The organism is Pseudomonas sp. FW305-7 (assembly GCF_058786735.1).
In genome coordinates this window covers 1-57,438 of the sequence record NZ_JBYSZA010000024.1, presented here as the reverse complement: position 1 = coordinate 57,438, position 57,438 = coordinate 1, and the positions used below count along the sequence as shown (strand labels likewise).

The 57,438-nt window shown below is 61.7% G+C and carries 49 protein-coding genes and 1 pseudogene (1 of these 50 only partly in view); 22 read left to right on the top strand and 28 right to left on the bottom strand.

The window, feature by feature from the left end; translation table 11 throughout:
- The 12 genes from AC3WMT_RS23760 to AC3WMT_RS23705 form a co-directional block, all read left to right on the top strand.
- Positions 1 to 1,059, top strand: the 3' portion of a protein-coding gene (locus tag AC3WMT_RS23760; protein ID WP_103305826.1) for a GumC family protein. 534 nt of this gene lie to the left of the window's left edge; 1,059 of the gene's 1,593 nt are visible here — the last part of the coding sequence; the start codon falls outside the window, past its left edge; the stop codon is at positions 1,057 to 1,059.
- Positions 1,056 to 2,150 carry a glycosyltransferase family 4 protein gene (locus AC3WMT_RS23755; protein ID WP_103305825.1) on the top strand — a complete coding sequence of 365 codons (1,095 nt, stop codon included), beginning with the start codon at positions 1,056 to 1,058 and terminating at the stop codon, positions 2,148 to 2,150. Before AC3WMT_RS23760 ends, AC3WMT_RS23755 begins: the two co-directional genes overlap by 4 nt.
- Positions 2,147 to 3,517, top strand: a complete 1,371-nt coding sequence (locus AC3WMT_RS23750; protein ID WP_103305824.1) for an O-antigen ligase family protein — start codon at positions 2,147 to 2,149, stop codon at positions 3,515 to 3,517. The genes AC3WMT_RS23755 and AC3WMT_RS23750 overlap by 4 nt, the downstream gene beginning before the upstream one ends.
- Positions 3,514 to 4,482: a glycosyltransferase gene (locus AC3WMT_RS23745; protein WP_103305823.1), complete on the top strand. Its 969-nt coding sequence runs from the start codon at positions 3,514 to 3,516 to the stop codon at positions 4,480 to 4,482. Before AC3WMT_RS23750 ends, AC3WMT_RS23745 begins: the two co-directional genes overlap by 4 nt.
- Positions 4,475 to 5,611, top strand: a complete 1,137-nt coding sequence (locus tag AC3WMT_RS23740) for a glycosyltransferase (RefSeq protein ID WP_103305822.1) — start codon at positions 4,475 to 4,477, stop codon at positions 5,609 to 5,611. Before AC3WMT_RS23745 ends, AC3WMT_RS23740 begins: the two co-directional genes overlap by 8 nt.
- 13 nt (positions 5,612 to 5,624) lie before the next feature.
- Positions 5,625 to 6,626 (top strand): polysaccharide deacetylase family protein, encoded by a 1,002-nt coding sequence (locus AC3WMT_RS23735; RefSeq protein ID WP_103305821.1) that lies wholly within the window; start codon positions 5,625 to 5,627, stop codon positions 6,624 to 6,626.
- The gene (locus AC3WMT_RS23730; RefSeq protein ID WP_103305852.1) at positions 6,623 to 7,927 is read left to right on the top strand and encodes an oligosaccharide flippase family protein; all 1,305 of its coding nucleotides are present in this window, start codon (positions 6,623 to 6,625) and stop codon (positions 7,925 to 7,927) included. Before AC3WMT_RS23735 ends, AC3WMT_RS23730 begins: the two co-directional genes overlap by 4 nt.
- Positions 7,924 to 9,843, top strand: coding sequence for a hypothetical protein (locus tag AC3WMT_RS23725; RefSeq protein WP_103305820.1), 1,920 nt, complete (start codon positions 7,924 to 7,926; stop codon positions 9,841 to 9,843). Before AC3WMT_RS23730 ends, AC3WMT_RS23725 begins: the two co-directional genes overlap by 4 nt.
- A 215-nt stretch (positions 9,844 to 10,058) precedes the next feature.
- A complete protein-coding gene (locus tag AC3WMT_RS23720) occupies positions 10,059 to 10,748 on the top strand; it encodes a GNAT family N-acetyltransferase (RefSeq protein WP_103305819.1) in 690 nt (229 codons plus the stop codon).
- 4 nt (positions 10,749 to 10,752) lie between these two features.
- Positions 10,753 to 11,937: a GNAT family N-acetyltransferase gene (locus tag AC3WMT_RS23715; RefSeq protein ID WP_103305818.1), complete on the top strand. Its 1,185-nt coding sequence runs from the start codon at positions 10,753 to 10,755 to the stop codon at positions 11,935 to 11,937.
- Positions 11,909 to 12,700, top strand: coding sequence for a ChbG/HpnK family deacetylase (locus AC3WMT_RS23710; RefSeq protein ID WP_103305817.1), 792 nt, complete (start codon positions 11,909 to 11,911; stop codon positions 12,698 to 12,700). The genes AC3WMT_RS23715 and AC3WMT_RS23710 overlap by 29 nt, the downstream gene beginning before the upstream one ends.
- 114 nt (positions 12,701 to 12,814) lie before the next feature.
- Positions 12,815 to 13,507: a GNAT family N-acetyltransferase gene (locus AC3WMT_RS23705; protein ID WP_103305816.1), complete on the top strand. Its 693-nt coding sequence runs from the start codon at positions 12,815 to 12,817 to the stop codon at positions 13,505 to 13,507.
- 151 nt (positions 13,508 to 13,658) lie between these two features.
- On the opposite strand, the gene AC3WMT_RS23700 is transcribed toward AC3WMT_RS23705, so the two are convergent.
- The gene (locus tag AC3WMT_RS23700; protein ID WP_103305815.1) at positions 13,659 to 14,465 is read right to left on the bottom strand and encodes a class I SAM-dependent methyltransferase; all 807 of its coding nucleotides are present in this window, start codon (positions 14,463 to 14,465) and stop codon (positions 13,659 to 13,661) included.
- A 246-nt stretch (positions 14,466 to 14,711) separates the two neighbouring features.
- Here AC3WMT_RS23700 and AC3WMT_RS23695 point away from each other — a divergent pair, with 246 nt between their 5' ends.
- A complete protein-coding gene (locus AC3WMT_RS23695) occupies positions 14,712 to 15,059 on the top strand; it encodes a hypothetical protein (protein WP_103305814.1) in 348 nt (115 codons plus the stop codon).
- 156 nt (positions 15,060 to 15,215) lie between these two features.
- Here AC3WMT_RS23695 and AC3WMT_RS23690 read toward each other — a convergent pair whose 3' ends face one another.
- The 5 genes from AC3WMT_RS23690 to AC3WMT_RS23670 form a co-directional block, all read right to left on the bottom strand.
- Entirely contained in the window at positions 15,216 to 16,646 is a 1,431-nt protein-coding gene (locus tag AC3WMT_RS23690; RefSeq protein ID WP_103305813.1) for a sigma-54-dependent transcriptional regulator, read from the bottom strand.
- A complete protein-coding gene (locus AC3WMT_RS23685; protein ID WP_103305812.1) occupies positions 16,615 to 18,108 on the bottom strand; it encodes a sensor histidine kinase in 1,494 nt (497 codons plus the stop codon). Before AC3WMT_RS23685 ends, AC3WMT_RS23690 begins: the two co-directional genes overlap by 32 nt.
- Positions 18,109 to 18,202: 94 nt before the next feature.
- Positions 18,203 to 19,306, bottom strand: coding sequence for an SCO family protein (locus tag AC3WMT_RS23680; RefSeq protein WP_103305811.1), 1,104 nt, complete (start codon positions 19,304 to 19,306; stop codon positions 18,203 to 18,205).
- Positions 19,303 to 22,110: a multicopper oxidase domain-containing protein gene (locus AC3WMT_RS23675; protein WP_103305810.1), complete on the bottom strand. Its 2,808-nt coding sequence runs from the start codon at positions 22,108 to 22,110 to the stop codon at positions 19,303 to 19,305. Before AC3WMT_RS23675 ends, AC3WMT_RS23680 begins: the two co-directional genes overlap by 4 nt.
- A gap of 361 nt (positions 22,111 to 22,471) precedes the next feature.
- A complete protein-coding gene (locus AC3WMT_RS23670) occupies positions 22,472 to 23,920 on the bottom strand; it encodes a sensor histidine kinase (RefSeq protein WP_103305809.1) in 1,449 nt (482 codons plus the stop codon).
- A gap of 420 nt (positions 23,921 to 24,340) precedes the next feature.
- Here AC3WMT_RS23670 and AC3WMT_RS23665 point away from each other — a divergent pair, with 420 nt between their 5' ends.
- The 6 genes from AC3WMT_RS23665 to AC3WMT_RS23640 all read left to right on the top strand — a co-directional run bounded on the left by AC3WMT_RS23665 (position 24,341) and on the right by AC3WMT_RS23640 (position 30,724).
- Complete coding sequence (locus AC3WMT_RS23665; protein ID WP_103305808.1) at positions 24,341 to 25,687, top strand: hypothetical protein; 1,347 nt, start codon at positions 24,341 to 24,343, stop codon at positions 25,685 to 25,687.
- A gap of 35 nt (positions 25,688 to 25,722) precedes the next feature.
- Positions 25,723 to 27,957 carry an Ig-like domain-containing protein gene (locus AC3WMT_RS23660; protein ID WP_103305807.1) on the top strand — a complete coding sequence of 745 codons (2,235 nt, stop codon included), beginning with the start codon at positions 25,723 to 25,725 and terminating at the stop codon, positions 27,955 to 27,957.
- 71 nt (positions 27,958 to 28,028) lie between these two features.
- Positions 28,029 to 28,493 (top strand): curlin, encoded by a 465-nt coding sequence (locus AC3WMT_RS23655; protein WP_103305806.1) that lies wholly within the window; start codon positions 28,029 to 28,031, stop codon positions 28,491 to 28,493.
- Between the two features lie 28 nt (positions 28,494 to 28,521).
- Positions 28,522 to 29,973, top strand: a complete 1,452-nt coding sequence (locus AC3WMT_RS23650; protein ID WP_103305805.1) for a curlin — start codon at positions 28,522 to 28,524, stop codon at positions 29,971 to 29,973.
- 270 nt (positions 29,974 to 30,243) lie between these two features.
- A complete protein-coding gene (gene relB / locus AC3WMT_RS23645) occupies positions 30,244 to 30,450 on the top strand; it encodes a type II toxin-antitoxin system RelB family antitoxin (RefSeq protein ID WP_064588150.1) in 207 nt (68 codons plus the stop codon).
- Positions 30,440 to 30,724 carry a type II toxin-antitoxin system RelE/ParE family toxin gene (locus tag AC3WMT_RS23640; RefSeq protein WP_082341417.1) on the top strand — a complete coding sequence of 95 codons (285 nt, stop codon included), beginning with the start codon at positions 30,440 to 30,442 and terminating at the stop codon, positions 30,722 to 30,724. Before relB ends, AC3WMT_RS23640 begins: the two co-directional genes overlap by 11 nt.
- 71 nt (positions 30,725 to 30,795) lie before the next feature.
- On the opposite strand, the gene AC3WMT_RS23635 is transcribed toward AC3WMT_RS23640, so the two are convergent.
- From AC3WMT_RS23635 to AC3WMT_RS23530, 22 genes are all read right to left on the bottom strand, one after another.
- A complete protein-coding gene (locus tag AC3WMT_RS23635; protein WP_103305804.1) occupies positions 30,796 to 31,017 on the bottom strand; it encodes a hypothetical protein in 222 nt (73 codons plus the stop codon).
- Positions 31,018 to 31,198: 181 nt separating this feature from the next.
- A complete protein-coding gene (locus AC3WMT_RS23630) occupies positions 31,199 to 31,570 on the bottom strand; it encodes a DUF6124 family protein (protein ID WP_103305802.1) in 372 nt (123 codons plus the stop codon).
- A 1,194-nt stretch (positions 31,571 to 32,764) separates the two neighbouring features.
- The gene (locus tag AC3WMT_RS23625; protein ID WP_083368634.1) at positions 32,765 to 33,625 is read right to left on the bottom strand and encodes a CsgG/HfaB family protein; all 861 of its coding nucleotides are present in this window, start codon (positions 33,623 to 33,625) and stop codon (positions 32,765 to 32,767) included.
- 29 nt (positions 33,626 to 33,654) lie between these two features.
- Positions 33,655 to 34,086, bottom strand: coding sequence for a curli assembly protein CsgF (locus tag AC3WMT_RS23620; protein ID WP_103305801.1), 432 nt, complete (start codon positions 34,084 to 34,086; stop codon positions 33,655 to 33,657).
- The gene (gene csgE, locus AC3WMT_RS23615; protein ID WP_103305800.1) at positions 34,083 to 34,475 is read right to left on the bottom strand and encodes a curli production assembly/transport protein CsgE; all 393 of its coding nucleotides are present in this window, start codon (positions 34,473 to 34,475) and stop codon (positions 34,083 to 34,085) included. Before csgE ends, AC3WMT_RS23620 begins: the two co-directional genes overlap by 4 nt.
- Complete coding sequence (locus AC3WMT_RS23610; RefSeq protein WP_103305799.1) at positions 34,472 to 35,011, bottom strand: type II secretion system protein; 540 nt, start codon at positions 35,009 to 35,011, stop codon at positions 34,472 to 34,474. Before AC3WMT_RS23610 ends, csgE begins: the two co-directional genes overlap by 4 nt.
- Positions 34,986 to 35,360, bottom strand: coding sequence for a type II secretion system protein (locus AC3WMT_RS23605; RefSeq protein WP_103305798.1), 375 nt, complete (start codon positions 35,358 to 35,360; stop codon positions 34,986 to 34,988). The genes AC3WMT_RS23610 and AC3WMT_RS23605 overlap by 26 nt, the downstream gene beginning before the upstream one ends.
- Positions 35,361 to 35,365: 5 nt before the next feature.
- Positions 35,366 to 35,839: a type II secretion system protein gene (locus tag AC3WMT_RS23600; RefSeq protein WP_103305797.1), complete on the bottom strand. Its 474-nt coding sequence runs from the start codon at positions 35,837 to 35,839 to the stop codon at positions 35,366 to 35,368.
- Positions 35,840 to 35,841: 2 nt separating this feature from the next.
- Entirely contained in the window at positions 35,842 to 37,689 is a 1,848-nt protein-coding gene (locus AC3WMT_RS23595; RefSeq protein ID WP_103305796.1) for a secretin GspD/PilQ domain-containing protein, read from the bottom strand.
- The gene (locus AC3WMT_RS23590; protein ID WP_103305795.1) at positions 37,686 to 38,198 is read right to left on the bottom strand and encodes a hypothetical protein; all 513 of its coding nucleotides are present in this window, start codon (positions 38,196 to 38,198) and stop codon (positions 37,686 to 37,688) included. Before AC3WMT_RS23590 ends, AC3WMT_RS23595 begins: the two co-directional genes overlap by 4 nt.
- Entirely contained in the window at positions 38,198 to 38,746 is a 549-nt protein-coding gene (locus AC3WMT_RS23585; RefSeq protein WP_103305794.1) for a GspMb/PilO family protein, read from the bottom strand. The genes AC3WMT_RS23590 and AC3WMT_RS23585 overlap by 1 nt, the downstream gene beginning before the upstream one ends.
- The gene (locus tag AC3WMT_RS23580; protein WP_103305793.1) at positions 38,733 to 39,278 is read right to left on the bottom strand and encodes a PilN domain-containing protein; all 546 of its coding nucleotides are present in this window, start codon (positions 39,276 to 39,278) and stop codon (positions 38,733 to 38,735) included. The genes AC3WMT_RS23585 and AC3WMT_RS23580 overlap by 14 nt, the downstream gene beginning before the upstream one ends.
- 1 nt (position 39,279) lies before the next feature.
- Positions 39,280 to 40,083, bottom strand: coding sequence for a hypothetical protein (locus tag AC3WMT_RS23575; protein ID WP_103305792.1), 804 nt, complete (start codon positions 40,081 to 40,083; stop codon positions 39,280 to 39,282).
- Positions 40,064 to 41,770, bottom strand: a complete 1,707-nt coding sequence (locus AC3WMT_RS23570) for a GspE/PulE family protein (protein ID WP_103305791.1) — start codon at positions 41,768 to 41,770, stop codon at positions 40,064 to 40,066. Before AC3WMT_RS23570 ends, AC3WMT_RS23575 begins: the two co-directional genes overlap by 20 nt.
- Positions 41,771 to 41,851: 81 nt before the next feature.
- Positions 41,852 to 42,382 carry a response regulator gene (locus AC3WMT_RS23565; protein WP_103305790.1) on the bottom strand — a complete coding sequence of 177 codons (531 nt, stop codon included), beginning with the start codon at positions 42,380 to 42,382 and terminating at the stop codon, positions 41,852 to 41,854.
- Positions 42,383 to 42,601: 219 nt separating this feature from the next.
- Complete coding sequence (locus AC3WMT_RS23560; protein ID WP_103305789.1) at positions 42,602 to 43,363, bottom strand: peptidylprolyl isomerase; 762 nt, start codon at positions 43,361 to 43,363, stop codon at positions 42,602 to 42,604.
- A gap of 15 nt (positions 43,364 to 43,378) precedes the next feature.
- The gene (locus tag AC3WMT_RS23555; RefSeq protein ID WP_103305788.1) at positions 43,379 to 44,929 is read right to left on the bottom strand and encodes an ABC transporter substrate-binding protein; all 1,551 of its coding nucleotides are present in this window, start codon (positions 44,927 to 44,929) and stop codon (positions 43,379 to 43,381) included.
- 9 nt (positions 44,930 to 44,938) lie between these two features.
- Positions 44,939 to 45,559 carry an SCO family protein gene (locus AC3WMT_RS23550; RefSeq protein WP_103305787.1) on the bottom strand — a complete coding sequence of 207 codons (621 nt, stop codon included), beginning with the start codon at positions 45,557 to 45,559 and terminating at the stop codon, positions 44,939 to 44,941.
- Positions 45,556 to 46,206 carry an SCO family protein gene (locus tag AC3WMT_RS23545; RefSeq protein ID WP_103305786.1) on the bottom strand — a complete coding sequence of 217 codons (651 nt, stop codon included), beginning with the start codon at positions 46,204 to 46,206 and terminating at the stop codon, positions 45,556 to 45,558. The genes AC3WMT_RS23550 and AC3WMT_RS23545 overlap by 4 nt, the downstream gene beginning before the upstream one ends.
- 14 nt (positions 46,207 to 46,220) lie before the next feature.
- The gene (locus AC3WMT_RS23540) at positions 46,221 to 48,143 is read right to left on the bottom strand and encodes a YncE family protein (RefSeq protein ID WP_103305785.1); all 1,923 of its coding nucleotides are present in this window, start codon (positions 48,141 to 48,143) and stop codon (positions 46,221 to 46,223) included.
- A gap of 559 nt (positions 48,144 to 48,702) precedes the next feature.
- A complete protein-coding gene (gene mnxG / locus AC3WMT_RS23535; protein ID WP_103305783.1) occupies positions 48,703 to 54,534 on the bottom strand; it encodes a manganese-oxidizing multicopper oxidase MnxG in 5,832 nt (1,943 codons plus the stop codon).
- 200 nt (positions 54,535 to 54,734) lie between these two features.
- Positions 54,735 to 55,343 (bottom strand): lytic transglycosylase domain-containing protein, encoded by a 609-nt coding sequence (locus tag AC3WMT_RS23530; RefSeq protein WP_103305782.1) that lies wholly within the window; start codon positions 55,341 to 55,343, stop codon positions 54,735 to 54,737.
- Between the two features lie 206 nt (positions 55,344 to 55,549).
- On the opposite strand from AC3WMT_RS23530, the gene gspG reads away from it, so the two are divergent.
- The 3 genes and pseudogenes from gspG to AC3WMT_RS23515 form a co-directional block, all read left to right on the top strand.
- Entirely contained in the window at positions 55,550 to 55,978 is a 429-nt protein-coding gene (gene gspG / locus AC3WMT_RS23525) for a type II secretion system major pseudopilin GspG (protein ID WP_103305781.1), read from the top strand.
- 14 nt (positions 55,979 to 55,992) lie between these two features.
- Entirely contained in the window at positions 55,993 to 57,180 is a 1,188-nt protein-coding gene (locus AC3WMT_RS23520; protein ID WP_103305780.1) for a type II secretion system F family protein, read from the top strand.
- 73 nt (positions 57,181 to 57,253) lie between these two features.
- Positions 57,254 to 57,438 (top strand): annotated as a pseudogene (locus AC3WMT_RS23515) (hypothetical protein); the annotation flags it as partial.

Sequence of the window (57,438 nt, the reverse complement as noted above, 5' to 3'; positions counted from 1 at the left end):
GTCTACAGCTTCCCTGATCCGCACCAGGGCACGACGTTCGTTGCGGCGCTGTTGCAGAACTACCTGTTCAGCCGTCAGGCGCTGCAATCGATCGACTTGCCGCAGTCCTTCTACGAGTCGAAAAAGCATCTGTATCAAGTGCGACTCGATGGCCTGGAAGGCAACCGTCAGGCACTGCTGGAAAGTGTCGGTTCGTCGGATCCGAAGGAAGAAATCACCTTCCGTCTCAACGCGATCAACACCGAAGAGCAAGCCCTGAACCTGTATCAGGATCGCCTGTTGCAGAGCCAGCGCTGGCTGGAATACCTGAAAACCGCGCTGGCCGCTGCCAGTACCAACAAGCTCAACGACTACACCTTCCCCTACACCTTCACCACCACCGTCGACAACGTGGCGTTCGAAGACCGCGAAATCAAACAGATGGGCGAGCAACTGACCACTCAGGTCAGCCGCTACATGAATGACCTGGCGGTATTCCAGCCCGGCAGTGAACCGATGCTGCTGACCCGCGAACAGATTGCCCGCACCCGTCAGCAATTCCTCAAAGTGGTGAGCAACCGCATTCAGGAACGCACCAACGATCTGGCGGTGGTCAAGCAAGTGATCGATCAGAAAACCGCGCGCATTGCCGAGTTCAAGAATCGCATCCACGAGCTGCAGCAGACCCAGAGCAAGCTGCGGCAGATGGACACCGAAATCGATGCGCTGCACGCCGCGTTCTCGACCTACGCCCAGCGCTTTGCCGAAAGCAGTACCAGCGGGGCGCTCAACGACGATCTGTCCAACGCCCGGGTGCTGAGCCCGCCGTTCGAACCGACCGAAGCCGCGTTCCCGAAACCGGGCCTGATCATTCCGTTCGGTTTGTTCACCGGTCTGTTGCTGGCGATTGCCCTGGTCTACGTGCGTGAGTTCTTCGATCACCGCTTCAAACACCCGGCGCAAATCAGCCACGAGCTGGGCGTACCGGTGCTGTTGGTGATCAACGACCAGAACACGCTGCCGAGCAATCCGCACAAGAACTGGACCGTGCCAAGCTTCCTGCACTGGGTGCGCAATTGAACACCGCACCGTCCCCGAACGCCGCGCTGCCGATCATTCATTTGCTCAGCAGCGGCGGTTTCTATGGGGCCGAGCGGATGTTGCTGGATCATTGTCTGGCGACGCCGGGACAGCATCAGGTGCTGTTTCTCGACGCGCCGCCAGAACTGATCGCGCGCTTTCGTCAGGCCGGGGTGGACTGCCGTGGCTGCGCCGGACTAGGCGAATTGCTGCGGCACTTGCGCCAGCGGCAAAGCGAGCGGCCGCTGATCAATACGCACAATTTCAAAGGCCTGCTGTTCGGCTGGGTCGGCGCAACCCTGTTGCGCCTGCCGCTGGTGATCACCCAGCACGGTTTCACACCACGCAGTCGCAAGCAGAAGTTCTACACCTGGCTGAGTCTGCAACTGTGCCGCACCGCGTCGGTGGATCGGGTGGTCTGCGTGGCGGAAAGCATCGCCGTGTTGCACCGTCAGGCCAGCGTTCGGGCGGAGAAGTTGCAGGTGATCCCCAACGGCTTGCCCGCCGCCCATGGGCAAATGATTCATGACGCCGATCGGCAGCGCTGGCTTGCCGGTTATGTCGGCCGTTTGAGCAGTGAGAAAGGTCCGGATCTGTTTCTCGATGCGCTGATCCCGCTGTGTCATCAGCACCCGCAACTGGATGCGGTGATGCTCGGCGACGGTCCGGAGCGCGAGGCGCTGCAGGCGCGCATCGACAGCGCCGGTTTGCAGCAACGGATTCGCCTGCCGGGCTACCAGACCGTCATGCAACCGTGGTGGCAGCGCCTTGATGCGTTGGTGATCAGTTCGCGCACCGAGGGCACGCCGATGATTTTGCTCGAGGCGATGCAGGCCGGTGTGCCGGTGGTCGCCTTCGGCGTCGGTGGGATTCCCGATGTGCTGGAACACCGGCACAACGGCTTGCTCGCCGAACCCGCCGACAGCAATGCCCTCGCCCGCCAGCTCGACACGCTGTTGACTGAGCCGAAGCTGGCGCGGCAACTGCGCGACAACGCGAAACGCACGCAACAGGATCGCTACGACCTCAAGGCCCTCGCCGAACGCTGGTCGCAGCTGTACATCCGCACGGCACGGGAGGCACGCGCATGATTTTCCCGCTCTCGATCGTCAGTTTGCTCGGTCTGGTCTGCATCGCTTTGCTGGCCAGCCCTTATCCGTATCTGGCGCCGGGAGCGGTGCTGGGCCTGGTGGGTTTCGCGGTGCTGTATCGCAAACCGACCTGGGGCCTGCTCGGGATTGCCGCGCTGGTGCCATTCGAGGGTTTCTTCAAGGACAGCTCGCTGTCGGGCAGCAAACTGATCGGCGCTTCGCTGGCGGTGATCCTGATGCTGCAACTGGCGCTGCACCAGATTCCCTCCGAACGCCTGCGCAGCAACATCTGGCGTTACCTGGTCTGGTTCATGGTTCTGTACTTCCTCAGCCTGCTCAACACCGATGACATGGGCATGTCGCTGGGGCACCTGCGCGAACTCAGCGTTGGCCTGATCCTGTTTGTCATCACCCTGCTGATCGGCCGCGAGCTGAACCTCGACCTGTTCGCCCGACTGGTGACCCTCGCCGTCAGCGCCACTTGCGCGATGGCGATGTTCTCGACCAAGTTCCAGGATCAGGGTCGCGCCGCCGGCCTGCTCGAAGACCCCAACGCCTTTGCCATGCTGATCGCTTTCGCCATTCCGCTGGGCCTGCTGTTGGTGATCCGCAGCCCGAACCTGCTGCACCGGTTGTTCTGGGGCGGTTGCTGCCTGCTGTTGCTGGGCGGCATGACCAAGACCGAATCGCGTTCGGGGCTGGTGGTGATCGCCCTCAGTCTGTTGATCGGCTGCTGGCATTACCGCACGCAACTGACGCGGATTCGGCCGCGGCATCTGGGCTTCGCCATGCTCGGCGCGGCGATCGTGATTCCGCTGGCGATCTATGCGATGCCCGCCGGCTACATTGCGCGGATTCAATCGCTGAGCGTGTTGAGTGCCGGCGCCAAGGGTCACAACGACGAGTCTCTCGGCCGGCGCGCCTCGTACATCGTGGTCGGCAGCCAGATGATCCGCGAGAACCCGCTGCTCGGCTCCGGCCCCGGCACCTTCCCGCTGCACTACGCCACCACCGGTTACGCCAAGGCGTTCTCCGCCAACCGCAAGATCGGCGATCTCTACCGCCGCGCTCACAACACTTACCTGGAAATCTTCAGTGAATTGGGGATTCCCGCCGGGCTGATGTTCGTCGGCATGCTCGGCCTCGGCCTGTACAACCTGATTCGCGCACGCGCCGCGTGGATGCTGCGGCGTGACTGGCAACAGGCCGACTTGATGACCCACCTGAGTGTGAGTTTTCTCTCGCTGACGCTGTTTTTGATGTTCCTCAGCGCGCCGAACCAGAAGTACGTGTGGATCATGCTCGCGCTGACCAGCGTGCTGCGTGTGAAAGCCGAGCAGGCCCCCCTGACGGAGGCCCGCGCATGAGCCGGATCAGTATCGTCATCCCGATGTTCAACGAAGCCCGGCACATTGGCCGCACGCTGCTGGCCGCGCAAAAAGCCGCGCATGCGGCCAATATCGAGTGCGAATTGATCGTGGTCGACAACGGTTCCAGCGACGACGGCCCGCACATTGCCCGGCAGTTCGGTGCACAGGTCTTGAGCCTGCCGGGGCTGTTGATCGGCGCCCTGCGCAATCGCGGCACGGCCATCGCCACCGGTGAATGGCTGGCGTTTATCGACGCCGACATCGAGATGCCGGAAGACTGGCTGACGCCGCTGTTCGATCTGGAGGCCAGCGCGCAGGCCGACGTGTTTGGTCTCGATCTGCACACCCCGGCCGAGGCGCCGTGGTATGCCACCGCGTGGCAACGGCGCACCTTGCGCGTGTCTTCGCAGGCCTCGCATGTGGTCGACTGGCTGCCCAGCGCCAACCTGTTGATGCGCCGGACGTGGTTCGACAAGGTCGGCGGGTTCAACGAAACCCTGCGCACCGGCGAGGACAAGGAGTTCACCCTGCGCCTGCGTGAAAACGGCGCCATCCTGTTGTCGGTCAACAACAACGTCGCCCTGCACTGGGGTTACGAAATGAACTGGCGTGAATGGATGGGCAAGGAGCTGTGGCGTCAGGGCAGTCATCTGCAATTGCTGCGCACCCACGGTTTCAGCCTGCGCCTGCTGCGTTTTCCGATGCTGTCGATTGCCGTGTGGGTACTCGATTTTCTGGCGATCTCGGCGCTGCTCGACGGTTTCCCGCATCACGCCGCAATCATGGTGATCCTGACCCTGATTCCGGGCCTGATCCTCAGCCTGCGGCAGAGCGCCAAGCACCACAATATCGGCCTGACCCTGCAACTGTGGGGCCTGCACTGGGTGCGTCTGCACCTGGCCGGCGCTGCGTTCATTCTCAGTCTGTGTCATTGGAACGCCAGGAGGCCTGCCCGTGGCTGAATTCATTTTCTGGATGTGCCTGTTGCTGCCGGTGTACGCCTATGTCGGCTATCCACTGCTGCTGACACTGTTGGCGCCTCTGTTTCCGGCCTGGCGCCACACGCCGGCACCGCCGCTGAACATCAGCATCGTGATCGCCGCGCATAACGAGGCGCGGCACATCGAGCACAAGTTGCGCACGTTGCTGGCGCAGGATTATCAGCCGGCGACGTTGCAGATCATTCTCGCCAGCGACGGCTCGACCGACGACACCGTGGCTTGCGCGCACAAAGTCGTCGACCCGCGCATCACCGTCCTCGACCTGCCGCGCCAGGGCAAAGCCGCCACGCTGAATGCCGGCGTGGCCGTGAGCACCGGCGACATACTGGTGTTCACCGACGCCGACAACCAATGGTCACGCGAGACCCTCGGTTATCTGCTCGCACCGCTGAATGATCCCAACGTCGGCGGCTGTGCCGGGCACATGGTGATTCCGGTTACCGGCGGTGGATTAAGCGTCGGTGACAGTCTGTATCGGCATTACGAAGGCTGGTTGCGCCGGGTTGAAAATCGCACCGGCTGCATGGTCTCCGCCGACGGTGCCCTGCTCGCCCTGCGCCGCGAGTTGTTCCAGAACGTGCCGGCCGAAGTGAATGACGATTTCTTTATCAGCACCTGCGCACCAGTGGCACACAAACGCATCGTCTATGTGCCTGAGGCACAGGTAATCGATCACGGTGTGGATGAAGCGGACAAACAATTCCGCCGTCGTCAACGCGTCACCGTCGGCGGCCTGCAAAGCCTCGCGCAGCGCCGCGAACTGCTCAATCCGCTGAAATATGGTCTGTATTCGATTGCGTTGATCAGCCACAAGCTGATCCGTCGTCTCGCGCCGATCCTCCTGCTGCCGCTGTTGCTGAGCAATTTCTGGCTGTGGGATGACCACGGCTTTTATCGCCTGGCACTGATCGCGCAACTGTTCGGCTATGCCGTGGCGATTGCCGGTTTGCTGGATTCGCAACACCGCTTGCCCAAACCGTTCCGCCTCGCCGCGTTTCTGCTGGTCACCCTCGCCGGGATGAGTCTTGGCCTGTGGCAGTTCCTGCGCGGTCAGCGATATGCCCAGTGGAATCCTGAACAGAACCGTTAAGAGGACCGAAGCCATGGCGATCAAACAACTGATAAAACGCACCAGTGGCTGGCTCTATCTCAACTCCTCCGTGGGCCGCAACCAGTTGCACGGCGCCGGGGTGATTCTGATGCTGCACCGCGTGCTGTCGAACGACCGCGCCGCCGACCTGCCGCACCGCAACGAGCTGTGTGTGGGGCCGAAAGCGTTCGAGCATTTGCTGGTGTGGCTGCGTCGGCATTTCGATTGCGTGCCGCTGATGGAAATCCTCCAGCCCAACTCGCTGCGCACCGAGCGCCCACGGGTGGCGCTGACCTTCGATGACGGCTGGCGCGACAACGCGGTCAACGCCTATCCGCTGCTGCAGAAACATCAGGTGCCGGCGAGCATTTTTCTCTCCACCGACTTCATCGGCAGCCGTCAGCGCTTCTGGTGGGAAAGCCTCGGCGAAACCCTGTGGGGCAGCCACGGCGACAAGGCGCGCATGCACCTGATCGAATGCCTGCATGCCATGCATCACCCCTTGCCGGTGCTGGTCGATGACATTGATGTCGAGCGCCGCAGCCTGGCGCTGCTGCATTATCTGCAAGGCCTGAAGACCCTTGATCCGCAGGAGCTTGAACGCCTGACCGACGAATGCCCGCAAGAGTCGCAACCGCAGGCGCTGGACTGGCATCAAGTGCGCGCACTGGAGGCTTCCGGGCTGGTGCGTTTCGGCCCGCACGGCGCCAGTCATGCGATCCTCACCGGTCTGGACGATGTGCGTCTGGACGAGGAAATCAGCCGCAGCCGCGATGCCCTGCACAACGGCTGCAATCGGCCGTTGCCGGTGTATTGCTACCCCAACGGCGACAACGATGAACGCGTGCGCCAACAGATCGCCAGCCATGACTATCCGTTTGCGCTCGGCACCGGTACCGGCATCTATCGCGGTGAAGGCGATCCGCTGAATCTGCCGCGTTTCGGCGTCAGCCAGCGCACCGCGCGCAATCCGGAACTGCTGTCGTGGCGGATCTTTCGCGGGGCGCGGCCATGAGCCGAGGCAACTACCTCAAGCATCTGGCGCTGAGCATGGGCACCAAACTGGCGATGATCGCCCTGCGTTTGCTGCGCAACGTGTTGCTGGCGCGGATACTCGGGCCGAGTGAGCGCGGACTGTTTGCGCTGCTCAGCACGCTGCCGGATCTGATCAGCGCGGCCACCAGTGGCGGGCTGAACTCGGCGGTGGGTTATCAAGCGGCCAAGCAGCGACCGATGGGGCTGCTGCTCAGTCAGGTGTTGGTGTTCGGCTGTTTGCTCGCCGCGTTGCTGACCTTGCTGGTGGTGGCGTTGGTGCGCGAGTTTGGCGCTGAACTGGATGTGACGATGCAGCTCGGGTTGCTCGCCTGGTTGTTGCTGCTGGCAGTGCCACTGACGGTTTTGAAAAGCGGTCTGCTGACCTTGCACAACGCGTCCGGTGGCGTGGTGGCGTTCAACGCCTTGCGTCTGGTCGAATCGCTGGCACCGCTGCTGCTGTTTCTCGCGCTGTTTTGGATGTGGCAAAGCGCGGCGCTGGAAGCGGCGCTGATCAGTTGGCTGGCCGGGATCAGCCTGGTGGTGCTGGTCGGTTGGGTCTGGCTCAAACGCGCACAACCGTTGCAACTGCAATGGGACCGCGCCAGCCAGAAAGAACTGCTGCGCTACAGCGCCCGCAGCCATCCGGACCTGCTGTTCCAGCAAGTGATTCTGCGCTCGGATTATCTGTTTATCGGTGCCTTGCTCGGCAGCACCGCGCTCGGTCATTACGCCATGGCCAGCGCTGCCGCCGAACTGCTGCTGATCGTCCCGGAAGCGGTGACCACGCCATTGATGAAACGCCTGCTGCAGCAGGACGAAGGCATGGATAAAGTCACTCCGTTGGCGTTGCGCCTGACCGCGACGGTGATGCTCGGCGCTTGCCTGACCATGGCGGTGATCGGCGAATGGCTGATCGTCACCCTGTTCGGCGTCGCTTACCAACCGGCGTATCCGGCGTTGCTCGCTTTGCTGCCGGGGCTGTTGGGCCTGTGCTACGCGAGCATTCTGCGCCTCGACTTGTTAGGCAAGAATCGTCCCGGCACGGTGTCGCTGCTGATGGGCCTGGGCGCCCTGCTCAATCTGGCGCTGAACCTGGTGCTGATTCCGGCCTATGGCATTGTTGGCGCGGCGGCGGCTTCGTCGATTGCCTATCTGGCGGTGACCGTGGCGATGCTGGTGCTTTACTGCCGTTTGAGCGGCGTGCCGTTCTGGCAAACCCTGATCATCCTGCCGCGCGATGTCCTGCCCATGCTGCAGATTCTGCAAAGGAAAGCCGCATGAAAAGCCTGGCCCTGCTGCTCGGTCTCAGCCTGTCGCTGGACGCGTTTGCCGCGTCTATTCGTTGGGGCGAGATCCGTGACGGCAGCCTGTATCTGCAAAGCGATCGCCCGGACACGCTGACCGTGCGCTGGACGCCAGCGTGGCAGGCGGATGCCAACGAAGAGCATCTGTACCTGCTCGACGGCCAGGGCAAATTGCAGGGCGATCGGTTTATCCAGGCCAGCGAAACCCGTGGCAGTCAGAACTGGCCATTGCTGCCCGGCGCAGCCAGTTATCGACTGGAGATTCCCGGCTACAGCTTTCGCAACTATCGCATCGAACATGACGAGCGTACGGTCGCCCTGTTCGCCCCGGCCAAAGTGCATTTCAGCGCGCAGACGCAGAACGGCGACACGTTGTATTTCAAAGTCGCGCCGGGCGAACGTGCAGTGCTGGCCGGCAAGTTTCATGGCGGTGTCAGTGCGTTGCAGGCGCAGCGCGTGGGTGACGGGCAAGCGCTGACACTGACACTGAAACCCTATCGCGCCTATTGGCAGTTCGATCAGCTCGCACTGCCGGTCAGCGCCCAGGAACAAGTCTGGCGCCTGCGTTTGCAGGGCAGCGGTAAAGCGGCGTTCTGGCTTGATGGCACCGCCAATCTGTTCGCCCAGAACCCGCAGCAACTCAAACCGCTGCGCGAAGACGCCGGGCAGACCCGTTTGACCCTGCATGACAAAGTCCTCGGGCGCACGCCGGATCTGGGCATCGCCCTGCCCTACGTGATGCCGCCAGCAGCCAGTCATGCGGCGCTCGATGCGCTGAAACCGACGGCGGCGAGTTACTACAGTTTTGTTGATGTGACGGCGAAGAACCCGCAGTTCGAAGACGCGTTCCGTCAGGTTTATCAGGATCGTTTCGGCATCAAACAGGACATCACCCTGCTCGCCGGCAGTCAGCGCCAGGCCGATTTACGCGCCGATGTGCAAAGCAACAGCGGCCTCGATGCGTGGCTCGCCAGCACACGAGCACTGGGCGGCAATGGCACCCACTACATCGGTTTCGCCGACGAGCCGAACCTCAACTATTCGAGCTACGCGCAGTATCAGGCGATTTTCACCAGCATGGCCCGCCAGGTGCGCAGCGACCCGACGAATGCCAAGGCTGGCGTGCGCATCGCCATGCCGGCCAGTTCGCGCCTGGTCAACGGGCCGTTCGCCAATAACGCGGCGGACAAGCGCGGCATCGACTGGGCGCGGCGTTTGCTCAGCGAGTCCGCCGATCAGGTGGATGCGCTGGCCTGGCACGAATGGATGATCCGCGATCTGCTCGCCACTCGCGTCTACCGCGACAGCGTGCGTCGCGCCGCCGAATTGGTTGGTCTTGATGGCAACGGCCAGCCGCGCAAGGCCCTGCTGCTCGATCAGACCAATCTGTCCAGCGGCTCCAGCCTCAGCCCCTACGATCAGGAAACCCATTACACCTCGCTGTGGTGGGCGTCGGTGGTGATCAACGCCTCGCAGGACGGCTTGTTGACCATGCTCAACTGGTTCCAGGCCGCCGATGAACCGCAGTACCCCAAGGGCATGTTGCGGGTACTCGGCGATGATCGTTTCGAGTTGAAACCGGTGGGCCTGGCCCAGCAGTTCATCGCGCAGCACTGGCTGCATAAGGTGCTGTGGCTGGAGAACGATGCATTTGAAGTCGATGTGCTGGCGATGGCCGGTGACGAGCAACGCGGATTGCTCGGGGTGAACAAAGGCACGCGTTTGCAGCGTATTGATCTGAGCGGCGCCAAGTGCCCGCTGAACAATGGCGCCCTGCGCTACTTCGGCGCGGACAACCGCAGCCGCGACGCACCGTTTGCCTGCCGCGATGGGCGCGTCAGCTTCGATTTGCCGGGGGAGACCCTGTTTGCACTGAGCTGGATCGCGTCATGAAGCCAATTCCGATTATCAGAACATGTAAGGCGAACAAAGATTTGTGGGTAGGGAGTTTTTGTGGCGAGGGGATTTATCCCCGATGGGCTGCGAAGCGGCCCCGCATTTACAGGCTAAAAGCGACGACTGCTGCGCAGCCCATCGGGGATGAATCCCCTCGCCACAGAGCCCCTCGCCACAGTCGTTCGCCTTGCCGGAACTCCGGAGTACGCACAATGGGCATCGTCAGCAAACTCAGCGAACACATCAAGCAGAAAGGATTGTCTGCCACCGTCAAAAAGGCCTGGAAGCACTACATCTTTTCCCATCAGGAGCTGCTGTGGATGGAGCGCGATCTGGTCAGCCCGGTGCCGCCGCACAACCTCAAGCCCTACCCGCCGTTGCGGGTGGTGAAGATCACCGCAGACAACGCCAGCGCCTTCGCCCGCTACTTCGGCGACCGTGTCGGGACCATGGCGGAACTGGCCAACGAGGGCCACACCGGGCACATGCACCTGGACGATCAGGGCGATGCCGTGGCGTTCATCTGGGGCAGTGCGCGGGACTATTTCGACCGCCATTACTACGGCTGCCTGTTCCCGGTGAAACCCGGCGAGTTCTTCGAGTTTGGCGGTGAACTGACCCGTGCCTATTGGGGCTCGGAGCTGTCGGTGGATCTGCAACTGGAGCTGTGGAAAGCCATGGCCGCGCAAGGCTGCGACAAAGTCGTGGATGTCTGCGAGTTCCACAACATTCCGGCGCTCAAGCTGCACCTGCGCATGGGCTATACCGAACAGGGGCGGATCATGAACGTCTACACCCTGTTCAACCGCTGGCGCTTCTACCGCGAAACCCGCTACAGCGGCTCGCGTCTGGATGCGTTGCGCAAACCTTCCCGTCCACCTGTAACAGCTACGGCGGCCTGAGCCTATGGTGACGCGATTCGAATGGTGCACTTCACTGTGCGCCGCCGATTTCCCGGCAGCAGCGTATGAAGCGCTGCGCCTGCGGGTGACGGATCACACGCCGTTCAACAACCTCGGTTGGTTGTGTGCGGCCGAGCAGGCACTCGGTGAGGGTGAGCGTCTGCACATCCTGCTGGGTTGGGAGACGGATGAATTGCGTCTGTGCCTGCCGCTGGTGGCGAGTCGCGAGCGCTTTTTCGGCGTGCCGTTCCGGGTGCTGCACCACTTGGGTTATCCGCTGGCGGATCGCCTCGCGCTGCTGTCGCTACTGGACAGCGAAGGTATGCGCCAGGCGTTGTCGTTGATCCGCCAACGTGTGCCCCACGCGCTGCTGCAGCTCAATGAAGTGTCCGAGCCTGCCGGTGAGGAAAGTGCGCTGACCGAATGGATGGCGCGCAGCTCCACCGCTGAGCGGCGCCTGAGTTGTCGGGTGCCGGTACATCTGATCAGCGAGGCGGATCATCAGGAAGTCTCCGGCGATCCACGCTACAAACTGCGCCGGGCGCGTAAACGGATTGCCGCGTGTGGCGCCGAGGTGCGGCGGATCATTCCGGATGCAGTCACCATGGGGCCCCTGTTGCAGGCGATCAGTGAAGTCGAAGCAGTGAGCTGGAAAGGTGACGAAGGCGTCGGGATTTTTGCCAGCGAACGCAGTCGACTCCTGATCGAGCGCGCCTTCACCGCCCTCGCCGGCCAAGGCCTGGTGCGGCTGGTGACGCTGGAGCTGAACGGGCGGTGCATCAGCTATCGGCTCGGTCTGCTCGAACAGAGTCGACTCTACGATTACAACCTCGCCTTCCTGCCGCAATACGCCGACCTGGGCAGCGGCCGGGTGTTGCTGGAGGAATGGATTCGCTGGGGGCTGGACGAGCACTGGCACTGGATCGATGCCTCGCGGGTCAGCCTGGAAAACTCCAGCCATCAACTGCATGAACGCATGACCGGACAACTGGAGCACTGGCGCTGGAGCTTTTGCTCCTGGCGGCCGAGTGGCCTCGTCCTCGGTCTGGGCTTGCGCCTGTGGCATCGACTCAAGCCGCGCGTGCAAGGCTGGCGGGCGCGGCGCGCAGAGCTTGCGAAACCCACACTGAAACCTGTCGCGATCACCACGGAGGGCGAACATGCCTCGCCAAGTCATAGTCAACGCTGACGATTTCGGTCTCAGCCCGAATGAAAACGCGGTGATCTTCGCTGCATTTCAGGCCGGGGTCATCAGTTCTGCCACGGCGATGGCCAACATGCCGGCGTTTGAAGCGGCGTGTGCCATGGCCCGGCACCCTGTGCTGGAAGGCCGGGTCGGATTGCACTTCAACCTGACTTACGGGCGCCCGTTAAGCCGGGCCATCCTGTTGCGCCGAACGTTCTGCGACAGCCATGGTGTGTTCGACCTCAGCCTGCCGCGCCACAGTCTGTGGCTCAGCCGTGAGGATCGTGACGCGGTGCGTGAAGAGTTGCAGGCGCAGTGGCAGCGTTGTGTCGACCATGGCGTGCGCCCGAGCCATATCGATTCGCATCAGCACGTGCATAACATCTGGCCGATCGGCGAAATCGTCGCCCGCTTCGCAGCGCATCAGGGCGTACCGATTCGGCTGGCGCGCAATCTGGGGCAAAACCTCAACCTGGCGAAACGGCTGTTCAAAAGTTTGCTCAATTGGCGTTTGCAGGGTCTGGCCGGTGTGACCGCTGACTATGTGTGCACGCCGATCGACTTGCGCAACGACTTCGCGCCGACCGACGGTGTGCTGGAAATCGTCGCTCATCCGACTCAGCTCGCCGGCGATTTTGGTGACGCTTACCTCAACCCCGACGAATCCCTGAACCGCGTGCTAGAGCAGCGACTGGCGGGTATTCCACGGGTTTCCTACGCCGAATTGAACAAGGATTTTCTACGCGGTGCTGCGGCACTCGATTGACTTACATACCTTGCAATACTTTCAAAGATGGCACTTTGAAATGTACTCGCAAAGGTGATCTATACCCACAAAAGCACCATCCACAACACCCGGGCTGCGGCCACGGAGGGCATCATGAGTGTCATCGAAAAACTACAAGAACGCATCCGCCAGAAAGGCCTCGGTCGCACCTTCGGCACGTTGTGGAAACGCTACGTGTTCTTCCATTGGGAACTGCTGTGGATGGAGCGCGACCTGGTCAGCCCGGTGCCGCCGCACAAGCTGCGGCCTTACGCTGGCCTGCGCAGAGTCGACATCACGCCTCAGAATGCCGGGGCGTTCGGCAAGCATTTCGGTGATCGCGTGGAGACCATGGCGGAACTGGCCGCCGAGGGTCACACCGGGCACATGTACCTCGACGCTGACGGCCACGCGGTGGCGTTTATCTGGGGCAGCATTCGCGACTATCACGACCGTCACTATTACGGCTGCACCTTCCCGGTGAAGCCTGGCGAATTCTTTGAGTTTGGTGGCGAAATGACCCGCGCCTATTTCGGCAGCAGTCTGTCGGTGGACGTGCAGGTCGCGCTGTGGGAAGCCATGGCGGCTCAGGGCTGCAACAAGGTGGTGGATGTCTGCGAGACCCACAACATTCCGGCGCTGAAGCTGCACATCCGCATGGGCTACCACGAACAGGGGCGGGTCACTCACGTTTATTGCCTGTTCGGTCGCTGGAAATTCTTCAGTGAAAGCCGCTACGAGGGCTCACGTCTTGACCCACTTCGTAAACCGGGGCGGCCGGTGGTGAGTGCGGCGGCGCAGGCTTGATAAATCCTTGAAAGGGATGGCGACTATTCGGCCGCCATCGCTGGCAAGCCAGCTCCCACAGGGGTTGAGTTGTACTCAGTATTGCTTGTACGACACTAAAACTGTGGGAGCTGGCTTGCCAGCGATGAGGCCAGTCGGCGCGATAAGGCATTCAGGCCTTAGTGGCGACCAGGGTAAAACACATCGGCATCTGCGCCTCTTGATTCAGATACTGGTCATACACCTCTTCCCGATTCGAATGCGCGTATTCCTTGAAATGCGCAATGCTCAGCCCTGCCCCGATAGCACCGCTGAAAATCGCCCCCAGCGTGTGCACAAACCAGTACGACTTCGCTGCCTGCTGTTCAACCTTGCCGACATAGACAATCGGTTCCTCCTGCACAAACGGTTCAGCGCGAAAGTACGAACTGGCGAGGCGATAAGGATCTTCCGCATCCGGATCAACCATTTCCAGAAACGGATGGGTTTCATAAATCACCAGTTTTCCGCCCGGCTTGAGGGTCGCGGCGACATGGCGGAAAAACTCGCCGATGTCCGGCATCCAGTTGAGAACACCAATGGTGATCAGCGCCACGTCGAAGCGATTCTGCAGCGATGCAGGCAGATGATGGATATCGGCTTCGATGAATTCGGCGTTGTGCGCTGAGCGGCGGTTCAGTTCACGGGCCTGCTCAAGGAACGCCACCGATTGATCAACACCGACAACCCCGCGCGCACCGAGGGCGAACAGCGACAGGCTTTCGCGCCCGTTGTTGCAGCCCAACTGGATCACGTCTTTGCCATCAACCCCGACTTGCTCCAGCAAGCCGCGCAACGTGTCGTCGAGGCAAGAGAATTCTGCCTGCGCAACGTCGTTCAACAAGGCCTGCCAGTCAGGCGAATCCTGATGATGGCGGGCGGAATCGTTCCACGCCTGTCGATTGCTCTCGATGGCGGTTTTATTGTTCGGCACTTCCATGGCGCACTCCGGACGATGCTCGTGATTGAGCGGATCCGAGTCTAGATCAGCCCGGCAATTACGGTTGTTGCAAACTTGTAAGCCAATTCGTGTAGGAGCTGCCGCAGGCTGCGATCTTTTGATCTTGTTTTTAAAGGTCAAGATCAAAAGATCGCAGCCTGCGGCAGCTCCTACATATCTGATTGTTTGAATGGCGGGCAGCTATAGTTAATAGCCTTGGGGAAAACCGCACTCGCAGGTGCCGCCATGCAAATGCTCGATCGGCTGTTGTTGACCGGCTGTCTGCTCGCTGCCAATCAGGCGCAAGCGCTGGACAGCAATTTTGTTTACTACGGGCCCAACCAGCCCTTTGCTCACCCTGCTCCGTATTCCTTGAACGCAACGCCGCCGAAGCCTTACGAGGACACGGCGCCGCAGGATTTTGTGGTGATTCCGGATGATCACGTGTTCTACGACTCGCAATTGCCCACCGTGGCGGATGCGACGGTGCGGGTGTTTATTCGCACGTACGATGCCGAGCGCGGGATTTACGTGAATGACGAGGTGCTGGATCCCAGTTGTTTGCTGGAGTGTTTGAGCCGGCAGCAGCATTGATCCTGATTACCAAGTATTAACCAGACGCCACAAAACCCTGTGGGAGCGGGCTTGCCCGCGATGGCGTCCTGTCAGCCGATCTATCTGGTGACTGACACTACCTCATCGCGGGCAAGCCCGCTCCCACAGGGTTTTGGGTGCAGGCGGTCACCACTTTTACCACTGCCGTTTATCCGGGCGGGCGAGGCCGAGTTTTTCGATGCGATAACGCAGCATGTCGCGGCTCAGGCCCAGCAGGCGCGCTGATTTGGTGACGTTCCAGTCGGTCTTGTCGAGCATCTTGCGCACCATGTCGCGTTCGACTTCCGGCAGGTTCATCGATTCGGTGTTGCTCGCCGGTCGAGGTTCGTAGTGCATCGGCACTTCATGAATATGCAGCGGCGGTTCGTCGACCAGGCTCATGCACACGTTCAATTGATGCGCAGCAATCGTGTCGCTCGGTGCCAGCAGCACGGTCTGCTCAAGCATGTTGCGCAGTTCGCGCACATTGCCCGGCCAGGTATAACTGAGCAGCAACTCCTCGGCCTGCTGGCTGAAATGCAGATTCGGTTTGCCGTAGCGTTTGCCGTGGCTGGCGAGGAAGTGCCGCGCCAGCAGCAAGATATCGTCGCCCCGGGCGTACAGGCGCGGCACTTTGATCGATATGATCCGTAACCTGAAAAACAGGTCACGGCGAAATTTGCCCTGTTGCACCATTTGCTCAAGGTTGCAGTTGGTCGCGCTGATCACCCGCAGATTGACCTTGCGCTCCTTCACCGAGCCGACCCGGCGAATTGTCCGGTCCTCAAGCAACTTCAGGAGCTTGGCCTGCAGCAGCAGATCCATCTCGCCGACCTCATCGAGAAACAGTGTGCCGCCATCTGCCGCTTCCACCAGACCGACGCGACGGTCCTTGGCATCAGTGAACGCGCCCTTCTCATGTCCGAACAGCTCCGACTCCACCAGATTCGACGGAATCGACGCGCAGTTGAATTCAATAAACGGCCCCTTGCTACGCGGCCCATCGAAATGCAGGGCGCGAGCTACCAGTTCCTTGCCGGTGCCGGTCTCGCCTTCGACTAAAACCGGCGGCAGATCGGTGTTGGCCATGCGCCGCTCGGCGTCGAGCAACTGCCCGATGGTGTTCTTCAGATACTGCATCGGTGCCGAGTCGCCAATCAGCGCCTGCACCCCGGATTTCTGCGCCTCGCGGTCCTGATAGAACGACAGCGTGCGCTCCATCCGTTCGGTGGCCAGAGCCTTGTCCAGCAGCAGTTTGAGTTCCGGCAACGCGACCGGTTTGGTGACGTAGTGAAAGGCGCCCTCCTTCATCGCCACCACGGCATCTTCGACGTTGCCGTAGCCGGTCATCATGATCACTTTCAGATCTGGCGCGCTGATGCGCAGCTTCTGGATCAGGTCATGCCCACTCATGCCCGGCAGCGAGTTGTCGGTCAGCACGATGTCGGGCATGAAGCTGTTCAATTGCTCCAGCGCATCTTCAGCAGAATGGCAGACAGTCACCTCGAAGTCCTTGCGCTCCAGGTAGGTCTGAATATTCTCGGCCAGCAGTTCGTCATCCTCGACCAGCAGAATGCTGTGTTCCATATTCCCCTCCCGTTGCCACTTTGAAGTTGAGACTGACGCGGGTTCCTTCCTGCTCGCGGCTGGTCAGCACGACCGAACCTTCGAAACGCTCCATGATGCGTTTGACCAACGCCAGGCCAACCCCGAGGCCGCCCTGTTTGGTGGTGAAAAACGGTTTGAACACCAACAGTTGCTGCTGCGCGCTCATGCCCTTGCCGGTGTCACTCACGGTCAGGCGCACGCTGTCAGGCTGCGGCGATTCGAATTCGACGCTGAGCACACCGCCCTTGGGCATGGCTTCCAGGGCGTTGGCAAACAGGCTATTGAGGATTTGTGTGAGCAACACCTTCTGGCTGACCACCAGCGCGCAATTCTGCGGTGTGAAGCGCACTTCGACGTTGCAGCGTTTGATCAATGCTTCGAAGGCGCCAACGGTGTCTTCGACCGCCATCACCAGGTCCACCGCCTCGCCGTCGTCGTTCATCGGCCGCAGCGACACCAGCAACTCGCGGACCCAGCGCGACATGCGATCAACCTGGCTGATGATGTCGCCGATGTTGCGTTGCGCGCCGGGGCTGGCGACTTCCTGGGCCAGTTCGGCGCTGGAACGGATGGTCGCCAGCGGATTGCGCAGGCTGTGCGCCACCGCCGAGGACATTTCGCCGAGGGCGACAAAGGTTTCATTGCTGATCAACTGTTGCTGTTGGCTCTGCAGCAGCTTCGCCGCGCGGCGGACGATCCAGAACAACGCCAGAAAGATCGCCGCACCGCCGAAACACGTGGCGGCCCAGATCGAGGCAAATCCACGGTCGATGCGGTCGACCAGATCCGCCGGCTCTTTGTAGATTTCGACCATGGCAACGACTTTACTTTTGTCGGCGTTGAACATCGGGATGTAGTTCTCGATGAACAAATACTTCGGTTCGCGCAGTAACTGCTGCTCGGGTTTCTCATCGTCAATCTTGTGGTAACTGGAGGACACCGCGACTTTCATCTCGAACGATTCGTCGAGTTCCTCGTCATCCTCGAATTTGATCCCGATCAGTTCGGGATTGGTCGACCAGATCACCGTGCGGTCCAGTGCATACACCGTGGCCAGGAGAACGTCGGGCAGATGTTCGACATGGTCAAGAAACTCGGCGCGGGCCGCCGCATGGGCAACGGGATCGACATCGGGAAAGTTGTCGTCCTGGCGTGGATCGAGCATTTCGCCCATGGTGCGTGCCGGGGTGATGCCTGCGTGGCGTATTTCCGCCGAGCCAATGGCCTGAACGAATTGCGCGGTCAGCAAGGCGTCGCGCTCGACACTTTCGGTCACCACAAAACGCGTCGAGATGTACCCCAGCCCCACCGCCACGACGGCGATGATCAAAAAGCTCGCGAGCGAGAACCAGCGCAGCAGATTGAACTGTTCGCGCCAGCTCTTGCCCATTGCCGCCGGCGTGTCCGGCGCGGAGGTTTTTTGTATTTCCAGTCGCTGCATGGGAGTGCCCTGGAGGTTTTGTATCGAGCCAGTTACAGCCATCAGTGTAGGTGGCTCTGACCGCGACACACGGTTCAATGATGCTATTTCGCCGCTACCGCATCTGACTCACCGTCGCGGCTGCATGGTCCGGTTTTACTGGCGTCAATGCACCGTCGGCCATGGCATTGGCGGACGGTTGCTGGCGCTCGGTTTCGTCGCTGAGGAAGTCGATGATCGACTGCGCAGATGCCTCGTCGAGGCGCAGGTTGGGCATCGGAATTCGCTCGAACTGTTCGTAGAGCTGCAGGGCAGTCGGGTCTTTTTCCGCGAGCAGGCGATCCGGTTCGCGAATCCAGCGATTCAGCCACTGCGGATCACGGTTGCGGGTCACTCCGATCAGGTCCGGACCGATGCTGCGCATGCCAAGGCCCTGGCCATCCATGGGGCCGAGGCTGTGGCACGAGGCGCAGCGGGTGCGGAACAGTTCTTCGCCATTGCTCGGCGGGCGAATGTCCGGGGCGTCGGCGTAACTTTCTTCGATGCTCGGCTGTTTCCAGTTCTGCAGAGTGTTGGCCAATTGATCGGCGAGGATCCACGGATTCTCGAAGGGCGAGGCTTTCATCCAGCGCCCGGTGGTCTGGTTGCCGACGATCAGGCTGAGGTTGTGATCCTTGCTGCGGCCGTTGTCGACGCCTTCGATGAACAGCCCGAGCTTCTTGCGCAGGTCGGTGACGTCTTCGAATTCGCCGGTGAGAAACTTCCAGCCGGGGCCGACCTTGAAGCGCTGCGCATAGGCCTTGAGCACTTCAGGGGTGTCGCTGAGCGGGTCGATGCTGATCGAGTAGAAAAAGATGTCCTGGCCGACCCGATCACCGAGGAGTTTCTGCACCTGACGCAAGCGCGCGGTTTCCAGTGGGCAAGAGTCGCTGCAGGACGTGAAGATGAAATTGATCACCACCACTTTGTCTTTGATCAGGTCATCGAAAAAATGCACCTGCCGACCGTCCTGATCAGTCAGCAAGGTGTTGGGGAAATAGTCGCCACCCCACGGGGTGGCGGATTCGCTGGTCGCTGCCGTTGCGTCAACGCTGGCCTGGTGCGCGAGCAGCACGCGGCTGCCGAGCACGCAGGCCACCAGCACCAGCACCAGGTGCATGCCCAGCGCCCGGGAGCGCGGGGTATGCAGCGGTTGGCTGTCACCGTGGCGGCGATTCATGGCTTGACCACCACTTGCGGGCCATAACCGTCGCCATTGCGGAAGGTTGGCAGCGCGGCCGAGTTGACGTAGCGCACACCGTCCCAGCTCGGCAGAGGCGTCGGCATCAACTGCAGTTGCCCGGGTTTTTCAAGGTCCCACCGCAGCAGCATCGAGTTGTCTTCGTGCTGGGTGTTGTGACAGTGCTCCATGTACGTCCCGGCGAACTCGCGAAAGTTGATCGCCATTTCGACGTTGTCCAGGCCATCGGCTTCGGAACCGATCCGGTAGACGTCCTTGCGCGCCCATTTCTCCCATTCCGGTGGTGCCTTGCCGCCGCGACTGAGGATGATCCCTTCTTCGAAGTGCACATGCACCGGATGGCTCCAGCCCTTGCCGCCGGCCTTGATGTTCCAGACTTCCAGAGTGCCGAATCCGGTGACGCCGGCATCGGTCGGGCCGCTGGACAACTGGGTCGAGGCGTTCAGGCGCCGTGGGTCCATGTGGTAGCCAAAACCACCATCGGTCTTGACCGTCCACGGCGCTTCATCGGTGCCATCGGCGCGGCCAAAGGTGAAGGTGCGGTGACGGGCCTTGGCCAGCAGCGCTTTATCGGCAGCGTTGTCGCGATGGATCTTCAGCGGGATCATCACCAGCCCTTCAGCCTTGCCGGGTTTGGCCGGTTCGTAGGCTGCCGGGTTCATCGCCAGATCCTGGCCGGTGTAGGCCTTGACGTTGAGTTGCAAAACCTTGCCCACCGCCGGATCGCCCTTGTCCCACTGCGGGCCCTTGCTGGTTTGCTTGATCACCGGCAGGTATTTCTCCGAGAGCACATCCGCCAGCGGGATCATTTCTTTCGGGCCTTTGCCGTCGTCCTGCGCCTGCAGGTTGAGGAAGAACAGCTTGTCGCCAGGCTTGATGCCGTTTTTCGCGAAGTTGACGATGATGTCGAAGCGCTCCGCGATGCCTTGGGTAGGCAGGATCGCGTTGTGGTTCTGTTTATCGCCGTCGGCGTCGAGGTCCATGCTGCCGTCGAACGGCACGCTGTGTTCCATGATGTTGCCGTCGTTGGCGATCATGTGGAACGGCACGCGGCTGTACGTCAGACCCGAGTTTTTCGGCCCTTGGAACTCTCCGCCACTGCCTTTGATTTCCCGCACCAGCGCCAGTTTGAAGTAGCGCGACACCGAGCCATTGAGAATGCGGAAGCGATAGCTGCGTGCGCGCACATCGAGGGTCGGTTTCCACTGCCAGTTGACCAGCACCTGATCGCCGATGAAGCCGTCGGTGTTGAACGGGTTGAACCACAACTGACCTTCCTGATCCCAGGCCTTGTCGGCGAACACCAGGTTGACGTCATAGTCGCGGTTGCCCCACGGCAAGGCGCTGCCGCTGGGGAAGCGCAGGTTGACGCCGTCGTTGACCGACTCGTTGCCGCGATCCAGCGCGCTGTAGTAGTTCATCATCGCCGCGTTGCCCTTGTAGACATTCTGCGCGGTGAAATCGAGCATGTGGTCGTGGAACCAGTGGGTGCTCATGGTTTCGCGCCAGTCGCCCCGGATCTTGATGGTGCCGTTATTACAGGTCTTCTTCGCCGGGGCCAGATCGTTGACCCACAGGGTCTCGCCCGGCGCGCAGGGGAACGCCGCGCGCGGGTCCTCCGCCTTGGTGTTGATGCTGTCGTAACCGGCGAGCTGGATCGGCCAGCGATAATCGTAGTACTGGCCGGGGAAGAAGAACGCGTTGGCATAGCCGTCGCTTTCCGCCGGCGCGTGGCCGTTGTGCTCGTGGGTACTGATGGTGTGCAGGCCGAAACCGCGGTTGGCCGACGGGTCGATCGGCAAGCCGTTGTAGTGGCGCATCATCACCGGTTGGCCGTAGCGCACCATCAACAGTTTCGGCGGCAGCGTGCCGTCGAAGGTCCATACCGAATTGTGGTTCTGCACCGGCATGTTCGGGTGGAAGCGCGGGTCGACGCCTTTGGCGGTGCCATCGGTCGCCGGTACGCCGGCGACGTTGTGGTACAGACCGCCGGGGCCGAACTCGCCCAGGGCATAGCCGTGCATTTGCCGACTGTCACGCAGGCCGCCGTTGAGGCGCGCGCCGGTCTGCACGGTTTTGTAGGCGACTTGCGGGTAGAACTCGTTCCAGCGCTGGTGCGACCAGCCTTTTCCTGGCGGCCGTCCTTCAGCGGACGAGCCGATGTGGCGGTTGAGGAACACTTCGATCTGCGCCTGCCACGGATTGCGGTCGACAACGTTGGAGAACTGGCTGGGGAACGGCGTCAGCCCCGGTTGGCGCAAGAACGCATCGAGCGCCGTGCCGGGTGGTGCGCTGCGGGCGATGTTGTTCGGGTCCTGCGCGGGTGCCGGGCCGATCGCGGCCGGCGGAAAGGGCAACGGTGCGGCCGGGGTGGTCGGGTCGAGTTTTTCCGGGCCGAATTCCTCGAACAGCAGCAACTGCTGGCTGAACGGCTGTGCGCCATAGAGCGGGCTGGGTTTGCCGTTGGTGGGATAGTTGAAACTGGTCTGCACGGTGGGCGGCAGAACGTTTTCCGTGCGGGTCGAGTCTCGCGTGCCTTTGACCCCGTCGGGCAAATCGAAGGAATCTTCGTTGGCCTCGGGCATGGTCAGGATGGCGTTGAGTGCGGTCGGCTCGTCCGCCGGCTCGTCGTAGTACGCCGACGGATCGGACGTTTCGGGCTGGCGTTCATCATCAATCGGGCTCGCCTGAACCACGGTCATGGTGCCGAGGGTCAACATCAGAAAGACGCTCAGTGGCGTCAACCGGAAGGTATTGCTTAGGTCACGCGTTGCTCTGTCCATCACCAGCCGCCTCATCAAGGAAGGGGTGATGGTGTTTTGCAACTAGTGCGCCAAGAATTTATTTCCAGTTGTTACAGGGGCTTGGGGACGCTGTGGGTTCCCCCACTCCCCGGTGACCGGGGCTTGACACCCATTGGTGGGGGAAGTTCATAAAATTATCGAGCGTATGAATTCTTGTGGCGAGGGAGCTTGCTCCCGCTCGACTGCGCAGCAGTCGTAAACCCCTTTTGTCTTGCTCGTTCCCACGCTCTGCGTGGGAATGCAGCCCGGGACGCTTTGCGTCCCATTGGAACGCGGAGCGTCCCTTGAGGCATTCCCACGCAGAGCGTGGGAACGATCATGCACAGGGGGAAGGTGTAAATCAGGGGACGCGTTGGAAGGCCAGGCGCACGGTGGTGCCCTCGCCTTCGCGGCTGTCGAGGGTCACGCCGCCGCCGAAGCGCTCCATGATGCGTTTGACCAGCACCAGGCCGACGCCCAAGCCCCCCGATTTGGTGGTGAAAAACGGCCGGAACGCCATGGTCCGTTGTTCCTCGTTCATGCCTTTGCCGGTGTCGCTGAGCACCACGCATACACCACGGTCGCCGCTCGGCTCAAGGCTGACGGTCAACGTGCCGCCCTTGTCCATCGCCTCCAGCGCATTGGCCAGCAGGCTGTTGAGGATCTGCGTCAACTGCACCGGCTGACTGAGCACCATCGGTGTGTGCTGCGGATGAAACACCACTGTCACGCCGGCCCTGGCGATCTGCTGTTCGAAGGCGACGAGGCTTTCGTGCAACGCCGCCACAAGGTTCACCGGTTCCGGGTCATCGTTGAGCGGACGCAGCGATTGCAGCAGCTCGCGTACCCATTTCGACATGCGGTCGACCTGGCCGATGATGTCCTTGATGTTCTTTTCAGCCGGGCCGGCGTCGAACTCCAGTGCCAGTTCGGCACTGGAACGGATGGTCGCCAGCGGATTGCGCAAGCTGTGCGCGACCGCTGAGGACATCTCGCCGAGGGCAACAAAGGTTTCATTGGCGATCAGTTGTTTTTGCTGGGCGGCGAGCAGAATCGCTGCGCGCCGCACGATCCAGTACAGGCCCAGATAAATCAGTCCGCCGCCGAGCGCGGTGGCCAGCCAGATCAAGGTCAAACCGCGCTCTATGCGCGCGATCAGGTCTTTGGGTTCTTTGTAGATCTCGACCATCGCCGTGACGTTCTTGCCCTCGGCGTCGAACAGCGGAATGTAGTTCTCGATGAAGATGTAATCCGGCGGGATGATGAACTTCTGTTCCTCCCGGGCCTTGTCAACGTCGTGGTAGCTGGCCGACACCGGAATCTTTTCATTGAAAGCGCGATCGAGGTCTTCGTCGGCATGAATGCTGGTACCGACGAGCGCCGGATTGGTTGACCAGATCACCAGCCGGTCCGGCGCGTAGATATTGGCGAGGATCACGTCCGGCAAGTGTTCGATGTGATCGAGAAATTCCCCCCGCGCCCCTGCCCGGGCCTGCGGATCGACATCGGGGAAGTCCTTGTCCTGACGCGGGTCGAGCAGTTCGCCCATGGTGCGGATATTGGGAATCGACACGTGGCGCACTTCGGCGGACGCGATGGCCTGGATGAATTGCGCGGTGAGCAAGGCATCGCGCTGCACACTTTCATCGATCACGAAACGCGTTGAAACCATCCCGAGTGCGATGGCCACGGTGCCGATCACCGCCATGCTGATCAGCGAAAACCAGCGCAGCAGGTTGAACGGTTGCTTGCGCGAACCCAACCGTAGCGTGCCCTCCTCAACCGGAAGCGATTTCGACTGCATATTCATGGCGGCGACTTCCCGATACGTCCCTATAGGGTTATAGCCCACGGGTGGGGGTTTGCCCGGATGCGGGGATATCGACCCGATTGCGCTGATCCCACAAACACCAAAAACCCTGTGGGGCCTGGCTTGCCAGCGATGGCGGTTTGTCTGTGCCGAGGATGTCGACTGATCCATCGTCATCGCTGGCAAGCCAGCTCCCACAGTTTCTTCATCCGACAGGTATTCAGTGTTCATCCCCACCGTCCCCGATTCTGGGGAATGACGCCCTTTCCCCGCAGGCCACAACCTTCGCCAAAACGCCCGCCAAACCCTCTAAACCGGCCCTCTCCCGCCCGTCCACCGCACTTTGGCATGGAAGGTGTACAGGCCCTGTGCAACTGACCCATCCCCAGGGGGCAGGTACTTTGATAGAGGGATTAACTCATGCACCCTTTACTGTCCAAAACCGCGACCGTCCTGGTCGTGAGCGCCTTGGCCCAGGGCATTGCTCAGGCCGCTTTGTTTGCTGTTGACCCCGGTCCTTATGCGGCGGCCAACGGCGGTTTCGCCAGCTGGTATCAGGACACCCACGGTCGCACTCTGGATCTGTGCCTGTCCAAAGCGCTCAGCTCGCGAGTGCCAAGCACACCGGGCGCACCTTCGTACATGTGCTCCCTGCTGCCGACCCCCGGCGTGTTCGACGACACCCAGCCAATCGTCTTCCCGAGCAACTTTCCCGATGAAGCGTTCTGGTTCACCGGCGAAACCACCCTTGTCGACGCCGCACGCGGGATCGACCTGACCTACGTCAGCGCCGTCGAAGCCGCGTTCGCCGCCGAAGAACCGGTGGAAGGTGATCAAGTCAGCTTCGCGCGGATCCGCATTCGCGTCGATGTGCCCACCGCCGGCACCTACGTCATCACCCACCCTTACGGCGTCGATGTGTTCAACATCGATACCCCCGGTCGCCGCGCGATCAACATGACCCGTGACATCGGCATCGGCACGCCGAAAACCTATGACGGCGCGCTCAAGGGTGACATCGGCCCGTTCCTGCGCAGCGTCAACGGCCCGTACACCGAAACCAACCCGGTCACCGGCGCCGCCGAACAATTTGTCGGCGACCCGAACCTCTCCGAAGCGGTGACCGGCAGCCCGTTCAATACCAACTACGTGCGCATCGAAGGCCCGAACGGACTGGACCTGCGCACCACCGCATTCGCCGTCTCCGGCAAATTGTCGACCGTGGTTCGACCCACGCCGATGATCACCCAGCGCAGCACTTACTCGCGCAAAGCGGGGACCAGCGCGCCGGTGGCTCAGCAGGACGTATTCGTCCTCGCACCACCAGCCCCAGGCACCGTCGCGGTGACCAGTTTCACCCCGGTGCTGAACATGACCGAAGCCAATTCCACCGGTGCCTGGTACGCGCAATCGTCGGCCAACCCGACCTTGCCGAGCGTCCTGCAAGTGACCGCCGACAACCACCTGGCCATCGCCAGCAGCACGCCGACCACCCTGCCCATGACCCTGACCGACCTGGTAGTGATCCAGCGCGCCGAGTACAGCCTCAGCTCCGGGCAACTGACGTTGGTGGCCTCGACCAGTGACGAAACCTCGCCACCGGTACTCACCGCAACCTCCATCAGCGGCGCCGCGATTGGTGCGCTGAGCGGCGACGGCGCGGTGAAAACCCTGGCCACCGGGATCTCGCCGATACCGCCAGCCAAGGTCCGCGTGACGTCGTCCAACGGCGGCAGCGATACCGAAGAAGTGGTCATCGTGCAATGAACGCTCACATGCCCAGATCCGCATCAGGAGGCATCATGAACAAGTGGCCACGCTTCGCGCTCAACGCGCTCGGGCTCGCTCTCTCGCTGACCGGCAGTGCCTATGCGCAACTCGCCGCCGTCGACCCCGGCCCCTACACCTTCGCCACCGGGAAATTCCCGATGTGGTATCAGGACAGCAATCAACTGTCGATGGAACTGTGCCAGTCGCGCGCCGCCAGTTCGCGGGTAGCGGCCAGCACCCCACCGGCCTACATGTGCACCCTGCTGCCGGAACCGGGCATCTACGACGACAGCCTGCCGATGGTGTTCCCGGACAACTGGCCGCCGGAAGCCTTCTGGTTTCTCGCCGAAACCACTATCCCCAACAACGGCGCCGGGTTTGGCATGGACGCTTATGTCGCCGGGATCGAAGCGGCGTTTGCCTCGGAAAACCCGGCTGACGGCGATCAACAAAGCTTCGCGCGGATCCGTATCCGGGTAAACGTCCCCGTGGCCGGCACCTACACCATCACTCACCCGTACGGTGTAGAGACGGTTAACGTCACCACCCCCGGGCGCCGCGCGATCAACATCACCAAAGACATCGGCATCGGTGCGCCGGGCGATTTCAGCGGCACGCTCAACGGCGCCATCGGGCCGTTCCTGCGCAGCATCAATGGCCCATACACCGAAGTGAACCCGGACACCGGCGGCGTCGAAACCTTCGTCGGCGACCCGAACCTCACCGAAGCGGTGACCGGCAGCCCGTTCGACACCAACTTCGTACGCATCGTCGGGCCGTCCGGCGCCGGTACGATCCAGACCAACCTGTTCACCGTCGCCGGCAAGGTGCTCGACAGCCGTCAGCAAACCCACGTCGACATCGACCGCGCCACCTATCGCCGCACCTCGGCCGGGGTGCGTGCCGAAGTGTTCGCCAAGGCTGACAGCAGCTCGACCCTGTGTTTCCGTGAAACCGTGGCGCTACTCCCCGGCCCACCACCAACGCCGTGCCAGACCAGCCTGACCGGTGACAACACCGGGCTGTTCTTCGGCCAACGCTTGGGCAGCGGTGCCGTGCCGCCCGTGGTGGTGGTGACTGCGACCAACCCGGCCGGGACCACGCGTCCGACCGCTGTGTCGGCCAAGCTCACCGACGTGGTGAAAGTGCAGACCGCGCGTTACAGCTGGGCCAATCACAGCCTGCTGATCGAAGCGACATCGACCGATGAAGTGGCGGTTCCGGACATGGTTGCCCAAGGCTACGGACGCCTGTCGAAGACCGGCACCCTGCAGCGCATCACCGTCGCCGACCTGACTCAGCCACCGGCCACCGTGACGGTGAAATCCGCCGCCGGCGGCAGTGACACCGAGCCCGTTGTCGTCGTCGGCACCGCACCGGACACCGGCGCCAACCAGGCGCCAATCGCCAACGCCGACACCGGCAGTACCAGCTTCGGCGTGCCGGTGACCGTCAACCTGCTGGCCAACGACAGCGATCCCGACGGCAACACGCCGCTGAGCATCACCGCATTGACCCAACCGGCAGCCGGCCAAGGCACCGTCGTGCTCAGTGGCACCACAGCCGTGGTCTACACCCCACCCGCCGTGGTCAACGCGCCACTGACCACGACCTTCACCTACAAAGCGCAGGACGCCAAAGGGCTGGCCTCGGCCAATCCGGCCACTGTGACCATCACCGTCGCCCCGAACCAGGCGCCCACCGCCGTCGCCGACAGCATCGCAACGGCAGGCCTGACCGTGCCAATCAGTGTGCTGGCCAACGACACCGATCCGGAAGGCAACGTGCCGCTGGCCGTGGCCAGTGTCACCCAGCCGGCGCTCGGTCGCGGCAGCGTCACCACCGACGGTACCGTGGTCACTTACACCCCACCAGCCGTCATCCTGACCGCCTTCACCACGACCTTTACCTACGTCGCCCGGGACAGCTTCGGCGCCCTGTCGACACCGGCCACGGTCACCGTGCAGGTGTCGCCAAGAGCGCCAGCGGAAACCTTCGCCGTCACCGCCGCCACCGTCACCGCACGGGCCGGTAATCGCTTCACCTGGGACTTCTCGGGGACCTCGTCGGTGATCCTCGGCAACACCGTCACCGTGCAGGTCACCACACCGACCGGCCTGGTGACCCTCGGCACCACGACCGTGCCACTGACCGGTCGCTGGAGACTGACCGTCACCAACACCACCGTGGTGCCGTCGGCCAACCCGACCGCAACGATCCGCACGACGCCTGGCACCGTGCGCACCGTCCCGGTCACCGTGCAGTAACCCTCCGCCCCCACCACCCGGTCATCGCGACCGGGCCGGTGGGCCAGTTTTCATGACCCGGGATTTTCGCCATGAACACGCCGACCGCCGCCCTGCTTTGCCTGCTCCTGCTGTGCAGCAGTGCAGGCGTGCGCGCCGACGACCTGATGGACAACGACGACCTTGCCCCGACCAGCAGCGACCTCGGCGAACTGCCCCCACCCGTGGGTCAGCAAGCCCTGATCGACCAGCTCGGCCAGGCCAACGTCGCCCTGCTGCAACAGAACGGTCAGTCGCTGCTCGGGCAGATCGTGCAATCGGGCAGCAATCAGGAGGCGTACATCCTGCAACAGGGCAGCGACCTGATGGCGCTGATCAACCAGAACGGTTCCGGCAACGCCGCCTCGATCACCCAGAACGGCAGCCACAACCGCGCGCAGATTTCGCAAAACGGCAACAACAACGACGCCAGCATCGAGCAGGCCGGCACGGGGCTGCAAAGCGCCGTGACCCAGTCGGGCAACGGCATGAGCGTTTCGGTCAAGCAATACCGCTAAGCACTGCAAATCATCGGAGAGTTCAATCATGTTCAAACTGACGCCCCTCACCGCCGCCCTCCTGGTCATGATCAGTGCCCAGGCCATGGCCGACGACAGCCTGTCCAACCAAAGCCAGGCCGGTACCGCCAACATCGCGGACGTGAAACAGACGCAGGCACCGTTCAGCACCGCCACCCAGACCCAACTGGGCCAGGGCAACGACGCCGCCGCCGTGCAAGACCACGCCAGCAGCGTGATCACCCAGGACGCGGTCGGCGACTACAACGCCGGCTACGCTGAACAACTTTACGAAGACAACGCCACCATCACCCAGCAACAGGTCGGCGCCTTCAACACCGCCCACGCCAGCCAGTCACTGGGCTTCGGCTCACCGAACAGCGCGCTGCAACAACAGCAAGGCACCGGCAACTTCTCGTTGGTCTATCAGGATTCGCAAAACGGCAGCGAAGGCAAAACCTTCCAGTACGGCGACAGCAACGAAGCCAACATCGAACAACTCTATGAAGGCGTCGGCAACAGCTCAGTGATCACCCAGTACGGCACCGCCAACTACGGCACCGCCGAACAGGTCACCCACAACGGCGGCCAGATCGGCATCAACCAGGCCGGCGAAAGCAACTACGCCTACGGCGACCAGCGCAACGGCACCGGCGGCAACATCACCATCAACCAGTTCGGCAACCTCAACGGCACCGAAATCTGGCAAGACTCGCAACTGGCCAGCCAAGCCACCATCAACCAGTACGGCGACAGCAACGAAACCGTGGTCGACCAAAGCTTCGGCGAAAACAACAGCGCCGCCGTCACCCAGGTCGGCAACACCAACGCGATCTACGCCGACCAGTTCGAATCGGTCAACTCGACACTGGCGCTCTATCAAGTCGGCAACGGTAACGTGCACTTCACCTACCAGAACGGCGATGGCCACGTGCTCAGCGCCACCTCCGTGGGCAACGACAACAAGGTCTACGCCAGCAACTGGAAAGGCCCGCAATCGGGTGGGCAGTTCGGCAGCAACCAACGTGCGACCGTCACCCAGGCGGGGAATGGCAACATCGCCAACTTCACTCAGGATGGGCTTGGGCATGTGATGACCACGCACCAGACCGGGACCGGCAACAAGACCACGGTCAGTCAGGCCGAGTCGTATAACGAGCTTTATTTTGATCAGAATGGCAGCGACAACATTTTGATCTCGGATCAGCGCGGGACCGGCAACCTGGTGCAGGGTTCTTCGAATGGCACGGGGAACAGCGCCGAATTTGATCAATCGGGGTCGGGGAACCAGGCGTATACCGCGCAGTTGTATGGCAGTGATAACCAGATCACTGTGAAACAGGCGGATACGATGAACGTGGCGTATGTGACCCAGGGCGGGACGGGGAACATTGCCAATGTGGATCAGAGTGGGGTTACGCAGACGGCGAATATTCAGCAGTTTGGGTCGGCTAACCAGGCGACGGTTTTGCAGCAGTAGGGGTTGGGTGTTGGAAAACCGCGACCTGCTGAGGGTCGCGGCTTTTTTTGCGCTGACGCTTGAGTTGCGTCCTACGGAAAACGGAACGTTTTCAGAAATTCGGGGAGTTTTCTGACAAGTTCTGGCGGTTGGCCGTCGGAAGTGCAGGCTCTAGGATTTGCCGGGACAACTTGATCCTCATGGAGCTTGGCCTACATGCAATTCATCCAGACAGCGACGACATCGATACCGTTAACGAATAGACTTCGAGGTACCAAACCTGGAGGTTCCATGATCGACCCGTCCTTGATCGACCCACTGTGCCCGGTTGTTTCGGATCTTGATCCCGAGGAGCAGGCTGCGAGTTATGACCGTTGGTTTCGGGCCGAAGTACAGGCCTCTCTCGATGATCCGCGTCCGAGTATTCCCCATGAGCAAGTGATGGAGGAAATGGATGCCTTGATGGAATCAATGCGCAAAAGCGCTGATGCAGATTAAGTGGCGACCCAAGGCCCGGGTCGAACTCTCGAAAATCCTTAAGTACATTGGCGAGCGAAATTTTGTAGCGGCGACTGCACTTCACAAGTCCGTCGTAAAAACTACATCTGCGCTTTGTTGGCATCCACACCTGTATCGCAAAGGCCGCTCTCCCGGCACTCGAGAGATTGTGGTAAGCCCGAACTATCTCGTCGTTTATCAAGTGGCGGACCACATTGAGATTGTGAGCATCTTGCATGCGCGTCAGGAGTACCCTCGACGCGACCCCGGTTAAGATCGCTTCCTCGTCTCAACACAAGAAACCGTGCTTCCCCTGGAGGTACGGTTTTTTTTGTATCTCAGTACTCAGTTAATTGAGATAAATATGCGATTTATTGCAGCTCGAGCCTTCTTGCCGTCAGCCTCGTAAAGCCCCTGTAACAAAGCCTGATCGTTTAACCGATGGAGGCGAAAATGGTTGTAGAAGGCTTGTCCCAATCGCTGGTTATCAAAAGAACCCATTTCCCACAGAACTGAGAATTCTGCATAGGCTGCGCTGTCGATTTCGAGTGGTGGTGAAAGGTCCATACGCTCCTCAAAAAATAGTTAGCCGTCAGGAAGCAGTAGAGTAGCCAAAATCGGCATTGCGCTTTTGATCGTTCCCACGCTCTGCGTGGGAATGCCTCTCGGGACGCTCCGCGTTCCAACTCGCGAATTTGACGCAGAGCGTCAAGGGCTGCATTCCCACGCAGAGCGTGGGAACGATCAATCAGCCATCCTTCAACTCGACGTGATCCAGCGCTTGATTGACGGCCAGTTCACCCAGCATGACGACCTGTGCGATACCCAGTGCAGTCTTGCGGTGTGAGGTTTCCAGCGAAGCGGCGAAGTTGATGAGCATTTCGCTGGCCGAGCCGAGGGTTTCGCTGGCGTTCGCGAGCAGGGATTCGGTGTTGTACCTGGGGTTGGCGAGGTACATGGGTTCCGGCTCGTTGGCGCTGGACATGATGTGGGCGGTGGGCTTGAGGTAGAAATCGAGGGCGCGGTCGGCGGCTTCGTGGAGTTTTTTGCTGTCGACGGAGGCGTAGGGGGATGTGGTGTTGGTGTCTGGTTCTGGGGGGTTGGGTGTTGGTTTTTTCATGATTATTTACCCTGTATGACGGTTATAGCTGGCCCCCCATTCGGTTTCCAAGCGAATAGGTGGCAGCTGTACGCAGGTTGGAAACCCGGGACAGAGGCAACCCGGCAGACACAAGGTCTCCCACGCACAGCCGCCATAACAAAGTGCACACAGTGAAGGTGCGCAAGGATACGTTATGAATGGCGCTAGTGCGCTCTGTAGTTACTCGGGTTTCCACGCCCGGTCGCTGAATTGGCAGCGACGAACACAGGCTAGAGACCGGACGTCCGACGGACAACCTGAAAACCTTGTGGGAAGGTTCTGCAAAAACGAAACATCCTTTAAACATTCAGGGACTGGAATGCGTTTCAGGTGGGAGTGAGCTTGCTCACGAAAGCGGTGGGTCAAACAGTTCATCATCGACTGACCTGACGCCTTCGCGAGCAAGCCCGCTCCCACAAGAGAACTGAGTACAGATGGAAGAGATGTGTTTCCTGTCAGGCCGCCATCGCCAGCAGGGCTAGCTCCCACAGTTGGATCAAGTACACCAGCGAGAGATTGGTCGGCTCATAGGCCGCCATCGCTGGCAAGCCAGCTCCCACAGAAAAGCAAAAGCAGAACGCACACCGCTTCCGCTTCTCACCACTCTATAGGCCGAGTGTCAGCTCGCCTGCTCTTGATCTTGATCCACGGGCGACGTCGGAAGGCTGAGCGGAGGGATTGATCCGGGCGTGGGAGCGCAGCGACCGTTTGGCGAAGCCAAACACAGCGAGAGGAGGTGCAGCGAAGCAAACCGGAGACGCTGCGCCCGGATCGATCCCGCAGCGAAGGAACCCCGAGCCTCAGCGAGCGGGCCGCACGTAGGAGCAAGCCTTTTTGGTTACTTTTTCGGCGTCTGGAAAAAGTGAGTCGCCGTAAGGGCGAAACCCTAGGTAGCCGTTGCCGCAGAAATGGATATGTACTCAGCCAGAAAGAACCCCACCGCCTGACAAAAAGCCTTCGCGAGCAGGCTCGCTCCCACAGTTGGAACTGAGTACATCTGCCAGAGATTGGTCGGCTATAAGGCCGCCATCGCTGGCAAGCCAGCTCCCACAAGTTTCTGGTACATCCGCAAAAGCATCAGCGTTTGAGAGATTGCTATCGCCAGCAGGGCTAGCTCCTACAGTGGGAACCGAGTACATCGGCAAAACCTGGTCGGCCCGAAGGCCGCCACGTTCACTCGGCATCCGGATCAACCTTGTTCTGACTCAAATACCGATTCAACACATCATCCTGCCCAGGCGTAGAAGCGTCCCCCGCAACCTGCCACAACCGCCGCTCAATCCCCTGCGCCACCATATGCCCCACCGCCGCCTCAATCGCCGACAACACACACAACTGCGCCGGCTCGTTAGTCGTATAACCCACTTCAGCTTCGAGCAACTTCTTGAACTCGATAAACTTGAAAATCCCGGCACTGCGCGCCACCGAATAAATCGTCTTACTGGTCATCACATTCGCCAACACCTGCCCGCTACGCACATCCACCGCACGCAAATTCACCGTCACCTGATCCACCCGATACTCACGCTGCAAATCGATCCCGAGATACCGCGCCCCTTCCCCACCGCTACGCACATTCGTGTCATAAGCGATGATCCCGCCCTCAAGCATCATGTTCGCCGCCTGCAACGGTGGCAGCTCACCCTGAATATTCACCGGCGTATTCGGCTTCTTCTGCGACGCGCGAATGATCTTGCGCTCGGTCAACAGGTTCTGCAGACCTTCCCGCTCCAACACCACAAACCAGCCACTGGCCTGCATCGCGTCCATCAACATCGACGCCGCGCCCTGGGTCACGCTGGTAGAAAACGAACTCGCCGGCGTCGGCTTGTACTGCCCGGTCTGATCACGGAAGCCATACACCACCGCCATCAAACGCCCCTTGGGGCGCGGCATCTTCAGCAAGTCGTAATAAGTCGAGGCCCTTGGAGTCAGGGTCGGGGTTTCGGTGTCCTGCTCGGCCGGCATCGGCTCACGCAGACTGCACCCTTGTAATGTCGCCAACATCAGCCCTAGCGCGATTAATTTTTTCATGTCCATCACTCCCCGGAACCGTCAGCCCGTCATGGGTTGAGACCGTTCACCTGAATTTCCGAAACCTCACCGGTCGCTCGATCGGTCACTTCAATGCTCAGTGCCCCGGAGTCGTCGATGACGTTGACGATAAAAGAGTCGGTGGACAGGCTCCCCGTGTTGCCAGTGGAGATGTTGTCCAGCAACTGCCCTAGCAGCCGCGATTGCAATTGACTGGTGAAGCGCTCCAGCGCCGAGGTGCCGGCCACGCTCGAACGGCTTTTCAGGTCCGGATCGTCGTGATCGTTTTGCGCCTGGGCGTTGTTGAGCAACCAAGTGCCGTTGAGCGGATTGCCGCCAAACGACGGGTTGACCGGCGTGTAGACCAGTTCGGTGGCCTGGACGGCGGCAGCGCTGGCAAGGCCGATCAACAACCCCGAGATCCAGAATCCGCTGCGCCGTGAGAACGTTGTGGTTTTCATAGTTCGTCCTTCTCAAGGTCGGTGGTGTCCTGCAACAGAGCCTCCAGCTTGCGCTGGACAACCTGGCGTCGAACCCAGTCGGCGGCCGCATAGGCCTCGTCCTTCAGTTCCACGGTGTTCGGCGGCAGGAAGCGCCGATACACCAGGCGTTGCTGATATTCCACGGTCACCAGGCTGCCCCAGCGCGCGTCGGGACGCTCGCGCACTACCAGGTTGAAATCCATCGGACTGGTGTCGCGCAGGCGTTCACTGAACGAGTAGTAAAAGTCGTGGCCGATGTGCGAGATAGTGTCGTCGACGATAAAGCCCATCATTTCGTCTTCTTCACCGGCATTGGCGCAGCACGCCGCAACGGCGAGGGCCAGCGCGCACCACCATTGGCGAGTCATGGCTGCAACGCCTGCGGCAGATTCGACTGGCCTTTCGCCGGGCCATTGGTGCCCTCAAGGAAGGCCTTTTCGGCAACAAACTGCCAGTCCGAATAACGCTGCATGCCTTCGAAATCCGACCACTGCGTCGGGAAGTCCGCCTGCTTCAATGGCAGCTCGATCGACGGGCTGTTGAGGCCAGTGATGCGTCCGTCGAAACCGCGTTGCAGCGCCCATTCACCCTGACCGATCGGGTCCGGATAGAGCTGACGCAAGTGATGTTTGGCCTCGGGAAAACGCTGATCGTCGAGCAGGTCTACCAGTTCTTTCGGGTACTGCGCCAGCCCCGGCGAACTGCGGTAGTAGCTGCGCAACGCCTGTGCGTATTGAGTACCGACCCAGAGCAACTGGCGCTCCCGGTCACGGCGCGAGGCGGTCGACCACAACTCGCCAGCACTGGCCAGGCCCATGCCCATCACCACAATCAGGAACAGCACGCCCAGGTAGGTGAAGCCACCCTGCTGCGCGCGGTTACCACTCGGCATACTGGCTGCCATCACGCGCCCTCCCGCTGGCACCGCTTTTGATATCGGCCACACCGCCCGCGACGCCGTCCGGTGGCGCGATCAGCACCCACTGGTCTTTGCGTTCGGTGATTGGGTCCAGTGGTGCGTTGCGCAAGTAACGTTGTTCGATCAGTTGTTCAATGGAATCGGGGTAGCGGCCGGTGTCGCCGTAAAAGTGATCCAGCGCCTCACGCATCGCCGACAGGCTTTGGCGCAGCGTGGTTTCCTTCGACGCTTCAAGGCTGTTGAAGTAACGCGGCAGCGCGATGGTCATCAGCGTGGCGATGATCGCCATCACCACCATCAGCTCCAGCAAGGTAAAACCTTTTTCCCGGCGCATGAGGTTCACCACTCGCGGTAAGCGACACCGTTGAGGCCCTTGCCGCGGGCGTGAGAGTAGACGTCGAACACGTCCTCGCCATCGCGCGGGTTCTGAGCCGAACTGTTGTAGGCGCGCACGCCCCAACCCCCTTCGTCATCGCGTTTGGCCGACACCAGCGGATCGCGCGGGATGCGGCGTAAAAAGTAGAACTTGGCGCCCTTCGCGCTGCGCACATCGCGCACGCCCTCGACCAGCACTTTCAGATTCGGCGGGTAGCCGCTGCTGTTCAGCGATTTCTCGATGTAACCGGCATCAAAGGCGCGTTTATAGGCGTCGATGGCATCGCGAATCTGGTACAGCGCGTTGCGCAATTCCTGCTCCTTGCCACGCCGCACCAGGGTTTCGGTCAGGGGCGCGGCCATGCTCGCCAGCAGGCCGATCAGGGCCAGCGTCACCACGACTTCGATCAGGGTGAAACCGCGTTGGGAGGCGTTCATGATCAAGGCTTCTCAACGGTGACGCGGGTGGTGGCCACGGCCGATTCACCGACTGCACGCGGCTGCGCGGCAGGCGATGGCATCACGTAACTCTGCGAACGATCCGGTGCCTGGATGTGCATGCTGGTTTCGGTGCCGGTGGAGAACTCCATGTCCGACGGGCTCTGGTATGGCAGGTTGCGCACGATCCGTGGGGTGATCGACAGCACCAGTTCCGATTTGCCGATGGTGTCTTTGTTGCTGCCGAACAAGCGGCCCAGCCCGGGAATGTCACCGAGGCCGGGAATCTTGTTGCCGGTGGCGCCGTGATCGTTGCGCACCAGCCCGGCGAGGATCTGCGTTTCACCGTCGTGCAGACGCAGCGAGGTTTGCGCATTGCGGGTGTCGACCTGCACCGGGATCGTGCCCTGGCGAGTCGGCTCCAGCGGCGTGGCGTTACTCACTTCCAGGGCAATCTTGATCGCCACTTCGTTGTTCAGGTGCACGGTGGGCGTCACTTCGAGCTTCAGACCGACATCCAGATAGGTCACGCTTTCGGTGATCACCGGCCCCTGCGTCGACGGCACCGAGGTCGCGCTGATGATCGGCACGCGCTGACCGATGTGAATGCGCGCCTGCTCGCGGTTGCTGACGCGAATCACCGGGCTGGCGAGGGTGTTGATGTCGTTGTCCTGCGCGTTGATCTTGGCTTGCGGCGACGGGCCAATGGAGATGCGATCAGAGTTGATGCCCTTGAGTTGGCCCAGCAGGGTGACCGGCGAACCATCGGAGTTGACCACACCGAAGGTGCTCGGCCATTGCAGACCGAGGTCGAGAATGCGCTGAGTAGCGACTTCCATCACCTCGACTTCGAGCACCACTTCCGGGTTGGACTGGTCTTGCGATTGCAGGAGCTTTTCCGCCATGCGGATCGCGTCTTCGGTGTCGCGCATGGTCAGGGTGTTGAGGCGCTCATCGACGAACACGTCGCGGGTCTTGAGCATGGTTTTCACCATGTTCAGCGCGGTGTTGGCGTCGATGCTGGTCAGATAGAACGTGCGCATCACCAGTTCCTGGTAATCCTTCACTTTCTGTGGCGAATCCGGATAGATCAGCAAGGTGTTTTCGTTCACCACTTTCTGGTGCAACTGGTTCTGTTGCAGCAGCAGGGTCACGGCGTCTTCGATGCGCACGTCACGCACAAAAATCGTCGCTTTCATGTCCGGGCGCAGGTCTTTGTCGAAGATGAAATTCAGCCCGGCGACTTGCGACAGCACCTCGAAAATAGTCTTCAGGTTGGCGTCGCGAAATTCTAGGGTGACCGGGCGATCGAGCTTAGTGCGCAGTTGCGGATAGGCGATCACGTTGCGGCTCTGCACCAGACGAATGTTGCCTTGCAGCTCCAGCGCGCCTGCGTTGGCCGGGTCGAGTTCGAGGATCTGTTTGACCTGACGATCCGCGCCGTAGATGTCGCCGCGACGCAGGTCGCCACGGGCCAGTTCGAGTTTCTCGTCCATGGTGCGCAGGTATTCCAGCTGTTTCAGGGCATCCTGGGCGCGGCGGTTGTTCGGCTCGATGGTCAGCACGCGCATGTAAGCAGTGCGCGCCGAAGCGAAATCGCGCCGCGAGCGGTCGGTGTCGCCGGCCGTGAGCAACGCCGTGATCGCTTTGGCCCGGCCGCTGTTGAGCAGCAGGTGCAGTTCGGTGTCGCGAGGATTCTCACGCAGACCTTCCTCGATCCGGGCCAGCCCCGCCTCGTACTGCCCCTGTTCAATCAGGTCGGCGGCTTCCTTGTTGGCCACCTGCGCAGAACTGCACGCGGCCAGCCCGGCACACAGGCCCAGGCTCATCAGCAAACGGGAACGGTTCATTGCGTACTCCCCACAGACAAGGTCTGCGACAAATGCAAAGGCAGGTAAACCAGGCTCAATTCCAGATCGGAAATGCCGGTGATCTTCCAGGTGTCGTCGATCACATCCCCGTTGCGCACGACGTAGATCTTTTCGCCGTTCTGCAAAAACACTTGCAGGTCGCTGCGGTCATGCAGCCTGCCGACGAACTGAAACGGCACCGGTGGCAGGCTCGGGGCTTGCACCACTGGGGCCGGGTTGATCGCTTGTTCGGTAACCGTGGCCAGGGTCGGCGCGGCCTTCCAGGATTTCGCGGCGAACAGGTCGCCGGCCGGGCTCAGGTCCTTGATCGGCACGTCCTTGGTCTTGGCGATGCTCGCCGGCAGCGCGCCACGGGTTTTGCCCGGCGTGGTGACGGCCACTTCGTTGGAATCGGCGTCTTCGCTCGGCGAGAAATACTCCGGCAACCATGCCAGCGCCGCCGCCACGCCGAAGAACGCCAGCCACCCTGTCACGCGCTTGGTATTCATCACGACCTCGACAGGTAAAGGGTCATACGGATCCGGCCATTGAGGTCGGTGTCGCCAATCTTCTTGCGTTGCAGCTCGAGATCTTCAACCACCACCGCCGGCAACTGCCCGAGCAAGGCGTGCAGGAAGCGCCGCAGTTGCGGGTAGCTGCCGCGCACTGGCAAGAGGATCTGATAGCGCGCCAGATGGGTTTTCGGGTCGACGCCGAGGGCGTATTCACCGCGCGCCAGAGTGATGTGTTCTTGCGCTGCAAGGGCGTAGATGCGGTCGATGGCGACGGTGGCTTGCGGCTGCGCCGGGAGTTTGTTGCGGAAGTCGTCGAGTTGCCTTTGCGGCACCACTGGCGGCGCGATGCTGCCGTCTTCAACCTTGGCCAGGTATTCGGTGGCCTCCTGAGTCTGCTGGCTGAGGTGCTGCAACGATTGCCAGCCCGGCAGCAAACCACCGAGCGCCCAGGCCACCGCAACCAGCAGCAGCGCCAGCCCGGCGAGGCCCGGAATGCCGAGGCCTTGCAGGTATTCGTGGACGATCAGTCTAGGGATTCGCATCGCCAATCTCCCAAGTCGCCGACAGGTTGAATTGCACCGGTTGTTCCGGCGATTTGACGACGATTTCATGGCTGAGCAGCGAGACGTCCGACAGCTCGTCGCTGGCTTCCAGACGTTTGTGGAAGTCGAGCATCGCTTGCAGATCCCGCGCTTCGGCGCTGATGCGCACTTGGCCTTTGCGCGCATCCGGGGTCAGGCTCAGCAGCGCGACGTCATCGCGGGGCATGGCTTCGAGCATGGCGAACAGGCGTTCCCACGGCCGGCGCAGTTGCTGCGAGACCTTGCGCATCTCCGCCAGGTTCTGCGCCTGCTCGCGGGTTTCTGCCGGGCTCAATGCGCTCTTGGCTCCGCTGTCTCCGGTGAGCTGGCGCTGGGTGGTTTGCAGGTGGCCCTGTTGTTGTTCGGTGTGCGCATCGAGGTGCTGTTGCACGGCGAAGCACAGCAGCGCCAGCAGCACGCCGCCGCCGAGCAGGCTCCAGCCCAATGGGCCGGAACGTGGTCGTGGCTGGAAGTCGAGATTGAGCGCGCGCATGTCAGGCCACCGCCCGGGACATGACGCACAAGCCGTCACGCACGGTCATCGAGTCGTCTTCAAGGGTGCGCAGTTGCACCCCCGCCACGTCCGGATGCGCATCGAGGCGCGCCGGTGCATGCAGATAAACGTTGAAGGCGCGTTCGCTGGTCGAGGCTTGCAGCTGCCGTTCGCGACCGATCAACGCGCTCAACGCCGCATCGCTATCACTGCCGCCAACCGAACGCACGCCGGCCCAGCGCCCTTCCCTCGCCAGCAACAACACGCTGCGTTGCGGCTCGGCGACAACAAAGAGAAAGTCGCCGGCATCGAGGCTTTTGTCGAAACGGTTGAACGCCGCCATCAGATACGGCTGCACTGAGCGCAGACGCAAACCGCGACCACTGACCAGCGTGCGCAGGCGTTCGAGCAAGTCCTGCGGCAAGGCGCTGGCGATGCGGTCGTAACCGGCAGGCTCGGCGGACAGCACCAGACTCCACGGTTGGGTCGGCGCGCCAAACAGGTCTTCAAAACACAGTTGGGCGAAGCCGCGCAGTTCTTCAGGGCTGCTGATCTGCGCGCTCCATGGCACCAGGCAGAAGCGGCTGAAGTGGCCGGAGATGACCACACTCAATTCGGCACCGGCACGGGCGTGTTCACCGAGCAGGCGGTCGAGGGTATCCAGCGCCACCGCGTAGCTCTGGAAGCCTTCGTCGATGTAGCCGACGCTGCCCAGCCACAGGGTGTCGCTGCCGCGCCGCTGACCAAGGCCAACACCGCTGGCGCCGAGCACGGCGACAAAACGCTCACGCGATAAAAGTGACACGATTGATCTCCTCCAGCGTGGTGCGGCCTTGTTCCACCAACTCCAGTGCCGATTCGCGCAGCAGGCGCAAACCACGGGCGCAGGCCAGGGCTTTGATCTGGGTAATCGGTTGGCGCTCGACGATCATCTGGCGCAGTTCATCATCGAGATGCAGCAGCTCGGCAATCGCCGTGCGCCCGCGATAACCGCTGCCCCGGCAGTGGCCGCAGCCTTTGCCGTGGACGAAGTGGTAGTGATCGACTTTCTGTGGATCAAGGCCAGAGGCGCGCAGCTCTTCATCGCTTGGATTGACCGGCGCGCTGCAACTGGCGCACACCAGGCGGATCAGCCGCTGAGCGAGAATCGCGTTGAGCGCCGAGACCAGGCTGTACGGGTCGATCTCCATTTGCGTGAAGCGGCCGATCACGTCGAAGACGTTGTTGGCGTGGATGGTGGTAAATACCAGGTGACCGGTAAGTGCCGATTGCACGGCGATCTGCGCGGTGTCCGGGTCACGGATTTCGCCGACCATGATCTTGTCCGGGTCGTGGCGCAGGATCGAGCGCAGGCCGCGGGCGAAGGTCAGGCCTTTTTTCTCGTTGACCGGGATTTGCAGGACCCCCGGCAATTGATACTCGACCGGGTCTTCGATGGTGATGATCTTGTCCACGCCATGGTTGATCTCGGTGATCATCGCGTACAGCGTGGTGGTCTTGCCGCTGCCGGTCGGGCCGGTCACCAGCACCATGCCGTAGGGTTCGGCGGCGAGGCGGCGTAACTGGCGCAGGGTTTCGTCTTCAAAGCCCAGCGCCTGCAATTGCACGCCGCAGACCTTGTCGGCCAGATCCTGTTTGTCGAGGACACGCAGCACCGCGTCTTCGCCAAAGATGCTCGGCATGATCGATACGCGGAAGTCGATCTGGCGGCCACTGATACCGATCTTGAAGCGTCCGTCCTGCGGCACGCGCTTCTCGCCAATGTCCAGTTCGGCCATGACCTTGACCCGCGAGATCACTTGTTCGGCGAACTCGTTGCCTTGGACTTTGCTGATGTTGTTGAGCACACCGTCGATGCGGTACTTGATCACCAGACCTTGGCCGGTGGTGCCGAGATGGATATCGCTGGCGTGCATTTTCAGCGCGTCGTAGAGGGTCGAGTTGACCAGTTTCACCACGCTGCTGGCGTCTTCGCTGATGCTGGTCAGCGACAGGCTTTGCAGGGTGTCGGTTTCGCTGTGGGTGTCGCCCTGGGCGTTCAGCGATTCGACGGCGTGGAAGCTTTCTTCGTGGCGGGCCAGATAGGCCTTGAGGTCATCGGCGTGGACCAGATGCAGCGGCGCGCCGTGCAGGCAATCGTCGATCCAGGCCAGGCGCGCCGGGTCGAAAGGGTCGGCAAATACACCGATGACTTCGTCGTTGTGGCGCAGCAGGATGAATTCACGTTTGAGGCATTGTGCGAGGGTGACGCGGTCGAATACCGGCGTCGCTTGAAACAGGCTGTCGGTGTCGAGCACCGGGTAATGCAGGGTGGCGCCGAGGTTATGAATGAACGGCATCGGCGCCAGTTCACAGAGCACGCCGAGGGCTTCAAGCACGCGTTCGCCAGAGGTGGCGGCCCGCGCCCGGGCCTGGGCAAGCTGCTCACTGGAAAAGCGTTCTGGCGCGCTTTCGGCCAACAGCGGTTCGACGACAACGGACAGACGTTCCATGGCTTGCTCTCCAACCGGGGCTCAGAGCCCTGTCGGCGCGGCAAACCTTGGCGGCAAGTGCCGGAACGTCTGATCGCGCCATTACTCCCCGGTGAGCATTTGATCGTCGTCCGGTGCCATGGCGTACGCCTGTTTTCGGCGATCCGCCAACACCCAACTGCCATCGTACAACTGCAACGGGAAGCTCTCGGTCCTGCTCTGGCGTCGTTCGACAAACCCTTCGGATGGGTTGGCACCGGGTTTCGCTTCACGCTTGATGCCCAGAAGGTCGCATACCGCCCGCGCCAGTTCCGCCAATGGAAACGGTTTGAACAGGATGTGGCTGACCCCCAGTTGCCGCGCCCGCTCACAGACTTCAGCGGTCGGGTGACCCGTTATCAGCACAAAATGGCACGTCCTGTTCTGGCGGACCGCGTCGAGCACCTCAAAGCCTTCCATATCGGGCAAGCGGTAATCGAACACCAGCACGTCGGGGGCAAAGGTTTCGGCAATGCCGATCGCCGTCGCTCCGTCATGTGCAATCCGGACGTCCAGCCCCTGCGCCTTCAGATAATCCTGAAGGTTCTGTGCAAGCAGCTGTTCGTCTTCGACAACCAGTACTTTGTTAACCAAGGTCGACTCCTTGAAACCGCAGGTCCGATGACCCTGCCTTGAGAGTGCGCCTTACCAGGGGTAACGCACACTTCATGCCAGGCTGAGCGCCGGTAAATTTAAGTCTTCATGTCCTTGAATTTCATGACAATGCCCGCTCGTCCCGGTACCCCGTTCCCCAGAAACGGGGAAGCACCTGAATGGGCAAAGAAGCCATTCCCCACTATTGGGGGGGAACCTTCAATCGTCGTCAATTCGTTCGATCCTGTTCTGCGCCCGTAATTGCGCGAGCACCTGGCGACGAGCCTGGGTCTGTTGCTGTCGGGCGAGCTCTGCCCTGACTGTGTCCAGCCCCTGCAAATCTGGGACATCGGTTTCCTCCAGGTGGTTCGGCAAATAAATCACATGCCAGCCGAACGGTGAACGTACCGGGTGGCTGGCAAACGTCGCGCCGCTGACAATCGAGGCGCGCATCTGCATCAAGCGTAGACGCGCTGCCGTCACTTTGGCCGCATCCGCTTGTGCGGGCACGCGGACCAACAGGTGCCGGGGTTGCAAGGTGTTGGCCCGGATCAACTCGGCGAACATCTGCTGGGCGGCCAGTTCGCGGCGGGTGTATTCGGTGAAGGAGGCTTCGTCAAAACCGGCGTCCTGCAAACGCCGGAGGAATTTGTCCGGGCCACCGATGGCGCTGCGGGTTTGCTCGATTTGTTGGCGCACCACTTGATCGCCAATCTGCACGCCGCGCTTTTGCGCTTCCTGCCACAGCAGCTCTTTGTCGATCAGCGTTTGCAGCGCCGCCTGACGCAGCTGTTTGTAGGCCTTGGGATTACGAATACTCGCCACGGCGCGGCCCTGATCTTCCAGGTATTCAGCGAAAAACCGTTCGAAGCGAAATCCAGAGATTTCCTCGCCATTGACCCGCGCCACGGCGGGCTCGTTATTGGCCCACGCCACCGGGAGCCAGCAGGTCAGCAGCAACAACAGCGTTGTGAGCTTCATGGTCGGGGCCTCCGTTCAGGGGCTGACAATAATCGGTTTATAGGGCGCGACCAGATAGAAGCGCTGATCCGGCAGATCCAGTGTGACCACATGCGCGCCGCTCAAACCCAGGCGCCGCCCGGGGCCGAAACTCAGACGCGGAGTCAGGCCGGTGTCGAAGTCGTGCAGGCCCTCCAGCGCCGCCACCAGTTTTTCCCGACTGGCGTCGCGCCCGGCCTGCTTCATGCCTTCACTGAGCAGCAGCATCGAGGCATAAGCGCCGACTTGCAGCACCGCGTGCTGGGCACCGAGGCCTTGACCTTCGCGCAATAACGTCAGGGCCATGCGCCCGGCCTGAGTCCAGTCGCTGGGCACGAATGGATAGGCGAGAAACACCCGCCGGGTGAACCCGCTCGGCACTTGCAACAGATCGCCGGCCACCTGACTCGACGCGGCAAACAGGTACGGCACCTGCCCGGCGCCTTGCAAGCGCGTCGCCAGACGACTGAAACCGCCGCCACTGCCCAGATAAAAAACCGAGCGCGAGCCCAGTGGCAACGCATCCGCCGAGGAATCCCAGGCTTGCAGATGGACGTTCTGCCAGCCGTGGCTTCGCAAGTACTGATCCAGGATTTGCGCCGTTTGTACCTGTGCCGGATCTTCCGGATAGGCAATCAGCGTTGGCCCTTGCAGCACACGCAGGCTGGCCGTGGCGTAATCGGCCAGTGCGATCAACTGCTCACGCAATCCTGGCAATGGCTCGAATATCTGCGGACTGGCCTGCAGGGGGCCGAGGATCGACAGCGGCCCGATCAGCGGCACACCGGCCTGCTCCAGCCGCACGCCCAACTCGCTGTCGAGGGCCGGCGCAAGCGGTGCGATCAAGGCGAACACTTGTTCCTGCTCGATCAATTGCTGCAAGGCGTGCTCGGCACTGGCGCGATCCGGGCCGGGGTCGATCACCGTCAGGCGCAGTTGCCGGCCATGTATGCCGCCGGCCTGATTGATCCGCGCGACGCTGCCGTTGAGAACCGCCGCCACCGTCGCGCCCTCCTCGGCCAGCGGCCCCTGGCTGGGCAGCAACGTGCCCAGGTGCAAGGTCTCGGCGTCGAGGCCGGGATCGCGCTCATCGGCCAGGCGTTTGAGGTAAGCGGTGAGGTTGCGCTGATCCTTCATCGACAGCAGAAAGCGCGGCATGCTCGGGTCGAGGCGATTGTGGCCGGGGTCGCGGCCCTGCTGGATCACCGTCGCCAGCGTGCTTTCGCTATAGGCCGGATAGCTACGGCCGTTGACCTGTTGCTGCCCGTAAGCGCTGGTCAGCCGCGACCAATTCAACGGCGGCGGTCGCATCCCACCCTCGGGCCGACCGAGGCCATCGGCGCCGTGGCAGTTGGCGCACGGCAGGCTGGTCGCCGGCAGCAACACATCCGCCGCGCCGACCCGCGCCATGATCGCCTCGCCGCTGACCGAAATACCTTCGCGGTACAGGCGCTTGCCCGCTGCCTCTTGCGGGGTCAGCGGCAACGCGACCGCGCCAAGGCTGACGCCAGCGAGCAGGATCAGGGCGAGAACGCGGCCGGGTTTCATGGCGCGGACTCAGCGGCCGGCCACGGGCATTGTCAGCAACTGCAAGCGCTGGGCAATGGCGGCGGCCGGGGCATCGGGGCGGATTTTGCTCCAGCGTTTATTGGCGACATCGCCGACGATCAATTGCGTGGAGTGCTGCTCGGGCGTCGGCACGATCTGGCCGATGCGGCTCAGTACCAGGTCCATCTGCGCTTTGTCGCCGGTAAGAAAAAGCCAATGAGGGTCATCGGAACCCTGCTTCAAGGTGTAAGCCTTGAGCACCGCCGGCGTGTCGCGCAGCGGGTCACTGGTAAGGGAAATGAAGGTGATGTCCTGCGCCTTGTCGCCCAGCAGCTCGCGGACTTCCTTGAGCTTGCGGGTGATCAGCGGGCAGGCATCGTTGCAGCTGGTGAAGATCACGTTGAGCAGTACCACGCGGTTGTGCAGCGCGTCGCTGTAGAAGCGCAGGGTTTCGCCGTTCTGATCCTGCAACGGCGTGTCAGTGAACCAGGTTTTCGCGTCGTGAGTGCCTTTGGCCGGCGCGGCAGCCACAGCGGCTGGCGGTTCAGAGACGTGGCCTTCGTGAGCGAACGCGACGTTACCGAGAATCCAGAAACACACGGTCAGGGAGATCCAGTCGAGCAGTCTCATGGTTGTTGCTCCATGGCGATGGCGGTGTGTTTGGCGTGGGTGCGCAGGCCGCTGAGTTTCTCGACTTCCTTGGCCAGCAGTGCCGGGTCGGTGAAGCCGTAATAGCGCATCCAGTGCCGGCTATCGCCGTCGCCGACGAGGATCAGCGGCTGATGGTTCTTGAGGTCGCCACTGAAACTGCCGAGGCCCTTGAGGGTTTCATTGATCGACTGCGGCGAGCCGGTCAGCCAGCTCCAGCCCGGCCCGCGCTGGAAGGTGCGGGCGTAATCCTGCAGGCGTTTCGGGTCGTCGCGCTGCGGATCGACGCTGATCGACACCAGTTGCACTTCCTTGCCGACCCGCGCGCCGAGTTGTTTCTGCACCTTGCCCATGATCGACGAGACCACCGGGCACACCGTGGTGCAACTGGTGTAGATGAAGCTCATTACGACGATTTTGCCCTGCACCAGGTCTTGTTCAAGGCGCACGGTTTTGCCGTTCTGGTCGAGCAGCGGCACGTTGGCGAATTTCACCTGAGCATGTTCCTGGCTATTGCTGGCCGGGGCCTTGTGCCCGGCGTGTTCGTCTGCCGAATGGGCCTGGACTTGCTGGAGGCCGAGGCTCAACAGGCACAGGATCAGCAGGCCACTGGATGCAAATCGGTTCATGTCGAAACTCCTCTTCAACGGGCCAGGCCGGGGGCTACCCGAACACTGGCAAAGGTCTTGTCATCGAAACCAGCGCCCAGCGATGCCGCACGCACATGCAGGTACCAGGCGCCGCTGCGGTCGAGGGTGATTGGCGCTTCGTACACGCCGTCGGCGACTTCCAGCGCCGCCACTTCACGCGGATGCGAGGTGGGCGCGAGGTAGTAGCGCAGTTGCACGTCTTTGACGCCGCTGCGCTGGGTTTTGTCTTTGCCCTGCACGATGCGAAAGCGCACGACGTAGGGGTCGTTGAGCGCGACGGCAGTCTTGTCGAGGAGGAACTCGACTTTCGGCTGACCGAGGTGTTTTAGCGGTTTGCCGTCAGGATCAATCTGCGCGGTGAAGCAATGGATGATGTTCGGCTGGTTGAGCAGGAACGCCACATCGAAGCGCCCCGCTGCCGGCAGCTTCACCCGGGCGCTGTACAGCCCCGGCGAAACCTCGCGCAGGCTGCGGTCGATGACCATGGCGGCCCGGGCGATCTGGCCACGGTTGGGGTAACCGGACATCGGCGCGTTCATGCCTTCGGCGTAGAAGTAGGTGGTGTTGTCGACCGGATTGACCACGAACACCGCGTTGTCGTCACGCGACACCGCCAGGCTTGAGGCCAGCGGCAAATCCCCGGCCAGACGCGGCGCTTGCGGGCCGGCTTCAAAGCCCTGGCTGATCGGCTGACGACCTTCGCCGAGGGAGGACAGGTTGATCATGGTGACTTTCGGTGAAGCGAGTCCGCGGATGTAGGCGTAGGCCTGGGTGAACACCACTTGGTAGGGCTCGGCGGAAACGTCCAGATCATGGATGGCGCTGTTGGTCGCGGCATCAATGATGCTGGCGCGGTTTTCCACGGTGTTGAGCACTACGCCGAAGCGGCCGTCGGCGCTGAAGCCCATCGGGCCGAGGCCTTGTTGCAACTGGATCACCCGGCGGATGGCGTGAGTGCTGGCATCGATCACTGTCACGGTGCCGTCCTTACCGTCGGCCACATAAACCGCGCCGGACAGTGGTGAATAGGCGACTGACAGCGGATGAGCGCCGGTTTTGATCTGCTGGACGATATTCAGGCTGGCGATGTCGATCACGCTGACGGTGCCGTCGTCGCGGTTGCTGACGAAGGCAAAGCGGCTGTCCTTGCTGAAGCTGATTTCGTGGTGGCCGCGCCCGGTCTTTAAATGTTTGAGGGGTTTGAGGCTTTGGCTGTCGATTACCGTCACGCCGGAGTCTGCAGGTTTGCTGGCGTTGTTGCCGACCCACAGCAGGCGTTCATCCGGTTGCAGCGCCACGCGCACCGGTTGGCTGCCAGCGGCAATCGAGTCGATGACTTTGAATTGCTCGCTGTCGATCACGGCGACTTCACCGGCCGTCGGCATCGAGACGAATACGCGTTTGTTGTCTTTGGGCGTGACCCAGTCCATCGGCGGTTGCTTGAGTTCAATGCGCGCCAGGGTGCTGGTGATACCGCCGACCGACACCGACGGATCGACCACGGCGATGCTGGCGTCGCGGTTCATCACCAGCAGGAAATAGCTGTTGAGGTCGAGCAACGGTCGCGCGCCGATGTTGGATTTGAGAAACACCCCGACCCGGGCCTTGCAGCTCTTTTCACGGCCCTGGGCTTGATCGGCGGCGAGGGTTTGTGGATCGACCCAGGCACCCGGCGCCACACCGGACAACGGCTGGCCGGAAGCGCTGTCAGTGACGCGGAACTGCACATCGGCGAATTCGCCTTCACGCAGTTTGCCGTCGGCGGCCAGTGGCTTGAGATTGAAATCCACCGCCACGCCGTCACGGTTCAGCGTCTGACCGGCCCCGGTTTGCGCCAGCGCAATCTCACTCAGCGTCAGCAACGCCCCGGCCAGGGCCAGCGTGCAAATACCGATGATGTTGATGATCCTGTTCATACCATCCTCCCCTCATTTGCAAACCCATTCCCTGTAGGCCTTCGCCTGCTCGCGATGGCGTCATCTGCCTCACCATCCGAAACCGAGTTGCCCCAATCGCGAGCAGGCGAAGGCCTACACGGGATTTGCATTCATCCCACCAACCTCATTGCCAAGCGCAGCCCCTGTGGGAGCTGGCTTGCCGGCGATGGCGTCCTTTCCGTCACATCAATGGCGCCTGTGCCGCCGTCATCGCTGGCAAACCAGCTCCCACAGGGTTTGCATTCCTACCGCATGCTCACTGCCAACCACCGATCCCTGTAGGCCTTCGCCTGCTCGCGATGGCGTCATCTGCCTCACCATCCGAGATCGAGTTGTCCCGATCGCGAGCAGGCTCACTCCTACATGGGATTTGCATTCATCCCGCAACCTCACTGCCCACCGCAGACCCTGTGGGAGCTGGCTTGCCAGCGATGGCGTCCTTTCCGTCACATCAATGGCGCCTGTGCCGCCGTCATCGCTGGCAAGCCAGCTCCCACAAGGATTTGCATCCACAGGGATATTGTCGTTGCACCTGCTTCTACTGCCCCTGCGGCGCCGGTTCCGGTTCATTGGTCACGCGCAGCAAGCCCCATAATCCGGAGGTGTTGCCGTAGGCGGCGTAGTCGCGGAACAGGTAGTCCCCCGGGATCGCATTGCTGCCGCCGGCGCTGGGGATCATGAAGCTGAAGTGCGCGGCCGGCAGGATGCTTTCGTGGGCGCCGATGTACATCGACATCGGGTTGTAACCGAAGCGCACCGAGCCGACGCCCGGCGAGCCCATCGGATAACCTCCGGTGTCGCTCTTCTCGGCCTGGAACGGGTTCACCGACCAGACATGCCCGTCGAGCTGGAACGTCGTGCCGCGACTGCCACCGCTTGGCATCAGGATGTGCGTACGCAATGGCTGCCCCGGTTTGGCATAGAGCACCGGCGTCTGCGGATCACCGCCCACCAACGCATTGCTGTAGGCCATGTGCGCATTGCTCATGTCGCCGTAACCCGCGCCATCGGCATGACCAAACGGTGCATCCGGAGCAAGGCCAAAGCGATACCACAGCGGTTCGGTCTTGTAGTTGATCGCCATGCTCGAGTTGTCCTGTGGATCGGTCGGCACGCCGAAGCCCTCAGCGGCAATCCCCTCCACCGGCCGGCCATTGGCCCAACGGGTGTTCAACGCCTTGTGCCAGACCATCGCGAAGTCGCGGTAGCTGGTTTGCCCAGGTGCCGTAACCGTTGCGTTGACCTTGCGCGCATCGTCAACCCAGGTCGCGCCGATCGGCAGGATGCTCATCGCCCCGCCAAGACCTTTTTGCGGTTGCTTGATCACGTCCGCCGGGGTGATGTTCAAGCCGCCAAACTCCACCGCCGTCGCGTTAATGTTGTCGACGCTGCGGCCCAGTTGCGTCACCGGTTTGCCTTCGCGCTCCAGATGCCCGGCGTAGTACTGATAGGTACGCGTCGGGTACGCGCCGCTGTTGCCGACACGCGGTGGCACGGTCTGGATCGGGTTGGAGCCGACGTTAGCGCCGTCGGATTTGGTGATGTCATACGCCAGCAATTGCGCGTGCAGGCCTACGTGGCTGGACGGCCGCATCAGGTTGTTGCTGAAGGTGGTCGAGCCCAGACCGCTGTTGCGATCACGCTTGACCATGCCTTGCATCACCGCGGTTTGGGTCAGGTCAGGCATCACGCTTGGCAGACGGTTTTCCAAGGTGATGTTGATGCAGTCCCCCGCAGCTGCACGCAGCACCAGTGGTTCTACCGGGATGCCGGGTTTGAGCTTGCCACTGAGCGGATCCAGATCGGATTTACGCACGTACAGGATCGCAGTCGGATCATGCAACGGCCCACTCTGCCCGCCGATGGTGATGGTTTCGCCATCCTCCGGATCGGTCACGGTAACTTGTGGAATGCTCACCGTGCGCGAGTTCAGCACCAGGGTGCCGCCCGCCGGATTGAGCGGCCCGCCGACATGCTGACCGAGCCCTTCGGGATCGCCGATGGTCAGGCCCAGCGCATTGCCGAGGATGTCGTTGGCCAGCGCCGCGACCACTTCATAGTTGCGCTGCACCGTTGGCCGGGTACCGATGCCATTGGGATTGGCACTGATCCGTGGGCAACTGCCCTCGAACGCCACGGTGTTGCGCATGCCCGCCGGGCTTGGGTTGTTAGGGATGGCGAACAGATCACTGCGTTTGGCGGTGTAGTTGCGCATCACCCCCCAGATACCGCTCCAGTAACCTTCGATCGAGGCGTCCATCGAGTACAGGTAATCACCCGTGGTCGCTGCAGAACTGGAAAGCATCGACACCGGCGCAATGAAGCCCATCTGCTCGGAGATGCCGATCATCTGCGACGCGCGCCAGCCAGAGTTGGAGCTGTTGCCGAAACCGGAACCGCTCTGCAGCCATTTCACGCCGTGCAGGGTGACGTTGTGCTCTTCCTCATGGCCGCCGGCATGCACCCGCAGCCGCACGTTGTCGCCGGTATAGGTGCGCAGCATCGGCGTGAACGGATCACCGGGTTCGGCGCCGCCCTTGTTGATGTGCGGCGGGAACAGCGTGGTGCCGCCGGTTGGGCCGGTCGCCGAGGTGAGCAGATTCGGCGCCAGGTTCATCGCCGGAATTGCCCGGTCGGTACGGCTTTGCATGGCGAACGATAGATCGCCGCCGAGGCCGTCGGCCTGCATGCCGCGCTTGCCATCCGGGCCAACCTTGTTCGGGTCGTACACGCGCAGGGCCAGCGGTTCGTTGCGATAGTTGACGACGAACATCCCCGGATCATCCACCGAAATCGCCTGCGGACATGGCCGGCTCGGGCAGCCCGGAACCTGACCGCCCTGCACTTCCAGCACCCCTTCAAGCAGGTTGCTGGCGTTGTTGCGCACTGGCGGATTGATCGCGTAGCGGAAGCTGTCGGCGGTGGCCGGGAACGCCTGCGCATTCGGCACACCGTTAGGACCGGCTCCCACATAGACGCCAGCTTCATAGGCGTGCTGGAAGTCGCTGTATTCGAGGAAGAACTCGCGGAAGCTGTCGTTCTTGCCGTCGCCATCGAGGTCGCCGGTGTTGATTACCGCTTGCCACGAGGTCGGGCCGCCGTCCTGCCGCGCGCCGCTGTATAACGGTTCGCCGGTTTCGGCGTGGAACCAGGTGGAACCAGCCGGCTCCGCAAGTACAGTCGCGTACAGACCGATCTGTTGGTGCGTAGATGGGCCTAAGTGGTCGTGGGTGAAGATGGTGCCGAGGCCGCGATCGACGCCTTTGGCGTTGACCACCGGATCGACGAACCAACGTTGCATCGCCGTGCGCGCACCGAGCCAGTCGGCGCGACCGTATTGGCCAAAGAACGGATGGTTCTTGGCTTTCGGGCAGGCTTGAGTACCGTCACGCGGATCAGTACCGGCGCACTGGTTGAACTCGCGAATCGCGTGAATGCGTTCCTGAACGGCGCCAGGCGAGAGCACGCCGTCCTCGTAGTTCCAGCCGTTGGAGGAGCCGTCCGCCGAGGTCAGATCCCACTTCGGCAAGTGGATGTGCTGGCCGATCACGTCGGTCGGCGTGCGCACCTGATAGTCGTCCATCTCGTAGGTGGCCGGCACCAGGTTGGTTTGCTGGTATTGCACGCAATCGAAGGTATTCATGCGCATCACCAGCGGCTCTGGCGGACGCTGCTTGGTGATCACCGGCCAGGCGTCTTCCCACAGCGCGAGAATGCGCGCCTGCGGGAAGTGATAACCGACTTTGTTGTACACCGCATCAAACTGGATGTTGGCGGCTTTGTAGATGCGTGGGCGGTCGGCGGTGAAGGTCGAGGCGCCGACAAAGGACATGCCGTCGATGCGCTCACCGCTGGCGAACTCGCCGCTGCCGGCGTTGCTGGTCAGGCGTTTTTGCCGATCATCCATGCACGGTTCGTAGTATGGCGCGCCCGCCATCGGCAAGGCACCGTTGGTGCGGAACGCCTTGGCCACCACTTGATTGCCGGGCAGCAAGGCGTAGCTTGGATGATCTTTTTTCGCGTGGAAAGCCATCGCGGCCTGTTCGACTTCGGTGCCTTCTTCTGGCAGGTAAATCGGTTTGGCGCGGGTGACTTCCTTGGAGAAATCCAGCGAAGTGGTCACGGTGTGTGCCTCGCCACCGGCCGCGACGCCATCCAGTGCGTGCCGCTGCAAGCCGCCATCCCAGCCACCGGACTGCGCCGGGTCAAGGTTGGCCCACAGCGCTTTGCCGCTGGCCTTGAGCGATTGCGCAGTGGCCGCGTCGAGCATGTCCAGCGGTGGGGTTGGTGGACGCTGGCCCACGGAGCTTTCCATGCCGCCAATCCAGAACGGATAGCCAGGGTTTTTCAGACTGCCATCGGCATTGCGATTGGCTTCGCTGCGATCGACCAGCGCCAGTGAGCCAATGGCTTGACCAGCGGCGTTGCCGCCATGGTGCTCGCCGTCGTCATCGCCCTCTTCTTCGTCATCGTCGTCATTACCGGCGACCAGGGTTTCACCGATTTTCGGCACCACCACCACTTTGCCGGGCATCGGCGCCATGGCTTTGCCAGGCAGCGGCACGATGGCCGGAATCGGTGTACCGGCGACGATTTCACCATCGGGCAAGGCCCGTGCTCCGGCAGCCGGTTTGCCGCTGCGCAAGGCAAACGGTTCGCGGTGATAGCCGTCGGCGCCCTGCTGCGAAACATCGAGGCGAGTGCCTTCTTCGAAGACATCGTGGACCCGCCACATGGCCCACATGCCTTGGGCGAAGTGCGGATAGAAATGGCAGTGATAGATCGCATCACCGGCCACGCGGTTGCGGTTGCCCGATCCGCCATTGGCGATTTCATAGGTGTAACCGGCGCCCGGACCGATGCCTTGGGCGTCGACGTAATCGGAGTTGTCGTCGTTGGGGTTGAACAGCCACTGATGGCCGTGCAAGTGGAAGATGTGCTGCTCGTGGCCATTGTGGGTGTTGCGGAATTTGACGAAGTCACCGATGTAGCTGTGGTTGACGTTCGACGGCTCCGACGGATACAGGGCCATGGTGGCTTTGACACCGATCTGATCAGCGCGCGGGGTCTGGCCGGGGGCGATGTTCTCAAGCCCGGTGTTGGCCGGCACATCCACCAGCATCGCCACATCGCCGACGGTGTGGGAACTGAGGAAGAATTCTTCATAGGCGCACGACAGGCAATCGTGCATCGGCCCCACGCCCAAGCGGTTGGCGACCACTTCGGCGCCCATGCCGCCGGAGCCGTAGTTGATCATGAACGAGTCGCGGGTCGGCTCCAGCACATGGGCCATCACCGGATCGGCCCAGTACGCGGGGAACGCTTGGGTGGCAGCGGTTTCATCCTGGAACTGCGAAGCGAAATCGCGGAACGGTTCCAACCGGTTGGGGATCGCCGGATTGCGTTTGCCCATTGATTCCAACGGATAGGTACTGGACGGGAAACTGCCGTCGGCGTTGCTACCCATGACAATCGCATCGCTTTCACTGGAAATGATTTCACTGCCGTCCACCATGTTGATGATCGGCGTGCCGGCCTTGCCTTCGCGCAACCACGGTTCGCGTTGCGGGTAGCGCGCCTGGTAGTCGACGATGGGTTGGCCGGCCGGTGTGCGGCCGGTGGTGGCGAGGCGCATTTCTTCTTCGGTGAGGGTGTTGCGATAGCTGCGACCACCCTTGGGCAGGACGACGACCTGGCCGAACAGGCCGTTGGCAACGTTGCCGGCCGCGCCCTCGCCACCAAATGTTGCGCCACGGCTGCTGACGGCAAACGCGCCTTCACGCTCGGCGTACAAGGTGTAGGAGCGGCTCGCACCCGGTGGCACCAGGCTGTTGGCGTTACGCCCGGTGAATGAAGAAATGTCATCAATGCTGTTCACCGCTTGCAGGCCGTTGACCTGGAAACCGACGTGACGGTCAGCCACCTGCTCATCGACTTTGAAGTCTTCGGCGCCATTGGCGTTTTCGGCGCCCTCCTCTTCGCCCTCGTTTTCAAAGTGCTTGTTCGGGTTGGCCTGATAGTCGAGCAGGTTCTGCAGATTGATCGTCAGGCAATCCCCGGCGGCGACCCGCAACACCAACGGCCGTGGACGCTTGTCCGGGCGCAGCGAAACTTTGCCCGGCACCGCAGCGCCACCGTAAGCCAGCGACTGCTCATGTTCATCGACCACATCGCGGCGCAGGGCGAACATCATGCCGTTGATGTTCTGCGCACCGAGACGGTTGAACATCAGCGGTTGATCGAAGGCGACGACGTTGGCCACCAGGTTGCGCTCGCAACGTACGGCCGCGCCGGCCAGCTCGACGCTGAGCATCGAGGCCAGAATCAGCAGCCAGTTGAGCAGAGACGGAGCGTGATGAATGCCAACCATGATCAGTAACCTCGTAGTGGGTGCTCTTGGGAACACTTCTCGACAAATGCCTCGGAGCAATCCCTGTGCCACAAAAAAATGCATTACCGTTCAGCTAGTTACCGCAACGACTTGAGAATCCGGGGGATATTCCCCACCCGTTTCCCCCACATTTCGGGCCTTATCGGTTTGCCCCGAAAGTGGGGAAAACCGGGTTGGGCTCACAACGGCGCATCCATCGCCAGGCCCTGCAAACGCCGGTACTGACGCAATACATTCGGCACATAACGCTGGGTTTCAGCGAACGGCGGAATCACCCGGCCACGGCTGAGCACCGCGTCCGGCCCGGCGTTGTAAGCCGCCACCGCGAGGGCAATGTCGTTGTCGAACAGGGTCATCAGGCGCTTGAGGTATTTGGCCCCGCCCTGAATGTTGGCCTTGGGGTCGTAGACGTCCGTTACACCCAGCTCGCGTGCGGTGTCGGGCATCAACTGCATGAGCCCGCCCGCGCCTTTGGCTGAGGTCGCGCCGGGGTTGTAATGCGACTCGGCGTTGATCACCGCGTGCAACAGCGCTTCGGGCAATTGATTGGCCGTGGCCGCCGCCGACACCAGTTCCGCGTAGGGCTGATTGGCGATCATTTGCGGCTGTTGGTCGAGGCTGGCCACGGGCAATTCAGCCTCGTGGATCACCCGTTCGTACGTGCGTCCGGGCCGGTGGACGTTGGACAGGACATAGCTGCCCTTGGCGTCCACGGAGATGAATACATCGGCTTGCACGGCACCGCTGAGCAGCACACAACCGAGCAATCCGCTGGCGAGAAATTTCATGTCGGGCCTCCCCGGATCGACCCCGATAAATTGGGGGAAATGCCCCAATGGCCGATCACGCTTGAGCCATACGCAAGCACTGTGCCGACTGTTGAAAAGCCCGGATTACAAGGGTTTCAGCCTAGTCGGTAGTTTTCAGTGGGGGCTGAGCATGGCAATTGCATAAGCCTTTGTGGCGACTCGACTGCCACTCACGGGAGGTCATCATGAAGCTGCAATTTCGTCCGCGTGACCAACGCGGTTTCACCCTGCTCGAATTGCTCGTGGTGCTGGTGGTACTCGGCCTGTTGGCCGGGATCGTCGCGCCGAAATACTTCGCCCAACTCGGTCGCTCGGAAGTGAAAGTGGCCAAGGCGCAGATCGAAGGGCTGAGCAAGGCACTGGACATCTATCGACTGGAGGTCGGTCACTACCCGTCCACCGAACAGGGCTTGCAGGCCTTGGTCGCAGCACCGAGTGACGAAGCGAAATGGACCGGCCCGTACTTGCAGAAAAAACTGCCGCAGGATCCGTGGGGACGTAATTACACCTACCGCTATCCTGGCGAAAACAGCGAGTACGACTTGCTGTCGATGGGCAAGGACGGCCAGCCCGGCGGTGAAGGTGAAAACGCCGAAGTGACCAACTGGCAGTAAGCGGAGCGCGGCCCATGCGATTTCATCTGAAGGCGGTCGGCAAGACCGGTGTGGTGGCGCTGAGCATCGAGGCGCCGGGGCACGGCGAAGCGCGGCGTATTGCCGAAGATCAAGGTCTGCGCGTGCTCAGCCTGCATGCCGAGAAACACTGGCGCTCGTTGCGCCTGCGCCAACGCGAAACGTTCAATCTGGTGTTGTTCAGCCAGGAGCTGACCACGCTGCTCAATGCCGGCCTACCGTTGATCGATGCGCTGGAAAGCCTCGCCGAAAAAGAAACCGCCCCCGCCGCCCGCAAAACCTTGACTGAGCTGGTGCGCCTGCTCTACGAAGGCAAATCCTTCTCTCAGGCACTCGGCCAGTTGTCGGCAGTATTCCCGCCGCTGTACGTGGCGCTGGTACAGTCCAGCGAGAAAACCGGCGCGGTCGGTGATGCGCTGGGCCGTTACGTCAGTTATCGCCAGCGCATGGACGAGGTGCGGCAGAAGATCGTCAGCGCCTCGATCTATCCGCTGCTGTTGCTGGTGGTCGGCGGTGGCGTGGTGCTGTTCTTGATGGGTTATGTGGTACCGCGCTTCAGCCTGGTGTTCGAAGGTTTGGGGTCGAACCTGCCGTGGCTGTCGCAGATCCTGATGAGCAGCGGCATGTTCTTGCATGCGCATCAGGGTGAATTCTTCGGTGCGCTGGCGGCCATTGTCATCGCCCTCGCGGTGCTGCAAAAACAACCGGCGTTTCGCCGTGGACTGGATCGGCTGGTGGAGAAACTGCCGGCAGTGCATCAACGGATTTTCATGTATGAACTGGCGCGCTTCTATCGCTCGCTGGGAATCTTGCTGCAAGGCGGAATTCCGCTGGTCACCGCCATGGGCATGGTTCGCGGCCTGCTCACCGTCGCCTCTCGGGCGCGGCTGGATCAGGCCTGCGAGCGCGTGCGCGAAGGTCAGTCATTGTCCGCCGCGCTGGAGCTCAATCGGCTGGTGACGCCAGTGTCCCTGCGCCTGCTGCGGGCCGGTGAACAATCCGGCAACCTCGGGCAGATGATGGAACGCAGCGCCGATTTCTACGACGAGGAGATCAGCCGCTGGATCGAATGGTTCGTGCGCCTGTTCGAACCGCTGCTGATGACCTTCATCGGCCTGCTCATCGGGGTCATCGTGATCCTGATGTACATCCCGATTTTCGAACTGGCTTCCAGTATCCACTGACCCCGGGAACGGGTCGGATCGACGCAACAACGCTCATCGACGTTCCCAACCAGACAATAAGACGGAGAACGATATGCACATTAAAAAGCTCGTGCTCGCAATGGCCATTGGCGCAGTACTGTCGGCGTCTACCGTGTTGATTCCGGACAATCTTTCAGGCGTTTCCAGTGTTCAGGCCAAGGAAGGTGGCAGTGGAGGGAGTGGCGGCGGTGGACACGGCGGAGGGGGTAGCGGCGGAAACGGTGGTGGGCATGGCGG

What these genes read in the sequence shown, in the direction of transcription:
- AC3WMT_RS23710 (WP_103305817.1), top strand. Translation starts at nt 11,909, where the DNA reads ATGCCTCGCCAAGTCATAGTCAACGCTGACGATTTCGGTCTCAGCCCG.
- AC3WMT_RS23650 (WP_103305805.1), top strand. Translation starts at nt 28,522, where the DNA reads ATGTTCAAACTGACGCCCCTCACCGCCGCCCTCCTGGTCATGATCAGT.
- AC3WMT_RS23545 (WP_103305786.1), bottom strand. Translation starts at nt 46,206, where the DNA reads ATGAACCGATTTGCATCCAGTGGCCTGCTGATCCTGTGCCTGTTGAGC.
- AC3WMT_RS23635 (WP_103305804.1), bottom strand. Translation starts at nt 31,017, where the DNA reads ATGGACCTTTCACCACCACTCGAAATCGACAGCGCAGCCTATGCAGAA.
- AC3WMT_RS23655 (WP_103305806.1), top strand. Translation starts at nt 28,029, where the DNA reads ATGAACACGCCGACCGCCGCCCTGCTTTGCCTGCTCCTGCTGTGCAGC.
- AC3WMT_RS23670 (WP_103305809.1), bottom strand. Translation starts at nt 23,920, where the DNA reads ATGAATATGCAGTCGAAATCGCTTCCGGTTGAGGAGGGCACGCTACGG.
- AC3WMT_RS23660 (WP_103305807.1), top strand. Translation starts at nt 25,723, where the DNA reads ATGAACAAGTGGCCACGCTTCGCGCTCAACGCGCTCGGGCTCGCTCTC.
- AC3WMT_RS23585 (WP_103305794.1), bottom strand. Translation starts at nt 38,746, where the DNA reads ATGCGAATCCCTAGACTGATCGTCCACGAATACCTGCAAGGCCTCGGC.
- AC3WMT_RS23750 (WP_103305824.1), top strand. Translation starts at nt 2,147, where the DNA reads ATGATTTTCCCGCTCTCGATCGTCAGTTTGCTCGGTCTGGTCTGCATC.
- AC3WMT_RS23540 (WP_103305785.1), bottom strand. Translation starts at nt 48,143, where the DNA reads ATGAACAGGATCATCAACATCATCGGTATTTGCACGCTGGCCCTGGCC.
- AC3WMT_RS23605 (WP_103305798.1), bottom strand. Translation starts at nt 35,360, where the DNA reads ATGCGCCGGGAAAAAGGTTTTACCTTGCTGGAGCTGATGGTGGTGATG.
- AC3WMT_RS23695 (WP_103305814.1), top strand. Translation starts at nt 14,712, where the DNA reads ATGCAAATGCTCGATCGGCTGTTGTTGACCGGCTGTCTGCTCGCTGCC.
- AC3WMT_RS23680 (WP_103305811.1), bottom strand. Translation starts at nt 19,306, where the DNA reads ATGAATCGCCGCCACGGTGACAGCCAACCGCTGCATACCCCGCGCTCC.
- AC3WMT_RS23630 (WP_103305802.1), bottom strand. Translation starts at nt 31,570, where the DNA reads ATGAAAAAACCAACACCCAACCCCCCAGAACCAGACACCAACACCACA.
- AC3WMT_RS23715 (WP_103305818.1), top strand. Translation starts at nt 10,753, where the DNA reads ATGGTGACGCGATTCGAATGGTGCACTTCACTGTGCGCCGCCGATTTC.
- AC3WMT_RS23530 (WP_103305782.1), bottom strand. Translation starts at nt 55,343, where the DNA reads ATGAAATTTCTCGCCAGCGGATTGCTCGGTTGTGTGCTGCTCAGCGGT.
- AC3WMT_RS23610 (WP_103305799.1), bottom strand. Translation starts at nt 35,011, where the DNA reads ATGGCAGCCAGTATGCCGAGTGGTAACCGCGCGCAGCAGGGTGGCTTC.
- AC3WMT_RS23625 (WP_083368634.1), bottom strand. Translation starts at nt 33,625, where the DNA reads ATGAAAAAATTAATCGCGCTAGGGCTGATGTTGGCGACATTACAAGGG.
- AC3WMT_RS23705 (WP_103305816.1), top strand. Translation starts at nt 12,815, where the DNA reads ATGAGTGTCATCGAAAAACTACAAGAACGCATCCGCCAGAAAGGCCTC.
- AC3WMT_RS23555 (WP_103305788.1), bottom strand. Translation starts at nt 44,929, where the DNA reads ATGAAACCCGGCCGCGTTCTCGCCCTGATCCTGCTCGCTGGCGTCAGC.
- AC3WMT_RS23570 (WP_103305791.1), bottom strand. Translation starts at nt 41,770, where the DNA reads ATGGAACGTCTGTCCGTTGTCGTCGAACCGCTGTTGGCCGAAAGCGCG.
- gspG (WP_103305781.1), top strand. Translation starts at nt 55,550, where the DNA reads ATGAAGCTGCAATTTCGTCCGCGTGACCAACGCGGTTTCACCCTGCTC.
- AC3WMT_RS23590 (WP_103305795.1), bottom strand. Translation starts at nt 38,198, where the DNA reads ATGAATACCAAGCGCGTGACAGGGTGGCTGGCGTTCTTCGGCGTGGCG.
- AC3WMT_RS23700 (WP_103305815.1), bottom strand. Translation starts at nt 14,465, where the DNA reads ATGGAAGTGCCGAACAATAAAACCGCCATCGAGAGCAATCGACAGGCG.
- mnxG (WP_103305783.1), bottom strand. Translation starts at nt 54,534, where the DNA reads ATGGTTGGCATTCATCACGCTCCGTCTCTGCTCAACTGGCTGCTGATT.
- AC3WMT_RS23720 (WP_103305819.1), top strand. Translation starts at nt 10,059, where the DNA reads ATGGGCATCGTCAGCAAACTCAGCGAACACATCAAGCAGAAAGGATTG.
- relB (WP_064588150.1), top strand. Translation starts at nt 30,244, where the DNA reads ATGATCGACCCGTCCTTGATCGACCCACTGTGCCCGGTTGTTTCGGAT.
- AC3WMT_RS23580 (WP_103305793.1), bottom strand. Translation starts at nt 39,278, where the DNA reads ATGCGCGCGCTCAATCTCGACTTCCAGCCACGACCACGTTCCGGCCCA.
- AC3WMT_RS23745 (WP_103305823.1), top strand. Translation starts at nt 3,514, where the DNA reads ATGAGCCGGATCAGTATCGTCATCCCGATGTTCAACGAAGCCCGGCAC.
- AC3WMT_RS23665 (WP_103305808.1), top strand. Translation starts at nt 24,341, where the DNA reads ATGCACCCTTTACTGTCCAAAACCGCGACCGTCCTGGTCGTGAGCGCC.
- AC3WMT_RS23690 (WP_103305813.1), bottom strand. Translation starts at nt 16,646, where the DNA reads ATGGAACACAGCATTCTGCTGGTCGAGGATGACGAACTGCTGGCCGAG.
- AC3WMT_RS23730 (WP_103305852.1), top strand. Translation starts at nt 6,623, where the DNA reads ATGAGCCGAGGCAACTACCTCAAGCATCTGGCGCTGAGCATGGGCACC.
- AC3WMT_RS23725 (WP_103305820.1), top strand. Translation starts at nt 7,924, where the DNA reads ATGAAAAGCCTGGCCCTGCTGCTCGGTCTCAGCCTGTCGCTGGACGCG.
- AC3WMT_RS23595 (WP_103305796.1), bottom strand. Translation starts at nt 37,689, where the DNA reads ATGAACCGTTCCCGTTTGCTGATGAGCCTGGGCCTGTGTGCCGGGCTG.
- AC3WMT_RS23685 (WP_103305812.1), bottom strand. Translation starts at nt 18,108, where the DNA reads ATGCAGCGACTGGAAATACAAAAAACCTCCGCGCCGGACACGCCGGCG.
- AC3WMT_RS23600 (WP_103305797.1), bottom strand. Translation starts at nt 35,839, where the DNA reads ATGAACGCCTCCCAACGCGGTTTCACCCTGATCGAAGTCGTGGTGACG.
- AC3WMT_RS23550 (WP_103305787.1), bottom strand. Translation starts at nt 45,559, where the DNA reads ATGAGACTGCTCGACTGGATCTCCCTGACCGTGTGTTTCTGGATTCTC.
- AC3WMT_RS23560 (WP_103305789.1), bottom strand. Translation starts at nt 43,363, where the DNA reads ATGAAGCTCACAACGCTGTTGTTGCTGCTGACCTGCTGGCTCCCGGTG.
- AC3WMT_RS23620 (WP_103305801.1), bottom strand. Translation starts at nt 34,086, where the DNA reads ATGAAAACCACAACGTTCTCACGGCGCAGCGGATTCTGGATCTCGGGG.
- csgE (WP_103305800.1), bottom strand. Translation starts at nt 34,475, where the DNA reads ATGACTCGCCAATGGTGGTGCGCGCTGGCCCTCGCCGTTGCGGCGTGC.
- AC3WMT_RS23675 (WP_103305810.1), bottom strand. Translation starts at nt 22,110, where the DNA reads ATGGACAGAGCAACGCGTGACCTAAGCAATACCTTCCGGTTGACGCCA.
- AC3WMT_RS23640 (WP_082341417.1), top strand. Translation starts at nt 30,440, where the DNA reads ATGCAGATTAAGTGGCGACCCAAGGCCCGGGTCGAACTCTCGAAAATC.
- AC3WMT_RS23520 (WP_103305780.1), top strand. Translation starts at nt 55,993, where the DNA reads ATGCGATTTCATCTGAAGGCGGTCGGCAAGACCGGTGTGGTGGCGCTG.
- AC3WMT_RS23735 (WP_103305821.1), top strand. Translation starts at nt 5,625, where the DNA reads ATGGCGATCAAACAACTGATAAAACGCACCAGTGGCTGGCTCTATCTC.